Annotated in this window: 57 protein-coding genes and 2 rRNA genes (1 of these 59 cut by a window edge); 36 read left to right on the top strand and 23 right to left on the bottom strand. The window is 70.1% G+C overall.

All coding sequences use genetic code 11. The features are described from left to right. From ACFYWX_RS11715 to ACFYWX_RS11695, 5 genes are all read left to right on the top strand, one after another. Positions 1 to 206 carry the end of an SDR family NAD(P)-dependent oxidoreductase gene (locus ACFYWX_RS11715; RefSeq protein ID WP_389423807.1) on the top strand. Its footprint begins 598 nt before the window's first position, so only the last 206 of its 804 coding nucleotides appear in the window; its start codon lies off the left edge, out of view; its stop codon occupies positions 204 to 206. Positions 207 to 392: 186 nt separating this feature from the next. Then, on the top strand, positions 393 to 1472 hold the full coding sequence (locus tag ACFYWX_RS11710) for a S1C family serine protease (RefSeq protein WP_389423806.1): 1080 nt from the start codon (positions 393 to 395) through the stop codon (positions 1470 to 1472). A 29-nt stretch (positions 1473 to 1501) separates the two neighbouring features. Further along, complete coding sequence (locus ACFYWX_RS11705) at positions 1502 to 1687, top strand: hypothetical protein (RefSeq protein WP_389423805.1); 186 nt, start codon at positions 1502 to 1504, stop codon at positions 1685 to 1687. Between the two features lie 94 nt (positions 1688 to 1781). Continuing rightward, positions 1782 to 2516, top strand: a complete 735-nt coding sequence (locus ACFYWX_RS11700) for a response regulator transcription factor (protein ID WP_389423804.1) — start codon at positions 1782 to 1784, stop codon at positions 2514 to 2516. 8 nt (positions 2517 to 2524) lie between these two features. Next, a complete protein-coding gene (locus tag ACFYWX_RS11695; RefSeq protein WP_389423803.1) occupies positions 2525 to 3988 on the top strand; it encodes a sensor histidine kinase in 1464 nt (487 codons plus the stop codon). Positions 3989 to 4006: 18 nt separating this feature from the next. On the opposite strand, the gene ACFYWX_RS11690 is transcribed toward ACFYWX_RS11695, so the two are convergent. The 4 genes from ACFYWX_RS11690 to ACFYWX_RS11675 all read right to left on the bottom strand — a co-directional run bounded on the left by ACFYWX_RS11690 (position 4007) and on the right by ACFYWX_RS11675 (position 5852). Beyond that, positions 4007 to 4330: a hypothetical protein gene (locus ACFYWX_RS11690; RefSeq protein ID WP_389423802.1), complete on the bottom strand. Its 324-nt coding sequence runs from the start codon at positions 4328 to 4330 to the stop codon at positions 4007 to 4009. Beyond that, positions 4327 to 4674 (bottom strand): DUF6247 family protein, encoded by a 348-nt coding sequence (locus ACFYWX_RS11685; RefSeq protein WP_389423801.1) that lies wholly within the window; start codon positions 4672 to 4674, stop codon positions 4327 to 4329. The genes ACFYWX_RS11690 and ACFYWX_RS11685 overlap by 4 nt, the downstream gene beginning before the upstream one ends. A 135-nt stretch (positions 4675 to 4809) precedes the next feature. Beyond that, on the bottom strand, positions 4810 to 5031 hold the full coding sequence (locus ACFYWX_RS11680) for a DUF397 domain-containing protein (protein WP_389423800.1): 222 nt from the start codon (positions 5029 to 5031) through the stop codon (positions 4810 to 4812). Next, positions 5028 to 5852 (bottom strand): helix-turn-helix domain-containing protein, encoded by an 825-nt coding sequence (locus ACFYWX_RS11675; protein ID WP_389423799.1) that lies wholly within the window; start codon positions 5850 to 5852, stop codon positions 5028 to 5030. The genes ACFYWX_RS11680 and ACFYWX_RS11675 overlap by 4 nt, the downstream gene beginning before the upstream one ends. A gap of 190 nt (positions 5853 to 6042) precedes the next feature. Between ACFYWX_RS11675 and ACFYWX_RS11670 the strand changes: the two genes are divergently transcribed. The 4 genes from ACFYWX_RS11670 to ACFYWX_RS11655 all read left to right on the top strand — a co-directional run bounded on the left by ACFYWX_RS11670 (position 6043) and on the right by ACFYWX_RS11655 (position 10270). Beyond that, on the top strand, positions 6043 to 6297 hold the full coding sequence (locus ACFYWX_RS11670) for a hypothetical protein (RefSeq protein WP_389423798.1): 255 nt from the start codon (positions 6043 to 6045) through the stop codon (positions 6295 to 6297). A gap of 9 nt (positions 6298 to 6306) precedes the next feature. Continuing rightward, a complete protein-coding gene (locus ACFYWX_RS11665; RefSeq protein WP_389423797.1) occupies positions 6307 to 7242 on the top strand; it encodes an aminoglycoside phosphotransferase family protein in 936 nt (311 codons plus the stop codon). Between the two features lie 75 nt (positions 7243 to 7317). Continuing rightward, complete coding sequence (locus ACFYWX_RS11660) at positions 7318 to 9390, top strand: pectinesterase family protein (protein WP_389423796.1); 2073 nt, start codon at positions 7318 to 7320, stop codon at positions 9388 to 9390. Positions 9391 to 9541: 151 nt separating this feature from the next. Next, on the top strand, positions 9542 to 10270 hold the full coding sequence (locus ACFYWX_RS11655) for a PH domain-containing protein (RefSeq protein WP_389423795.1): 729 nt from the start codon (positions 9542 to 9544) through the stop codon (positions 10268 to 10270). A gap of 8 nt (positions 10271 to 10278) precedes the next feature. Here the strand turns inward: ACFYWX_RS11655 and ACFYWX_RS11650 are convergent, their stop codons facing one another. Then, a complete protein-coding gene (locus tag ACFYWX_RS11650) occupies positions 10279 to 11460 on the bottom strand; it encodes a DUF2993 domain-containing protein (RefSeq protein WP_389423794.1) in 1182 nt (393 codons plus the stop codon). A gap of 78 nt (positions 11461 to 11538) precedes the next feature. Beyond that, positions 11539 to 13356 carry a bifunctional metallophosphatase/5'-nucleotidase gene (locus ACFYWX_RS11645; protein ID WP_389423793.1) on the bottom strand — a complete coding sequence of 606 codons (1818 nt, stop codon included), beginning with the start codon at positions 13354 to 13356 and terminating at the stop codon, positions 11539 to 11541. Positions 13357 to 13561: 205 nt separating this feature from the next. Here ACFYWX_RS11645 and mshD point away from each other — a divergent pair, with 205 nt between their 5' ends. Beyond that, positions 13562 to 14488 carry a mycothiol synthase gene (gene mshD / locus ACFYWX_RS11640; RefSeq protein ID WP_389423792.1) on the top strand — a complete coding sequence of 309 codons (927 nt, stop codon included), beginning with the start codon at positions 13562 to 13564 and terminating at the stop codon, positions 14486 to 14488. Between the two features lie 26 nt (positions 14489 to 14514). On the opposite strand, the gene ACFYWX_RS11635 is transcribed toward mshD, so the two are convergent. The 5 genes from ACFYWX_RS11635 to ACFYWX_RS11615 are packed head-to-tail and all read right to left on the bottom strand — an operon-like array spanning position 14515 to position 19044. Continuing rightward, positions 14515 to 15195: an ABC transporter gene (locus ACFYWX_RS11635; protein ID WP_389423791.1), complete on the bottom strand. Its 681-nt coding sequence runs from the start codon at positions 15193 to 15195 to the stop codon at positions 14515 to 14517. A gap of 13 nt (positions 15196 to 15208) precedes the next feature. Then, on the bottom strand, positions 15209 to 16744 hold the full coding sequence (locus ACFYWX_RS11630; protein WP_389423790.1) for an ABC transporter permease: 1536 nt from the start codon (positions 16742 to 16744) through the stop codon (positions 15209 to 15211). Beyond that, complete coding sequence (locus ACFYWX_RS11625) at positions 16741 to 17622, bottom strand: ABC transporter ATP-binding protein (RefSeq protein WP_389423789.1); 882 nt, start codon at positions 17620 to 17622, stop codon at positions 16741 to 16743. Before ACFYWX_RS11625 ends, ACFYWX_RS11630 begins: the two co-directional genes overlap by 4 nt. 43 nt (positions 17623 to 17665) lie before the next feature. Further along, positions 17666 to 18502, bottom strand: coding sequence for a zf-HC2 domain-containing protein (locus ACFYWX_RS11620; protein ID WP_389423788.1), 837 nt, complete (start codon positions 18500 to 18502; stop codon positions 17666 to 17668). After that, positions 18499 to 19044: an RNA polymerase sigma factor gene (locus ACFYWX_RS11615; RefSeq protein WP_389423787.1), complete on the bottom strand. Its 546-nt coding sequence runs from the start codon at positions 19042 to 19044 to the stop codon at positions 18499 to 18501. The genes ACFYWX_RS11620 and ACFYWX_RS11615 overlap by 4 nt, the downstream gene beginning before the upstream one ends. Before the next feature lie 121 nt (positions 19045 to 19165). Between ACFYWX_RS11615 and ACFYWX_RS11610 the strand changes: the two genes are divergently transcribed. The 10 genes from ACFYWX_RS11610 (at position 19166) to pstB (ending at position 31182) form a co-directional block, all read left to right on the top strand. Beyond that, entirely contained in the window at positions 19166 to 19576 is a 411-nt protein-coding gene (locus ACFYWX_RS11610) for a GntR family transcriptional regulator (protein WP_389423786.1), read from the top strand. Beyond that, positions 19573 to 20466, top strand: coding sequence for an ABC transporter ATP-binding protein (locus tag ACFYWX_RS11605; protein ID WP_389423785.1), 894 nt, complete (start codon positions 19573 to 19575; stop codon positions 20464 to 20466). Before ACFYWX_RS11610 ends, ACFYWX_RS11605 begins: the two co-directional genes overlap by 4 nt. Then, complete coding sequence (locus ACFYWX_RS11600) at positions 20463 to 22448, top strand: hypothetical protein (protein ID WP_389423784.1); 1986 nt, start codon at positions 20463 to 20465, stop codon at positions 22446 to 22448. The genes ACFYWX_RS11605 and ACFYWX_RS11600 overlap by 4 nt, the downstream gene beginning before the upstream one ends. 275 nt (positions 22449 to 22723) lie before the next feature. Beyond that, a complete protein-coding gene (locus ACFYWX_RS11595; protein WP_389423783.1) occupies positions 22724 to 25066 on the top strand; it encodes an RNA degradosome polyphosphate kinase in 2343 nt (780 codons plus the stop codon). Next, positions 25047 to 26192 (top strand): CHAD domain-containing protein, encoded by a 1146-nt coding sequence (locus ACFYWX_RS11590; RefSeq protein WP_389423782.1) that lies wholly within the window; start codon positions 25047 to 25049, stop codon positions 26190 to 26192. The genes ACFYWX_RS11595 and ACFYWX_RS11590 overlap by 20 nt, the downstream gene beginning before the upstream one ends. A gap of 164 nt (positions 26193 to 26356) precedes the next feature. Further along, complete coding sequence (locus ACFYWX_RS11585; protein ID WP_389423781.1) at positions 26357 to 26788, top strand: NUDIX hydrolase; 432 nt, start codon at positions 26357 to 26359, stop codon at positions 26786 to 26788. A gap of 222 nt (positions 26789 to 27010) precedes the next feature. Continuing rightward, a complete protein-coding gene (gene pstS / locus ACFYWX_RS11580) occupies positions 27011 to 28141 on the top strand; it encodes a phosphate ABC transporter substrate-binding protein PstS (RefSeq protein WP_389423780.1) in 1131 nt (376 codons plus the stop codon). Between the two features lie 133 nt (positions 28142 to 28274). Next, positions 28275 to 29282: a phosphate ABC transporter permease subunit PstC gene (pstC, locus tag ACFYWX_RS11575; RefSeq protein ID WP_389423779.1), complete on the top strand. Its 1008-nt coding sequence runs from the start codon at positions 28275 to 28277 to the stop codon at positions 29280 to 29282. Next, the gene (gene pstA, locus ACFYWX_RS11570; protein ID WP_389423778.1) at positions 29279 to 30340 is read left to right on the top strand and encodes a phosphate ABC transporter permease PstA; all 1062 of its coding nucleotides are present in this window, start codon (positions 29279 to 29281) and stop codon (positions 30338 to 30340) included. Before pstC ends, pstA begins: the two co-directional genes overlap by 4 nt. A 65-nt stretch (positions 30341 to 30405) precedes the next feature. Next, positions 30406 to 31182: a phosphate ABC transporter ATP-binding protein PstB gene (gene pstB / locus ACFYWX_RS11565; RefSeq protein WP_389423777.1), complete on the top strand. Its 777-nt coding sequence runs from the start codon at positions 30406 to 30408 to the stop codon at positions 31180 to 31182. Positions 31183 to 31297: 115 nt separating this feature from the next. Here the strand turns inward: pstB and ACFYWX_RS11560 are convergent, their stop codons facing one another. Together ACFYWX_RS11560 and ACFYWX_RS11555 are read right to left on the bottom strand one after the other, a co-directional pair. After that, positions 31298 to 32296, bottom strand: a complete 999-nt coding sequence (locus ACFYWX_RS11560; RefSeq protein ID WP_389423776.1) for an anion permease — start codon at positions 32294 to 32296, stop codon at positions 31298 to 31300. Between the two features lie 7 nt (positions 32297 to 32303). Then, positions 32304 to 32924 (bottom strand): DUF47 domain-containing protein, encoded by a 621-nt coding sequence (locus ACFYWX_RS11555; RefSeq protein ID WP_389423775.1) that lies wholly within the window; start codon positions 32922 to 32924, stop codon positions 32304 to 32306. Between the two features lie 213 nt (positions 32925 to 33137). Here ACFYWX_RS11555 and ACFYWX_RS11550 point away from each other — a divergent pair, with 213 nt between their 5' ends. Next, a complete protein-coding gene (locus ACFYWX_RS11550; RefSeq protein WP_389423774.1) occupies positions 33138 to 33479 on the top strand; it encodes a metal-sensitive transcriptional regulator in 342 nt (113 codons plus the stop codon). Positions 33480 to 33542: 63 nt separating this feature from the next. Here the strand turns inward: ACFYWX_RS11550 and ACFYWX_RS11545 are convergent, their stop codons facing one another. Then, positions 33543 to 33716 (bottom strand): hypothetical protein, encoded by a 174-nt coding sequence (locus ACFYWX_RS11545; protein WP_389423773.1) that lies wholly within the window; start codon positions 33714 to 33716, stop codon positions 33543 to 33545. A gap of 113 nt (positions 33717 to 33829) precedes the next feature. Next, on the bottom strand, positions 33830 to 34678 hold the full coding sequence (locus tag ACFYWX_RS11540; protein ID WP_389424075.1) for a hypothetical protein: 849 nt from the start codon (positions 34676 to 34678) through the stop codon (positions 33830 to 33832). 141 nt (positions 34679 to 34819) lie between these two features. Here ACFYWX_RS11540 and ACFYWX_RS11535 point away from each other — a divergent pair, with 141 nt between their 5' ends. Continuing rightward, positions 34820 to 34990 carry a hypothetical protein gene (locus tag ACFYWX_RS11535; RefSeq protein ID WP_389423772.1) on the top strand — a complete coding sequence of 57 codons (171 nt, stop codon included), beginning with the start codon at positions 34820 to 34822 and terminating at the stop codon, positions 34988 to 34990. A 68-nt stretch (positions 34991 to 35058) separates the two neighbouring features. Beyond that, on the top strand, positions 35059 to 36606 hold the full coding sequence (locus ACFYWX_RS11530) for an FAD-binding oxidoreductase (RefSeq protein ID WP_389423771.1): 1548 nt from the start codon (positions 35059 to 35061) through the stop codon (positions 36604 to 36606). 172 nt (positions 36607 to 36778) lie between these two features. Here ACFYWX_RS11530 and ACFYWX_RS11525 read toward each other — a convergent pair whose 3' ends face one another. The 5 genes from ACFYWX_RS11525 to ACFYWX_RS11505 all read right to left on the bottom strand — a co-directional run bounded on the left by ACFYWX_RS11525 (position 36779) and on the right by ACFYWX_RS11505 (position 41802). Beyond that, a complete protein-coding gene (locus ACFYWX_RS11525; RefSeq protein WP_389423770.1) occupies positions 36779 to 37486 on the bottom strand; it encodes a phosphatase PAP2 family protein in 708 nt (235 codons plus the stop codon). Positions 37487 to 37722: 236 nt separating this feature from the next. Further along, positions 37723 to 38730, bottom strand: a complete 1008-nt coding sequence (locus ACFYWX_RS11520) for an NlpC/P60 family protein (RefSeq protein ID WP_389424074.1) — start codon at positions 38728 to 38730, stop codon at positions 37723 to 37725. A 36-nt stretch (positions 38731 to 38766) separates the two neighbouring features. Next, a complete protein-coding gene (locus ACFYWX_RS11515; RefSeq protein ID WP_389423769.1) occupies positions 38767 to 40530 on the bottom strand; it encodes a serine/threonine-protein kinase in 1764 nt (587 codons plus the stop codon). Between the two features lie 50 nt (positions 40531 to 40580). Next, a complete protein-coding gene (locus ACFYWX_RS11510) occupies positions 40581 to 41339 on the bottom strand; it encodes a trypsin-like serine peptidase (RefSeq protein ID WP_389423768.1) in 759 nt (252 codons plus the stop codon). Between the two features lie 46 nt (positions 41340 to 41385). After that, on the bottom strand, positions 41386 to 41802 hold the full coding sequence (locus tag ACFYWX_RS11505) for an ATP-binding protein (RefSeq protein WP_389423767.1): 417 nt from the start codon (positions 41800 to 41802) through the stop codon (positions 41386 to 41388). Positions 41803 to 42000: 198 nt separating this feature from the next. Here ACFYWX_RS11505 and ACFYWX_RS11500 point away from each other — a divergent pair, with 198 nt between their 5' ends. The 11 genes from ACFYWX_RS11500 (at position 42001) to ACFYWX_RS11450 (ending at position 53233) form a co-directional block, all read left to right on the top strand. After that, positions 42001 to 42855 carry a helix-turn-helix domain-containing protein gene (locus ACFYWX_RS11500; protein ID WP_389423766.1) on the top strand — a complete coding sequence of 285 codons (855 nt, stop codon included), beginning with the start codon at positions 42001 to 42003 and terminating at the stop codon, positions 42853 to 42855. Between the two features lie 11 nt (positions 42856 to 42866). Further along, the gene (locus ACFYWX_RS11495) at positions 42867 to 43052 is read left to right on the top strand and encodes a DUF397 domain-containing protein (protein ID WP_389423765.1); all 186 of its coding nucleotides are present in this window, start codon (positions 42867 to 42869) and stop codon (positions 43050 to 43052) included. Continuing rightward, positions 43045 to 43290, top strand: coding sequence for a DUF397 domain-containing protein (locus ACFYWX_RS11490; RefSeq protein ID WP_389423764.1), 246 nt, complete (start codon positions 43045 to 43047; stop codon positions 43288 to 43290). The genes ACFYWX_RS11495 and ACFYWX_RS11490 overlap by 8 nt, the downstream gene beginning before the upstream one ends. A gap of 147 nt (positions 43291 to 43437) precedes the next feature. Continuing rightward, complete coding sequence (locus tag ACFYWX_RS11485; protein ID WP_389423763.1) at positions 43438 to 43968, top strand: hypothetical protein; 531 nt, start codon at positions 43438 to 43440, stop codon at positions 43966 to 43968. 267 nt (positions 43969 to 44235) lie between these two features. Continuing rightward, a complete protein-coding gene (locus tag ACFYWX_RS11480) occupies positions 44236 to 45576 on the top strand; it encodes a peptidase S8 (RefSeq protein WP_389423762.1) in 1341 nt (446 codons plus the stop codon). 405 nt (positions 45577 to 45981) lie between these two features. After that, the gene (locus ACFYWX_RS11475; RefSeq protein ID WP_389424073.1) at positions 45982 to 46290 is read left to right on the top strand and encodes a hypothetical protein; all 309 of its coding nucleotides are present in this window, start codon (positions 45982 to 45984) and stop codon (positions 46288 to 46290) included. A gap of 159 nt (positions 46291 to 46449) precedes the next feature. Next, positions 46450 to 47310: a hypothetical protein gene (locus tag ACFYWX_RS11470; protein ID WP_389423761.1), complete on the top strand. Its 861-nt coding sequence runs from the start codon at positions 46450 to 46452 to the stop codon at positions 47308 to 47310. Beyond that, entirely contained in the window at positions 47300 to 48655 is a 1356-nt protein-coding gene (locus tag ACFYWX_RS11465; RefSeq protein WP_389423760.1) for a hypothetical protein, read from the top strand. Before ACFYWX_RS11470 ends, ACFYWX_RS11465 begins: the two co-directional genes overlap by 11 nt. Beyond that, complete coding sequence (locus ACFYWX_RS11460; RefSeq protein ID WP_389423759.1) at positions 48652 to 50211, top strand: SCO6880 family protein; 1560 nt, start codon at positions 48652 to 48654, stop codon at positions 50209 to 50211. Before ACFYWX_RS11465 ends, ACFYWX_RS11460 begins: the two co-directional genes overlap by 4 nt. A 9-nt stretch (positions 50212 to 50220) precedes the next feature. Further along, on the top strand, positions 50221 to 51645 hold the full coding sequence (locus tag ACFYWX_RS11455) for an ATP-binding protein (protein WP_389423758.1): 1425 nt from the start codon (positions 50221 to 50223) through the stop codon (positions 51643 to 51645). 1 nt (position 51646) lies between these two features. Next, positions 51647 to 53233, top strand: a complete 1587-nt coding sequence (locus tag ACFYWX_RS11450; RefSeq protein WP_389423757.1) for a TraM recognition domain-containing protein — start codon at positions 51647 to 51649, stop codon at positions 53231 to 53233. An 18-nt stretch (positions 53234 to 53251) separates the two neighbouring features. Here ACFYWX_RS11450 and ACFYWX_RS11445 read toward each other — a convergent pair whose 3' ends face one another. After that, positions 53252 to 53824, bottom strand: coding sequence for a GNAT family N-acetyltransferase (locus tag ACFYWX_RS11445; protein ID WP_389423756.1), 573 nt, complete (start codon positions 53822 to 53824; stop codon positions 53252 to 53254). A gap of 85 nt (positions 53825 to 53909) precedes the next feature. Between ACFYWX_RS11445 and ACFYWX_RS11440 the strand changes: the two genes are divergently transcribed. Continuing rightward, positions 53910 to 55145, top strand: a complete 1236-nt coding sequence (locus tag ACFYWX_RS11440; protein WP_389423755.1) for a sensor histidine kinase — start codon at positions 53910 to 53912, stop codon at positions 55143 to 55145. After that, positions 55142 to 55810, top strand: coding sequence for a response regulator (locus ACFYWX_RS11435; RefSeq protein WP_389423754.1), 669 nt, complete (start codon positions 55142 to 55144; stop codon positions 55808 to 55810). Before ACFYWX_RS11440 ends, ACFYWX_RS11435 begins: the two co-directional genes overlap by 4 nt. 47 nt (positions 55811 to 55857) lie before the next feature. Here ACFYWX_RS11435 and rrf read toward each other — a convergent pair. Next, a 5S ribosomal RNA gene (gene rrf / locus ACFYWX_RS11430) occupies positions 55858 to 55974 on the bottom strand. Between the two features lie 84 nt (positions 55975 to 56058). Further along, positions 56059 to 56203: ribosomal RNA gene (locus ACFYWX_RS11425) — 23S ribosomal RNA — on the bottom strand; the annotation flags it as partial.

Genomic DNA, 56203 nt, shown 5'->3' with positions numbered 1-56203 from the left:
TAGCGCGAGTACACGACGACGGAGGCATGCCCGTCGAGGACGTGGTGACCGCTTCGCTGAGGGCCTTGGAAACCGGCGAGGTCGTGTGCGTGCCCGGACTGGTCGACGGCGAGGCGGTGGATCGCATCGCCGCGGCGGAATTCGGGCTCCGCTCCTCGTCCACCAGCACACTCGCCCCGCGATACCAGAACCCCGCCCAGCAGTGAGTCCCCAGATTCCTGGCCATGGACACGAACACACAGCCCGGTGCGATTGAGGTGATCCGGCTGGCCGACCTCGCGGCTTGTGTCTGAGCTAGGACTCCAGGGCCTTATATCGGGCATACGAGGTTCTGCCGGGCTTCTCAGCCAGGACTCAGGAAGCTCTCATGGTCGCGCGCGACGCTCTTCTCCATGACCGAGAGCATCCGCCGCAGCGGCGAGTACGAGAACCCCGCGAACCCCCAGGGTCACGCCTACGAGGGCGCGTACCCCCAGCAGCAGCACGTCTCTTCCCCCGTGAATCCGGAGTGGCCGCCCCCGCCGGCGTACGAGCCGACGGTGTCGCAGGCGGATGCACCCGCAGCGCATGCGGCACCGCACGCCGCGCCGAAGAGGAAGCGCAACCGGGGCCCGGTCGCCCTGCTCGCCGCCGTGGCGATCGTCGCCGCGGCGATCGGCGGCGGCACGGCGTACGGCATCCAGGAGCTGACCGGCAAGGACCAGGTCACTTCGAGCAGCACCGCCACCAGCGTGGTGCCCGCCGGCAAGAAGGGCGACATCGCGGCGGTCGCGGCCGCGGTCAGCCCGAGCATCGTCGAGATCAACGCGACCTCGAACTCCGGTGAGTCCACCGGATCCGGCGTCATCATCACCAGCGACGGCGAGATCATCACCAACAACCACGTCGTCTCCGGCGCCTCGTCGGTCAAGGTGAAGACCAGTGACGGCAAGTCGTACACCGCGAACGTCGTCGGAACGGACAGCAAGAAGGACCTGGCGCTGATCAAGCTGGAGAACGCCTCCGGTCTGAAGACGGCCGGCCTCGGCGACTCCTCCGCCGTGAGCGTCGGCGACACGGTCGTGGCGATCGGCTCGCCCGAGGGCCTGACCGGCACCGTCACCAGCGGCATCGTCTCCGCCCTGAACCGGGACGTGACCGTCTCCACGGACGAGGGCCAGCAGCAGCAACAGCAGGGGCAGGGCGGCGGGGGTTGGCCGTTCGAGTTCGGCGGTCAGCAGTTCAACGGCGACACCGGTTCGTCGACGACGACGTACAAGGCGCTCCAGACGGACGCGTCCTTGAACCCGGGCAACTCCGGCGGCGCGCTGATCGACATGAACGGCAACGTCATCGGCATCAACTCCGCGATGTACTCGTCCGCTTCGTCCTCCTCGTCCGACGCGGGCAGCGTCGGCCTCGGCTTCGCCATCCCGATCAACACCGTCAAGTCCGACCTGGCCGGCCTGCGGGCCGGCGGTTCCGACAACTGAGCCGGCCCCGCGACCGTAGGGAGTACGTCATGATCAAGCAGGTTTCGCACACGGTGACCGGCGTCGGCGCGGCCGACCTCGGCCTGGCCCTCGGCGTGGCGTACGCACTGCACGCGCCGGTGAGCCGGGCGCCGGAGGTGGCGGTCGTCGCGCGGACCAGCGCGGGCCGCCGCGCCACCGCCCGCAGCCGCCGCCGTACGACGGCCCGCGGCTGAGCCCTTCTCCCACACTCTCCAGCAGGGAAACATGCGAGGCTGAAGGCGTTCAGCCCGCCCCTGTCGTCCCACCGCACCCGAGGATCCCGAGCCCATGAGCCCCGCCGAAGGCGACCGTGACCCCCAGCGCATCCTGATCGTCGACGACGAGCCGGCGGTGCGCGAAGCACTCCAGCGCAGCCTCGCCTTCGAGGGCTACGACACGGAGGTCGCGGTCGACGGCGCCGACGCCCTGGAGAAGGCGACGGCCTACCGCCCCGACCTGGTCGTCCTCGACATCCAGATGCCCCGCATGGACGGCCTGACCGCCGCCCGCCGTATCCGCGGCGCCGGCGACACGACTCCGATCCTCATGCTGACCGCCCGCGACACGGTCGGCGACCGCGTCACCGGGCTCGATGCGGGCGCCGACGACTACCTGGTCAAGCCCTTCGAACTCGACGAGCTCTTCGCCCGCGTCCGCGCGCTGCTGCGCCGCAGCTCCTACGCGGCGGCTGTCGCGGACTCCGCCCAGGAGGACGAGGCCCTCACCTTCGCCGACCTGCGCATGGACCTGGCGACGCGCGAGGTGACGCGGGCCGGGCGCCCGGTGGAGCTCACGCGCACGGAGTTCACGCTCCTGGAGATGTTCATGGCGCACCCGCGCCAGGTCCTCACCCGCGAGCAGATCCTGAAGGCGGTCTGGGGCTTCGACTTCGAGCCGTCGTCCAACTCCCTCGACGTGTACGTCATGTACCTGCGCCGCAAGACGGAGGCGGGCGGCGAGCCGCGACTGGTGCACACGGTTCGGGGTGTGGGGTACGTGCTGCGACAGGGCGGCGCTGAGTGAGTTCCGGGGTGAACAAGGTGGTACGCCGGTTCCGCTCGTTGCCGATCCGGTCTCGGCTGGCGCTGCTGGTGGCGGCGGCGGTGGCGTTCGCGGTGGCGGCGGTTTCGGTGACGTGCTGGTTCCTCGTGCAGGGCAAGCTGTACGACCAGCTCGACGAGGATCTGCAACAGGCGGCAGGGCCGCAGCTGTACTCCGCTGTCGCCAGCACCCTCACCGACTGCCCCGACGCACCGGTGGACACCCGCCGGGACTTTCGGGTGCGGGACTCGACCTACCTCCAGCTCGTGACGGCGGACGGCAAGGCGTGCGTCTCGTCGAACTCCGAGGGCACGGTCAAGGTCACCGGCTCCGACAAGGACCTCGTCAGGGACGTGACCAGCAGGAAGGAGGAGGTCACCCGCAACGGCACGGACGCGGACGGCAACGCGGTGCGGGTGCTGACCACCCCGCTGTACGTCAGTCAGGGCCCGGGCAGCGAGCCCCAGCTGTTCACGCAGGCCGCTCTCCAGGTCGCGGTCCCCCTCAAGAGCACCCAGTCCACCCTCAACGAACTGGCCCTGATCCTGCTCCTCGTCTCCGGCATCGGAGTCATCGGCGCGGGTGCGGCGGGCCTGGCGGTGGCCCGTGCGGGCCTGCGCCCGGTCGACAAGCTCACGGAGGCGGTGGAGCACGTCGCCCGCACGGAGGACCTGAGCATCCGCATCCCCGTGGACGAGGACAGCGAGGACGAGGTGGCGCGCCTGTCGCACTCCTTCAACTCGATGACGTCGGCGCTGGCGAGCTCGCGAGAGCTGCAGCAGCAACTGATCGCGGACGCCGGTCATGAACTCCGTACACCCCTGACCTCGTTGCGCACGAACATCGAACTGCTCACCCGCAGCGAGGAGACGGGCCGCCCCATCCCCGAGGCGGACCGCAAGGCGCTGATGGCGTCGGTGAAGGCGCAGATGACGGAGTTGGCGTCGCTGATAGGTGACCTGCAGGAGTTGTCGCGCTCGGAGGGTCAGCGGGGCGAACGCGTCCAGGTGGTCTCGTTCGAGGACACGGTGGAGGCGGCCCTGCGCCGAGCCCGCCTGCGGGGCCCGGAACTGACGATCACGGCATCGCTGGACCCCTGGTACGTACGGGCCGAACCGGCCGCCTTGGAGCGTGCGATCGTCAACATCCTCGACAACGCGGTGAAGTTCAGCCCGGAGGCCGGCACGATCGAGGTGCACCTGAGCGAGGGCGTCCTGACGGTCCGCGACCACGGTCCCGGCATCCCCGCCGACGAACTCCCCCACGTCTTCGACCGCTTCTGGCGCTCACCGAGTGCGCGGGCGTTGCCGGGCTCGGGGCTGGGCCTGTCGATCGTGGCGCGGACGGTGCAGCAGGGGGGCGGCGAGGTGTCACTGGCCCGCGCGGAGGGGGGCGGCACGGTGGTTACGGTGCGGCTGCCGGGGGCGCCGGTGCCGCCACCGGAGGTGCCGTAATCGCTCAGCCGGTCTCTGTCACTGCCAGAAGACCTCATACACCAGAATCTGCGGATCCTCGGAGCGCCGAACGAAGGTGTAGACCAGCCAGCCGTTGCCACTGTCGAAATACAGAATGCGCGGCCCCTTCGGATCGCCGGACCGCACAGGCTCGACGCGCATGGTTACGGGGAGAGCGTTATCGGCGTCGATCCCCCGGAAATACGGGTCCTTCGCAGTGACTAGCTCGGCGCGAGCCTCGTCAACCGCTTTCCGCATATGCTCCGGCAACGCGTCACGGCTGACGAGGGCATCGAGCCGCCAGTCCATCTGCCATGGCGGACCCATGAACTCGTCGGTCACTCGCCGGGCTCCAGCTTCCGCGTGCCATAGCGAATCTTCGCCACCTGGTCGATCAGAGCCTTGGCCTCGGCGATGTCGGTTGCCTCTGCAGCACGGTGCTGGAGCTCGGTCACGTGAGCGTCGAGTTTCGGATCACGGGCGATCGCGTACTCGCACCACCACCGGGCCATGAATGCGGGCACGGGACCAAGGTCATATGCATCGGCGATCGCCCACTTCCAGTGTTCATCAAAATCGGGAAGGAGCTGAGGGGCATGTTGGGCAATGGCCTCGCGCAGCGCCTTCGGCGTCCGCTCGGGCATGGGAGGGATGACCGGGTGGGTTTCCGCAGCGTGAGTAGTCATAGTCGATGCCCTCCTTCGACGCGCCGTGTCTACGACCATAGCCGCCTCGCACTTCTTGGATCCGTCTTCCGTGTCCTGGGCACAAGATCAGCTTGTTCGTGGCGAAGCATCGAAAATCAGTAACTCCGAGAGACGTCACCCGAAGGTGTGCAGCCCCATCTCCCCCTTGACCCCGTCCACGAACACGGACCAGGAGGCAGCCGAGAAGAGCAGCGGACGGGCCGCCAGGGTCTTGCTGTCGCGGACGGGGACTATGCCGGGGTAGCCGTCGGCGACCTCCACACAGTCGTTGGCTCCCCCTTCGCTGTAACTCGACTTGCGCCACCTGGCGGTGCTGAGGTCGGGAGAGTGCGTCATGATCTGTGCTCCTCCAGTACGCCCCTTAGGAACGCCAGCGAGTCCGACGGGGACAGCGCCAGGTCGCGGAGCCGATCGTAGGACAGTCGTCGCCGCAGAACCTCGTCCGGATCCTCGTCCAGCTGACTGCAACCGTTGCCTTCCTTGTAAGCAACGGCACTTCCATCTTCCTGCCAAAGCAGCGTCAGCGATCCCGTCATGTGGTGGTGAGCCCCCGCGGAGAAGGGCAGTACTTGGAGTACGACATTGGGCCACATCGCGGCGGACTCAAGATGAAGCAGCTGGTCATGCCAGGTCTCGGCGCGGGCAGCAGGTCGTCGGAGCGCAACCTCGTCCACGATGATCCGGACGTTGGGCTCCGGCTTCCGCCGCAGCAGGTACTGGCGACCCAACCGTGCCGCCACTTGCTCCTCGACCAGTTCGTCGACGTCAGCCGTTGTCTGGGCCCCAGACAACACCTCCCGGGCGAAATCCTCTGTCTGCAGGAGGCCCGGTACCGCCGGCGTGAAGACCCGCATGACCCGAGCCGTCGCCTCCAACCTCATGAACCGCTTGTACTGGTCCTTGAACGCGTCGAGCCGTGCTGCCTTCCAGTGGCTGACCAGCAGGTCACCTGACCCGTAGTACCCGTCCAGGTCCTCCATGACGGTCACCTTGGAGAGCCGTTCGCCTGCCTCCAGCCGGTACAGGTAGCTCTTGTCGTACCCCGTCTCCTCGGCCAGCTGCCCCAGTGACTTCTCCGCCTTCTCCCGCAAATACCGGAGCGTCCGACCCAGCACGGCTCGCCCCGGCTCCCCTTCCGCGTCAACCACTTCGCCCACGTCACCCCTCCCCGTTGCCTGGGGCCGCAGACAACGCCGACCCCCTTCCGCAGCGTACGCGCAAGCAGTGACGATCGAGCCACGAACGGTAATCACCGCTCGTCAGCCGCACCAAGGAGAGGCGCATGTCACTGCTGCTGTCCGTCCTACGAGCCCTACTGCCCGCCCGCCGCCGACAGGAGGCCCGCGTATGAGGCTCCTCCCCTGGACCACGCCCGACGGCAGGCCCTGCTACCTCAGCACCGACCGTCACGACAGCAGGCTCTCCCGGCTCGCCGACGACATCGAGGCAGCCCAACTCGCCTCCGGCGAACAGGTCCTCGATGGAGCCAGAGCCGTGCTCGCCGATCCCAGGGCCGGCGAGCGGGCCGTACGTTTCGCGCTCACCAGGGCTGTCGAATCCCTGGGGGACGTACTCCGCATCGCGACCAGCCGCGGAGCGTAAAGTGCCCGAATGATCGACGTACCGGAGGCCTTCGCCACGAGCACCGTCGAGCGTGAAGGGGACGCCGGTGCGGCCTGGCTCGCCGAACTACCTGGCATCGTCAGCACGTTGCTCGACCGCTGGGCCTGCGTACCCGACGGCGTCACCCTGCACGGCGGTGTCGGCGTCATCGTCCCCGTAAGACGGCCGGGCGGGGCGGCCGCCGTACTCAAGGTGTCCTTCCCGCACCCCGGCAACGTCCACGAGCCCGACGCCTTCACCGCATGGCGTGGTCAAGGCGCCGTACTCCTCCACGACCGCGCGGACGAACACTTCGCCATGCTCTTGGAGAGGGCCCAAACATCGACCCTCTCCGAGATCGAGGACGGCGACGAGATCGTCACCGTCGCCGGACAGCTCGCCCGGCGACTGGCCATACTCGCGCCGCCCCACCTGCCCCGACTCCGCGCCCAGGCCGACACCTGGGAGGAGGAGATCCGCCGCGACGCCGCCGAACTCCCGCACAGCATGTCCCGCCGCGCCCTCGACGCCGCCCTCGCGACCGTCCGTGAACTGGGCCGCGACCAGCCCGACACCCTCATACACGGCGACCTCCACGCCCGGAACATCCTCCGTGCCGACCGTGAGCCCTGGCTGGCCGTCGACCCCAAGGGGCACGTGGGAGACCCCGCCTACGACGGCGGCACCCTGCTCAAGTCGCGCCTCCCCGCGCTCCTCGCAGCGCCAGACGTGGATCTCCCCAAGGCCATCCACCGCATCCTCGACCTCTTCGCCGAAGCCGCCGAACTCGATCGTGAACGCGTACGCCGCTGGGCCCAGTTCCACGCCGTCACCACCGCGTTCCACGGCCGTCGGCATGGATTCCGCATCGTCCGCGGCGGGCCGCGACTGGACTGGCTCACCCAACTCGCGGACCAGTTGTCCGAGTTGCTCACCTGCGAGTGAATGGGTTCGCGGCAACCTTTCCGTGCGGGGCGGCGACTGCACAGCGGCCATCCCCCCGCATGGAACGGAACCCGCATGAGTGAGACCCGCAGCAAGGCCCGTCACCGCAGGCGCGGTACCGCCGTGGTGGCGGGCGTCCCGCTGGCCCTGATCGCCGCCGGCACCCTGGCCTACGGCACGGACCTCGGCATGTTCGGCGCGGACGCCCGGCATGCCTCCGCGGCCACCGCCGCCGCTCCCGCCTGGGCCACCGCCTCCGCGGACGGCTTCGCCTCCGTCAACGCGCTGGGCCAGAACGGCACTTACGGCGGCCGGGACGGCAAGACCGTCACCGTGAAGACGCTCGCCGACCTGGAGAAGTACGCGACGGCGCCCGAGCCGTACGTCATCGTCGTCGCCGCGACCATCAACATGAACCCGGTCGGGAAAGAGATCAAGGTCCAGTCGGACAAGACCATCGTCGGCGCGGGCACCTCTGGGCACATCGTGGGCGGCGGCTTCTTCCTCGGCCAGGGCGTCCACAACGTGATCATCCGGAACCTCACCATCCGGGACGCGTACCAGGGCGTGTGGAACGACAAGGAGCACGACTTCGACGCCATCCAGATGGACGGCGCGCACCACGTGTGGATCGACCACAACGACCTGCGGCACATGGCCGACGGGCTCATCGACAGCCGCAAGGACACGACGTATCTGACGGTGTCCTGGAACAAGCTGAGCCAGGAGAACAAGGCGTTCGGCATCGGCTGGACCGACAACGTCACCGCGGACATGACGATCCACCACAACTGGATCCGCGAGACCGAGCAGCGCAACCCCTCCACGGACAACGTCGCGCACGCGCACCTCTACAACAACTACCTGGAGGACGAGGCGGGCACCTCCATCACCGCCTCGTACGGCAACTACTCGCGCGGCAAGACGAACATGGTCCTGGAGAACTCCTACTTCCAGGGTCTGAAGAACCCGGTGACGCGGGACGCCACGGCCACCGTCGTCCAGCGCGGCAACGTCTTCTCCGGCACGAGCGGCCGTAACGAGAGCGGCGGTTCGGGCGCGGCCTGGGACCCGAAGAAGTACTACGCGTACACGCTGGACAAGGCGGCCGACGTACCGGCGCTCCTCAAGTCGGGCGTGGGCCCGCGTACTTCCATCGGTACGACTTCGACGGCCACGACGAAGGCCGCCGCGGCCACCACCCTCACCGTCGCCAAGGACGGCAGCGGGCAGTACACCTCCGTCCAGGCCGCCGTGAACGCCGTACCGGCGAACAACCCCTCCCGCGTGGTGATCGCCGTCAAGCCGGGCACGTACCGCGAGCTGGTCAAGGTCCCGTCCAACAAGCCGCACGTCACCATCCAGGGCACCGGCGGCAGCCGCAAGGACACGACGATCGTCTACAACAACGCGTCGGGCACCCCCAAGCCCGGCGGGGGTACGTACGGCACCGGCGGCAGCGCCACCGTCGCCGTCGACGCGGACGACTTCCAGGCCCGCAACCTGACGATCTCCAACGACTTCGACGAGGCCGCGCACCAGGACATCGCCAACCAGGCGGTCGCCCTGCGCACCGGCGCCGACAAGATCTTCCTCGACGGTGTCATCGTCAGCGGCGACCAGGACACCCTGCTCGTGGACACCGCGTCCAAGGACAAGCTGGGCCGCGTCTACATGACGAACTCCTACGTCATCGGCAACGTCGACTTCATCTTCGGCCGCGCTACCGCCGTGATCGACAAGTCCGTCATCACCCTGAAGAAGCGCTGGAACGGCACCTCGGCCGGCTACGTCACCGCCCCCAGCACCGCCGCGAACCGCAAGGGCATCCTGATCGCCAACTCCACGGTGAACGGCGACGTGTCCGACCGCAGCTTCCACCTCGGCCGCCCCTGGCACGCCGGCGGTGACGCGAGCCTCGACCCGCAGACCACCGTCCGCAACACCACCCTCAGCGCCGCGATCAAGACGACCCCCTGGACCGACATGAGCGGCTACTCCTGGAAGGACGACCGCTTCGCCGAGTACAAGAACACCGGCGCGGGTTCGGGCAGCGCCTCCTCGGACCGCCCCCTCCTCACCGACGCCCAGGCCGCCAATCAGGAGGTCGCGGACTGGCTGGGCGACTGGACGCCGTCGGCATCCTGACGCCACCTTTACCCTCGCTCTCACCTGGGGCGCCTAGCATCTCCCCAGTCGCGCATCGTCCGGATCGGCGCGTCCGGATCCGCGCGTCCGGATCCGCGTCTGGATCCGCGTCTGGATCTGCGTCTGGATCTGCGCGTCTGGGGAGGTACGGGTGGGCGAGGTCGGTTTCAGACGGGAGTACGGCCGGCGCAGACGGACCTCGGGCCGCCGGTTCGGCTTCATCGTGATGTGTCTCGGGAATGCCCTGTTCCAGCTGACCCGTGACCACCACGTCATGCCGTGGCGGGTCAGGGCGGCCCCGATAGCGCTGGCGCTGACAATCCTGGGGTGGGCCGCGCTGCTGCACTGGCGGGGCCGCACGGTCGCCGGCCCCGACGGCATCACCGCGTACGGCCCCCTGCGGGCACGCCGATTCGCCTGGCCCGACGTCTACGACCTCCGCATCGAGCCCGGCCCGGCCCAGCGCACCGACGGGCCCCGCTGGTTCGCCTACCTGTACCGCGACGACGGCCGCCGCACCCGTCTCCCCTTCCTCGACGACTGGCAGTTGCCGGGCCTCTACGGCCTCCGCACGGAGGTCGGCGCCCTGCGCGAGGCCGCCGCCCTGCGGCGCGGGGCGGCCTGGGAGCGGCGGCCCGAGGTGGAGCAACGGATCCGTCGACGCGCGGCACACCACAAGGCATGGCAGCGGGCAGTGACCGGTGCGGTGGTGGTGCTGCTGGTCATGCTGTTGGTGCTGTTCACCGAGGCCCTCTCCGGCACCACCCTCCGCCCCGTCCTCCTCCTCGTCTGCGTCCCGGCGGCCTCCTTCACCCTCCTCGCCGCACTGCTGCACTGGCGCTGGGAGTCACAGGTCCCGCGGCATCTGCGGGAGCCCTAGCCTCAGCTTTACTGGCCGACCGCCAGGCCCCGGCCCGCCAGCCGCACCCTGATGCCCTCCCTCTCGACCCGTACGTCGCGCAGCCGCAGCTCGCCCTGGGGCGGCTTCGGCAGTTGGAAGGCGAGGGAGAGCCGGTCGGCGAGGACCGGGCGGGTGAGGCTGGACAGGGCGTCGAGGAGGGCCGGGTCGAAGCCCAGGCGGTCGAGGATCTCGGGGTGGGCCAGGGCGAGGTCCAGGAGGTTGACCCGCATGGCCTGATGGACGAAGCGCTTGGAGCCCGTCAGCTCGGCGAGCCGGTCGTCGTTCTCCAGTGCCTCGCGGACGGTCGCCTTGGGTACGCCCATGCGCTGTACGACGGACGGAACCGCCAGCAGCGCCCGCACCTTGCGGGTCTCGCGGGCGAGGTCGGCGGCCGACTTCGGCGTCAGGTGCAGGCCCTCCGAGGCGCGGGTACCGGGCCGGTACGTCGCCAGGTCCCCTATGTCCAGGCGCATTCCGCCGATCTGCGTGGCGATGCCCCGGTCGCCGTTCGGCTGTACACGGACATCGGCCCGCAACCGCAGATCGTGCCCGGCGACCGGCAGGGTGCCACGCGCCGCGACGCGGTCGCGGCCCGCGCCGGTGAACGTCAGCTGGGACGCGCCGAGTTCGCGGTTCATGTCGGCGAAGGAGAGCAGGACGTCGCCGTGCAGCTCGGGAAAGCGGGCACCGCGCACCGAGGTCGGCCCGTCGCCTTCGAGCCGTACGTCGTGGGCCGTCGCCGACACCGCGGCGAGCGTGACCCGGTCCGCCGCCACGTCCGGGACGGTCACCTTCACCGAGTCCAGGCGCCCGTCGACGAGTTGGGGCACGAAGGGGAAGCCGCCGATCTCCACCTCGGGTGCCGCGGTGAGGTGCAAGCGGTCCTTGAGGGTGTCCGCCGCCCTGTGCTCGGCGTAGAGAAGGGCCCAGCGGTCGGCCAGGGTGAGGAAGGCGGCGAGTACCGCCAGTGCGACGAGCGACTTCAGTGCGAACGGCAGGCCTGCGAAGCGGCCCCGCCGACGACGCCGACGACTGCGGCGGGGCTTCGGCGGGGCCGAGGGTTCAGGCTCCTCGTAGGCATAGAGCTCGGGCCCCGGCTCGGGCCCCGGCTCAGGCTCCTCGTAGGAGTTCGGGTAGGGATGCGTTGGTATGTGGTGGGGGGAACGCATCGATCCATCCGATCATGCGCATGCCCCCCACCCGCAACCTCAACCGCGAGTATGCGACTGAGGTCACGATCCGGCGGCCTACTGAACGACCGTGATCCGGTTCGTCGCCGGCGGCGTGATCGGCGCGGTGGCCGAGGAGTTGGCCGTCAGGTACTGCTCCAGAGCGGTCAGGTCGTCGGCGCCGACAAGGTCGTTCGTGCCCTGGCCCAGCGTGGTGAAGCCGTCGCCACCGCCCGCGAGGAAGCTGTTCGTCGCGACGCGGTACGTGGCGGCCGGGTCGACGGCCGTGCCGTTCACCTTGATGGAGTCCGTGACGACCCGGTCCGCGCCGGTCTTCGTCAGGTCCAGCGTGTACGTCAGGTTGGCGGACGGCTGGAGGATCTTCGGTGAGGCCGCGTTCGAGCCGCTCACCTGCTCCTTGAGCACCTGGATCAGCTGGGCGCCGGTGAAGCTCTGCAGGTTCACGGTGTTGGAGAACGGCTGCACGGTGAAGCCCTCGGCGTACGTCACCACCCCGTCGCCCTCGGAGCCCTTGGCCGCGTAGGTGAGGCCCGCCCGGACACCGCCCGGGTTCATCAGCGCGAGGTCCGTCTCCGCGTCGAGCTCCTTGCCGTACCAGAGCTGCGCGTCCGCGATCAGGTCGCCCATCGGGGACTCGGTGCCCGTGTTGGGGACGTCGGCGGAGACGTAGCCGATGGCGCGGTTGCCTATGGGGGCCGCCAGGGTGTTCCACTTGCTGATCAGCTCGGTCATGTCCGGCGCCTTGGCGACGGTCCGGGTGACCACGTGGTTCGCCGACTTCACCGCCGTACGGGCGATGTCACCCGTCCAACGGTCGTACGTCAGCGTGGTGTCCGTGTAGAGGCGGCCGAAGGACGCGGCCGAGGTGACCGTGCGCGGCCTGCCCGACGGGTCGTTGATGGTGCACGCGTACGCGGCGTGCGTGTGACCGGTGACGAGGGCGTCGACCTTCGGGGTGATGTTCTTGGCGATGTCGACGATCGGGCCGGAGATGCCATCCCCTGCGCCCGACGAGTCACAGTTGTAGTTGTACGACGTCGACGCCGGGAGCCCGCCCTCGTGGATCAGGGCCACGACCGACTTCACGCCCTGGCGCTCCAGCACCTTGGCGTACTTGTTGATCGTCTCGACCTCGTCCTTGAACTTGAGGCCCTTGACGCCCTCGGCGGAGACGACGCCCGGGGTGTCCTCCAGCGTCACGCCGATGAAGCCGATCTTGACGCCGTTCTTCTTCCACACCCAGTAGGGCTTGAGGATCGGCTTGCCGGTCTTCTCGTTCAGCACGTTCGCCGCGAGGTAGGGGAAGTCGGCGCCCGCGAACTTCTTGTCCGTGTAGCAGCCGGCCGTCGGGTGACAGCCGCCGTTCTGCAGCCGCGCCAGCTCCTTGGGGCCCTCGTCGAACTCGTGGTTGCCCACGGACGTGACGTCCAGGTCCAGCTTGTTCAGCGCCTCGATGGTCGGCTCGTCGTGGAACAGACCCGAGATCAGCGGGGACGCGCCCACCATGTCGCCGCCGGCGGCGGTGACGGAGTACGCGTTGCCCTTGCGCGCCTCGCGCAGGTGCGTCGCCAGGTACTCCACGCCACCCGCGTCGATCGTCTTCGTCGTGCCGTCCGCCTGGAGTTCGGTGACCCGGCCGGACGAACCGGACGGCGGCTCCAGGTTGCCGTGCAGGTCGTTGAAGGACAGCAGTTGTACGTCCTGGTAACGGCCCGGCAGGTGACCGTGGCCGCCCGGCTTGTGGCTCTCGCCGGCCGAGGCGGTCGCGGGCAGCGCGGCGGCGAGCGCACCCGCTGTGGTCAGCGCGGCACCGGCCGCGAGGATCCGGTACGTACGGCGTCTGCGGGTCGGGTGCTGCTGGGTCGTGGCTGGCATACGCCCCCCTGTGGCTTGCTTGAGGTGGTTGGCCCCGTCCGGCGCAGCCTAGGGTCAACGCGCGTAGCGCGACAGGGGGTTCCTGGTTACATCCTGGTTTCCCTTTGCCCGGTTCTTTGCCTTCCCCCTTGCCTCCTTCATTGCCTTCCCCCTTGCCTTCCCCCGTGCCGCCACTTTGCCGGGCCCTCCCTTTACCCTCATACGCATGACCAGCGACGACACCGTACGGCCCTACGGCTCCCGCTCCATCGAGACCTACTCCGCGCTCTCCCCGGACCAGACCGAGGCCGTCCTCGCCCTGATCACCGACGCCGCCCGCAACGACGGCCAGCAGGCGGTGTCCGAGCAGGGGCGGCTCCAGCTGCGCGGCCGCGAACGCGAGGGCGTCTCTCATCTGCTGCTGAGCGTCGGCGACCAACTCGTCGGCTACGCGCAACTCGAGGACACCGACCCGGTCGAGGCACCGGCCGCCGAGCTCGTCGTGCACCCCGCCCACCGCGGTCACGGGCACGGCCGGGCGCTCGGCGCCGCCCTCCTCGCCGCCACCGGCAAGCGGCTGCGGGTGTGGGCCCACGGCGGCCATTCCGCCGCCCGCCATCTCGCCCAGGTCCTCGGGCTCACCCTGTTCCGGGAACTGCGTCAGATGCGGCGGCCGTTGGCCGACCTCGACCTGCCCGAGCCGGTCCTCCCCGAGGGCGTGACCGTCCGCGCCTTCGTCCCCGGCGAAGACGACGCGGCCTGGCTCGCCGTCAACGCCGCCGCGTTCGCCCACCACCCGGAACAGGGCTCCCTCACCCAGCGCGACCTCGACGACCGCAAGGCCGAGCCCTGGTTCGACCCGGCCGGCTTCTTCCTCGCCTTCCGCGGGGACCGGCTCGTCGGCTTCCACTGGACCAAGGTCCACGCCGAGCAACAGCTCGGCGAGGTCTACGTCCTCGGCGTCGCTCCCGGCACCCAGGGCGGCGGCCTCGGCAAGTCCCTCACCACGATCGGCCTGCGGCACCTCGCGGCGCAGGGGCTGCCGACGGCGATGCTGTACGTCGACGCGGACAACAAGGCGGCCGTGTCGGTGTACGAGCGGCTGGGGTTCGTGACGCACGAGGTGGATCTGATGTACCGGACGGAGACGTGAGGTCAGGGGGCTGAACGGCCTCGGCCTCAGACGCCCGACGGGCTGAGACGTATGGACCGGCGCCTCAAGGGTTCCGGTAGGGACATCGCCCACATCGCCGCCGCCACCCCCAGCAGCACAGCCCACCGCACGTGCGCCGGCCCCCACTGCGGCGTGCCCTCGGCCAAGAAGAGGCCCCACCTGTCCGGGACGAGGCCGACGGCGAGTGTCGCGATCCCCAGCCAGAAGGCCGTGCCGCGCCCGGGTTCCGCCTCCCTCGTGAAACGGATGGCGATGGCCGGCAGGGCGAGGGCGCAGGCGGCCAGGCCCAGGGCCTCCAGGGTGAGGAAGGCGGCGGGCGGGCGGGATCCCGCCGGTATGAGGAACAGGGCCGCCGTCCACCACAGGGCCGCGAGCGGCGCGACGAGGGCCAGGCGCAGGCCCGCCCGGACCGGGCGGCGCACCGGAACGCCCGTGGTGGTGTGTCGTGCGGGATCGTCGAGGAGGAAGGCCAGGCCGAGCACACCGGCCAGGGCCACGATCCGCAGCACGGCGAGGCCGGTCTCGGGGCTCGGCGTCCGGTCCGGCAGTCTGGTGCTCCCGGCGAGCAGCAGGCCGAGCCCGCCTGCCACCGCGAGCGCCCGCCAGGGCAGGGCCCGGCACACCGGGGGCACAAGAACCCGCAGCAGTACGCGGAACACCGGTGCTCCCCCGTCCGTCAGTCCCATACGGTCTCCCGTCTCACTCGTCACAGTTGTCCGCCCCCTTCGGCACCTCGACCCCGAGCAGCTTCGCCGCCTGGGCCGTCGTCGTCTTCGGTGACGTCAGTTCCGCCCAGTGAGCCTTGACCCGGGACTCCACCTCGGCACGCGGCCGGTCGAGCAACTTGCGGAAGACCGAGGTCTGTTGGGCGGTCATCGTCAGCGGTTCCGTGGGGGCCAGGATCACTGCCGAGCCGCTGGTGCTGTCGTCGAGGCGAACGTTGCGGAAGCTGGTCAGCGGGGTGGGGTCCGTGCCCACGGCCAGCCACATGAGGGTGACCGTGCGGCCGTCGCACATGCTCCCGGCCTCGTCCTCCGTGCCCGCGACCAGGACCGAGGCGACCGCGACGGCGAACTCGGGGACGCGATTGCCACCCCAGCGGGTACCGGCCGTGACCTGGCCCGGGGTGCGGGACGGGGTGATGTAGCCGTCGACCTCCACACCGCCGCTGGTGTCGATGCGCTGGCGCACCGTCAGCCGGGTGTCCTGGGCCGCGTCTCCGGCCGCCGCCCGGACGCGGGCGGCCACCTCTGCCCACTCCCCCCTCACACCGTTCCACTCGGGGAACGAGCAGTACGTCGAACCGGCGTACGTGGCGCACGACTGGACCTTCTCCGGTGCCGTGGACGCCGTCTCGCGCGCCTTCTTCAGGGCCGACGAGTCGGGAATCTGACCGATCGCGCCCACCGCCGTCACCGCGACGGCGATCGCGGTCGCCGTCTTGATGACACGGGCCCGGCCGCCGGAGACCATGACCGTCACACAGGCCAGCAGCCCGCACAGGCCCGCCAGATACAGCGCGTGCCAGCCGGCCGGACGGCCCAGCAGGTCGGCCGGGACCGGGTCGCCGCTGCTGTCCTGGAAGATGACCGGCGACAACCAGCCGATGCTGTGGCCGCCCGCCTCGGCCGCGGAAGCCAGCACGATGCCCAGGTAGCCGACGATGGCGAACAGCATCGGGACGAACGTCGACGGCAGCAGGCGGGCCAGCAGCACGCCGAGGACCCCGGCGAACAGGACGACCAGCGGGCCCACGGCCAGCTCGCCGAACGAGCCGTGACCGATCGCGCCCGGCTTCAGTGCCTCCCGGAAGTACTCGACGGCCACGACAAAGCCGATGAGCGCCGCGTACGGCACCGCCGACAGCACATGGGCGAGCGTGCGCCGCCACGGCTCCATCGGGTGGGCCTCGAACTGCTGCGCGGTGTGGTGCTTGCGGGAGCGCAGCGCGGCCGAGTTGACGCAGATGAGCAGGGCGAGGGCCGGGAAGAGGGGCGCGGCCTGGGTGGCGCGGTCGACCTGGTTGAGGATCGGATAGTCGTCCGACCCACCCGACTGGGTCACCAGCCGAGCGCCTGCGTAGACGACGTAGAGGCCGAAGACGACCAGGATCGGGACCTGGAGCAGGAGCTCACGGGCTTCGAAGCGGGCCAGGTCGAGGACGGCCGCCGTGCGGCGGGGTTCGGGTGCGGGCTCGGTGACCGTGGGCGCGGGGCGGGTGATCGTGGTGCTCACGCCGTCACCTCCGTGCTCTCGCCGTCCAGAGCGAGCAGGTAGCCGTCCTCCAGGGTGGGTTCGAGCAGGTCGGCGCCGGTGGGCGGGTCGCCGATGTTGCGGAAGGTGCCGGTGCCGGTGCGCCAGCCGGCCAGCGCGCCCGGATCGCGTCGGGTGCTGGCCCAGACCCGGCCGGCCGCGCGGGCGGTCAGTTGGGCCGGGGTGCCGTCGAAGCGGACACGGCCGTTGGTCAGGACGACGACGCGGTGGCAGAGCATCGCCACGTCCTCCGTCTGGTGGGTGGAGAGCAGTACCGTGCGGCCCTCGCCCGCCTGGGCGACCAGCTCGCGGAAGCGCATGCGCTGTTCCGGGTCCAGGCCGACGGTCGGCTCGTCGAGCACGAGGAACTCCGGGTCGCCGACGAGGGAGGCGGCCAGGGCCACGCGCTGCCGCATTCCACCGGAGAGCCCCTTGATGCGCTTGCCGCGCACGTCCCCGAGGTCGACAGCCTCCAGCACACGCCGCACCTCGCGGTGGCGGGCCGCCCGGTCCGTCAGTTCCTTGAGGATCGCCACGTAGTCGACGAAGGCGAAGGCTGTGAAGTCCGGGTGGAATCCGGGGGTCTGCGGCAGATAGCCGAGGGTGCGGCGGGCGGCCAGGCGGCCCTTCGTCGTGCTCGGGTCGTGGCCCAGGACCGTGAACGCTCCGCTGTTCGGCGGTACGGCTGTGGCGAGCACCCGCAACAGGCTGGTCTTGCCGGCGCCGTTGGGGCCGAGGAGCCCGGTGACGCCTCGGGTCAGCTCCAGCGAGACCTCGTCGAGGGCGCGCGTGCCGCCGTAGCGGAGGGTCAGGCCGGTGGCCGAGACGGTGGTGGGACCGGTGAGGGGTCCGGTGGTCATGCGGGGCTCCTGAAAGTGCGGTGGGCGGGGACGGGGGGCGTGGTCACGCGGCGCCTCCGTCCGCGAAGCCGCCGGTGGGGCGGGCGTCGAAGCGGTCGCGGGCCTGGAAGAGCAGCAGGGCGGCGAGGACCGCGAGCGCTGCCGCGGCGGACTGCCCGGCCGTCGTGAAGGGCACGAGCGTGCCGTGGGTGTGCTGCTTCGCCAGCACCAGCAGCGTCAGCCACGCCCCGCCGACCAGGGTGGGCGCGATGACCGGCCCCAGCCGGGGCATCAGCGCCAGGCCCGTCGCGGTGAGGGCGAGGGCGGGCAGCAGCCAGGCCAGGGCCAGCAGCCCGTACTCCGGCAGGGCGAGGGTCGCCAGGCCGTTCAGCACGAGGCCGACGGTCAGCACGGCGACCGTGCGGATCATCAGCAGCCGGAACCCGTGCAGCGGGGCGACGACGGTGATCTCGTAGGTCGGGTCGAGCCCGGGGCCGTACGACAGCGCCACTCCCGCGAGCGGCAGCAGCGGGGCGAGCGCGAGGAAGAGGGCGGGTTCGTCGATCGAGTACACAGCCAGCACAGTGATGCCGAGCACGAACGCCACCGCGAGCAGCCAGGACCGGCGCAGCACCGGAGTCGCGGTCAGCAGCCGCGCGATGTGGCCGGCCACGCCGAACCGCACCAGCAGTCCCTCCAGCGGTCCGGGCCGCGGCGCGTCCAGCTCGGCGTCGAGCCGCTCCCAGCCGGCGTCCAGGGCAACGGGGTCGCCGACCGACACGAGCCGGGCCCGGCACTCGGCGCACGCCGTGAGGTGCGTGTCGGCCGACCAGAGCATCGGGGCCGCCAACTCGCCCTGGGCGTAGGCGCGCAGGTCCTCTTCATCCACATGCCATGTCATGCCAGCGCCTCCCGCAGTTGCTTGCGGGCACGCTGGGCCCGCGTCTTGACCGTGCCGGGGGGAATGCCGAGCAGGACGGCTGCCTCCCGGGTGGTGAGTCCGTCGATGACGGTTGCCTGGAGGACGGCCCGCAACTCCGGCGAGAGCCTTATGAGGGCGCCCGCGAGGTCCCCGTGCTCCACCCCCGCGAGCACGCGTTCCTCCGCGGACGCCTCGTCGCGGTGGCGCAACCGCGCCAGGGCCTGCCGCAGCCGGCCGCGCGCCCCGTCGCCGCGCAGGGCGTCGATCAGGCGCCGCGAGCCGATGCGCCACAGCCACCCGGCCACGTCCCCTTCTTCGCGGTAGCGGGCGGTGCCACGCCACACCGCGAGGAACGTCTCCTGGACGACGTCGTCGACCACCCCGGCGTCCGAGCAGCGGCTGCGCATGCGTGCGGTCAGCCACGGCGCGTACCGCCGGTACAGCTCCTCGAAGGCGTGACGGTCCCCGTCCGCCGCGATGGACCGCAGCAGCTCCCCGTCACTTCTCGTTGTTGCGCTCACAACCCCTCATCGCACGAGCCCCGCCGATCGGTTCACGGATCCGCGAAGAGTTTTTCTTGACATGCCTCCACCCCTTCCACCACCCTTTCACTACTCAATTAGTGAAAGGGTGGTTGTCCGGATGGTCGAGTACCGCATCGACCGGCACAGTGGCGTGGCCACCTACGTCCAGATCGTCCAGCAGACCAAGCAGGCCCTGCGCCTGGGCCTGCTCGAGCCCGGCGACAAGCTGCCCACGGCCCGCGAGGTCGTCGAGGCCACCGCCATCAACCCGAACACCGTGCTGAAGGCCTACCGCGAGCTGGAACGCGAGGGGTTGGTCGAAGCACGGCGGGGGCTCGGCACCTTCGTACAGCGTTCGCTCGGCGCCGTGGCGGCCGAGGACTCCCCCCTGCGGGCGGAGTTGCACGCCTGGGCCGACAGGGCCCGCGAGGCCGGGCTGGACCGGGACGACGTGGCCGCGCTCTTCACTGCCGTACTCGACGAACGCTTCACCGTTCCCGAAATGCACTCCCAGGGGGACCCGTCATGACCGACACGGCCATAGAGGCGACCGCACTCGGCAAGCGCTTCGGCCGCCGTGGGCACCAGGCGCTGCACGACTGCACCTTCCGTCTGCCCACCGGGCGGGTCTGTGCCGTCGTCGGCCCCAACGGAGCGGGCAAGTCCACGCTTCTCGCCCTGGCCGCGGGTCTGCTGGCCCCCACCGAGGGCACGGTCACCGTCCTCGGCACGACCCCGGCGGCGGCCCGCGCACGCGTGGGCTTCGTCGCCCAGGACAAGCCGCTGTACCCGCAGCTCACCGTCGCCGAGACACTGCGCATGGGCGCCGACCTCAACCCCGGGCGCTGGGACGCGGCCGGCGCCGACCGGATCGTCACCGCCGGCGAACTCGCCCCGAACGCCCGCATCCGCTCGCTCTCCGGCGGACAACGCACGCGCGTGGCGCTCGCCCTGGCCCTCGGCAAACACCCCGAACTGCTGCTCCTGGACGAGCCGATGGCCGACCTCGACCCGCTGGCCCGGCACGAACTGATGGGCACGCTGATGGCGCAGGCCGCCCAGCACGGCACCACGATCGTGATGTCGTCGCACGTGGTGGCCGAACTCGAGGACTCCTGCGACCACCTGCTGCTGATCGGCGGCGGCCGGGTCCGGCTGGGGGGCGAGATCGACGGCCTGCTGGCCGCCCACGCGCGCGTGTCCGCACCCGCGCAGACCGACCTGGCCCCGCACACCGTCGTCGAGTCCCGCACCACCGGCCGCCAGCTCAGCGCGCTGATCCGCCCGGCGGGCCCGTCGGCCGGCGACTGGCGCACCAGCACGCCCACCCTGGAAGAGCTCGTCCTCGCCTATCTGCGCAACCCCGAGGCTCCCGGCCTGACGCCCGTCCCGGAGCGGACCGAGGAGACCGTCGCGTGACCACCCCGACCACCCCGACCACCCCGACCACTCCAGCCACCCCGACCACTCCAGCCACCCCGGTCGCAACGGCCACATCGGCGGCCGTGGCCGCGGCCGTTCCGCCCCGCCCGCGCCTCGCCCGCTGGCTCCTGCGCCTGCACCGCCCCGCCCTGTACGTCTGGGCCGGGCTGGTGACCGTACTCGCCGCCGCCTCCCTCACGCTGTGGGGGTCCCTCGCCGACGCCGCGGCGAGGGGCTGGCGGCAGTACAACGCGTGCTCCATCGAGTCGCCGACCTGCTCCTACGACCAGGACGCGATCCTGCTGTACAAGGACGTCTACGGCTACTCCACCCTCGCCCTCACCGCGCTCCCCTTCCTCCTGGCCGCATGGGCGGGCGGCTCCCTCGTCGGCCGGGACATGGAGAACGGCACCGCACAGCTCACCTGGGCCCAGGCCGTCTCCCCGGCACGCTGGCTGACCGCCAAGCTGGCCGTGCCCGCCGCGGCGGTCAGCGTGGGCGCGAGCCTGCTGTCCGTGCTGCACCGCCTGGCCTGGTCGGCGAGCCGGGGCCGTATCGACACCGCGGACAACTGGCACGACACCTGGACCTTCCACGCCAACGGCCCCACCACGGTCGCGTTCGCCCTGTGCGGGCTGGCCGCCGGCGCCCTCGCGGGCCTGTTGCTGCGCCGCACGCTGCCCGCGCTCGTCCTCGGCGTCCTGTCCACGGCCGCCCTCTGGGGCCTCGCCCAGTCGGCCATGCCGTACCTGTGGCCCGCCGACACCGACGTGAACTCTCTTGGCGCGGGCTACCCGGGCGGAGGCCTCGAGGTCGACTCGGGCCTCGTCACCTCCAGCGGCGCGCACATCGCGGACCCCGGCTGCGGACCCTCCCAGTTCAGGGGCTGCACGGAGGTGTACGAGCGGCTCGACGCGACCGGCTTCTACACCACGTACCACCCCGCCTCCCACTACTGGCCGCTCCAGCTCACCACCACCGCGCTGGTCCTGGCCATGACCGGTCTGCTCGTCGCGGCGGCGTTCCTGGTGCTGCGGCGCGGCACCGGAACCGCCCGGGCCGGCACAGGGCTCGTCTCCGGCACGGCTCGATCCCGCACGGAGGTGTCCCGCGTGAACTCCGCCGTCATCGGGGGACTGCCCCGCACGGTCCTACGGCTGCACCGAGCGGCCCTGCTCTTCTGGGGCGCGTTCGTGGTGGCCGTGATCGGCTGGCTGAAGTGGGTCACGGAGGTCACCGCGGCCTCCGTGCGGGCCATCGACGTGGAGAACTGCGACCCGGTCCACGACATGTGCAGCGTCCCGTACGCCGCCTACCAGTACAGCGAGGGGATCGGCTACGCCGGCTGGCTCGTCTGTTACAGCTTCCTCGCCGTCGCCACCTTCGCCGGGGGCGCGCTGATCGGCCGCGAGCTGGAGAACGGCACCGCGCAGCTGGCCTGGACGCAGGGCGTGACCCCGACCCGCTGGCTGGCCGCCAAGCTCGCCGTGCCGGCGGTGGTGCTCACGCTCGGGGGCACGGTCCTGGTGGCGGCGTTCCGCTGGGGCTGGGAGGCCAACCCCGACTGGATGACGGGCGACGGCTGGGCCTTCGCCGACGTGTTCGTGGCACGCGGCCCGGCGACGGTGGCGTACTCCCTGTGCGCCCTCGCGGTCGGCACGCTCACCGCGCTCGCACTGCGCCGCACGCTGCCCGCCCTGGGCGTGTCGTTCGCCGTGATGTGGCTGCTCAACCTCGTCCTGGAGCACCTCCGCGACGCCTTCTGGCCGACGGTCACCCGCACCTCGGCGCAGCGGATCGTGCTGCCGAACAACGTGTGGCAGGTGAAGGAAGGGCACAACGCCGACGGTTACTACGCCACCTTCCACCCCGCGTCCCATTTCTGGCCCCTGCACCTCGTGGAGACCGGCATCGTCCTCGCCGTCGCCACCGCGGCCACCTTCGCCGCCTTCGCCCTCCTGCGCCGCCGCACGGCCTGACCCCAGGAGCGACCGGATCCGCGTACGTCCCTCCGCAGGGGGGAGGGACGTACGCGCCCTCCCCCAGAAGGCCTCCCCCGGGGGCCTCCCCCGGAAGGCAACCCCGGGAAGCACTCCCGGAAGGCACCCCGGGAAGCCACCCAGAAAGCGCACCCCCGAGAGCGCGCCCAAAATGCCCCTCCACGCGCGCGTGCACCCCCGCGAGCCGTCCGCCGATATCCCGAACGCCATGTCTCCGTAACCATCGGTTCAGACGAACTTGCGACGCTCAGTCAATGAACCCCGTCGCGCCTGAGCCCTCGCCGCCCCCCGAGGGAAACGCCGCCACGCTCCCGCCCGCAGCTTCCGACGCGCCCGTCTCGCTGCTGGCGCGGAAGAATGGGTCCATGAGCCAGCAGAACACCCAGGCACAGGTCCAGCACCCGCAGCCCTCCGTGGGCTCCATAGCCGCGCACCGCCCGCACACCGTCGCGGCCGCGGTCTCCGACCTCGAACCCGACATCGATGCCGACCTCGACGCGTACGAGGAGTCGCAGCAGGGCGGGGTCCAGCTGCCGCAGGGTCGTTTCCTCGACCGGGAGCGCAGCTGGCTCGCGTTCAACGAGCGTGTCCTGGAACTCGCCGAGGACCCCAACACCCCCCTCCTCGAACGAGCGAACTTCCTCGCGATCTTCGCCAGCAACCTGGACGAGTTCTTCATGGTCCGGGTGGCCGGTCTGAAGCGCCGTATCGCCACGGGGGTCGCCACGCGCTCCGCCTCCGGCCTCCAGCCGCGCGAGGTGCTGGAGATGATCTGGGCCCGCTCGCGCGAGCTGATGGCCCGGCACTCCGCCTGCTACCACGAGGACGTCGCCCCCGCCCTCGCGGAGGAGGGCATCCACCTGGTCCGCTGGAGCGAGCTGACGGAGAAGGAGCAGGCGCGCCTCTTCACGCTCTTCCGGCACCAGATCTTCCCGGTCCTGACCCCGTTGGCGGTCGACCCCGCGCACCCCTTCCCGTACATCTCGGGTCTCTCGCTCAACCTCGCGGTCATCGTCCGCAACCCCGTCAGCGGCCACAAGCACTTCGCGCGGGTGAAGGTGCCGCCGCTGCTGTCCCGCTTCCTGGAGAGCTCCCCGGGCCGCTACGTCCCCGTCGAGGACGTCATCGGCGCGCACCTGGAGGAGCTGTTCCCGGGCATGGAGGTCCTGGAACACCACGCCTTCCGGCTCACCCGCAACGAGGACCTGGAGGTCGAGGAGGACGACGCGGAGAACCTGCTCCAGGCCCTGGAGAAGGAGCTCATGCGGCGCCGCTTCGGGCCGCCGGTGCGCCTGGAGGTGGAGGAGTCGATCGACCGCGAGGTCCTCGACCTGCTCGTGCGCGAGCTGAAGATCAGCGAGGCCGAGGTGTACCCGCTGCCGGGTCCCCTGGACCTCACGGGCCTCTTCCGCATCGCCTCCCTCGACCGGCCGGAGCTGAAGTACCCGAAGTTCGTCGCCGGCACCCACCGCGACCTCGCCGAGGTCGAGTCGGCGTCCGCGCCGGACATCTTCGCCGCGCTGCGCACCCGGGACGTGCTGCTGCACCACCCGTACGACTCCTTCTCGACATCGGTGCAGGCGTTCCTGGAGCAGGCGGCCGGCGACCCGGACGTCCTCGCGATCAAGCAGACCCTGTACCGGACCTCCGGCGACTCCCCCATAGTCGACGCCCTCATCGACGCCGCCGAGTCGGGCAAGCAGGTCCTCGTCCTGGTCGAGATCAAGGCCCGCTTCGACGAGCACGCCAACATCAAGTGGGCGCGGAAGCTGGAGGAGGCCGGCTGCCACGTCGTCTACGGCCTCGTCGGCCTGAAGACCCACTGCAAGCTGTCGCTGGTGGTGCGCCAGGAGGGCGAGACGCTGCGGCGCTACAGCCACGTCGGCACCGGCAACTACCACCCGAAGACGGCCCGCCTGTACGAGGACCTGGGCCTGCTGACGGCGGACCCGCAGGTCGGCGCGGACCTCTCGGACCTGTTCAACCGCCTCTCCGGCTACTCGCGCCGGGAGACCTACCGCCGTCTGCTGGTCGCCCCCAAGTCGCTGCGGGACGGCCTGATCGCCCGGATCGACAAGGAGGTCCAGCACCACCGTGCCGGACGTCCGGCGTTCGTCCGGGTCAAGGTCAACTCGATGGTCGACGAGGCGCTCATCGACGCCCTGTACCGCGCGTCCGAGGCCGGCGTGCCGGTGGACGTGTGGGTGCGCGGCATCTGCGCGCTGCGGCCCGGCGTCCCCGGCCTGTCCGAGAACATGCGCGTACGGTCCATCCTCGGCCGCTTCCTCGAGCACTCCCGTGTCTTCGCCTTCGGCAACGGCGGCGAGCCCGAGGTGTGGTTCGGAAGCGCCGACATGATGCACAGGAACCTGGACCGCCGTATAGAGGCCCTGGTCAGGGTCATCGACCCGGCGCACCGGGCGGCCCTGAACCGGCTGCTGGAGACCGGCATGTCCGACGGCACGGCGTCCTGGCACCTGGGCCCGGACGGCGAGTGGACCCGGCACGCGACCGACGGGGACGGCCAGCCCCTGCGCAACGTCCAGGAGATGCTCATAGACGCCCGGAGGCGCCGGCGTGGCACAGCAACACCTTGACCCGACGGACCCCACCACCGGGCCGGTGACCGGGGACGCCCTCGCGCGCTTCCTCCGGGGACAGGCCACGGAGTTCCTCCGCGCGCTGCGGCTGCACCGGGAGACCGGTGGCACCTCGGGCGGCGCGGAGGGGACCGTCGACGCGGCGCTCGCCCTGCGCCGCTCGGCCCGTCGCATCAGCGCCAGCCTGCACACCTTCCGCCCGCTGCTGGATGCCGAGTGGTCCGAGGAGATGCGCCCCGAGCTGGCCTGGCTCTCCGGCACCCTGGCCCTTGAGCACGCCTGCGAGGCCCGCCTCGAGCGCCTGCTGCTGGCGCTGCACCGGCTGTCGGGGGCGGGCGTACTGCCGGCGCAGCCGGACGGGACGGCGGGGCGTCGCGCCTCGAGCCCGGTCGGCGCGATCGAGGCGAGCCGGTCGAACGGCGTAGCCGTGGGCAGTCGTTCCGCTGGGGCGGCACCCGGCAACGCCGGCCCGCCCACCCCACCGCCCACCCCCGAACGCGGCAACCTCACCGTGGGCGCCGCCAAGGCGGGAGCCCTGCTGGAGCGCCAGCTCACCCTCGCCCGGACCCGGGCCCACTCCACCGCCCTCCAGGCCCTGGGCTCCAGCCGATTCCACGCGGTCGCCGACAAGGTCGCCTTACTGGCCAGCGAGGTCCCCCTGACCACCGCCGCCGCCACCGCCGACCTGCGCCCTCTCGCCAGGGCCGCGGAGGAGCGCCTCACCGACGCGGTCACCGCCCTGCCCCTGGTGACCGCCGGCCACCCCTACAACGCGGAGGCCCTGATCCACGGCCTGTCCCCGGACCCGGCCCCGCATCCGCAGGACGCGCCCTGGCACCAGGTCCGCCTGCTGCTGCGCCTGCACCGCTACGCCCTGGAGGTGCTGCGCGGCGGCAACTCCACCATGGACGTACGTCTGCTCGCCGCGGGCCAGTCCCTCAACCGGCACCGGGACGCCTCGGAGGCGGCGGCGGCCGCGGCGCAGGCCGCCCGGACCCCGCGCATCGCCCCGGCGACGGCGTACGCGCTCGGCGTGCTCCACGCCGACCAGCGGCACGAGGTGGAGGCGGCGAGGTTCGCGTTCCAGCGCTCCTGGCAGCAGGAAAGCGTCCGCACCACCTGAAGCGCCCTTACCGCCTGAAGCACCCGTACAACGTGAAGCACCCGTACAACCTGAAGCACCCGTACCACCTGAAGCACCCGTACCACCTGAAAGCTTCTGCACCACCTGAAAAAACGTCCGTACCACCTGAAGGAAACACCGATCTCCAGAGGCGGTGAACCCCGGTGACCGACAGGAACGACACCAACGACACCACCGTGCAGGCGGCCGGCTGCGTCCTGTGGCGCCGCTCCCCGGTCGACGGCGAGCTGGAGGTCTGCCTCGTCCACCGGCCTAAATACGACGACTGGTCGCACCCCAAGGGCAAGCTGAAGCGGGACGAGGACCCTCTTGCGGGAGCGCTGCGGGAGGTGGAGGAGGAAACTGGTTACCGGGCCGTGCCCGGGGCGGAGCTGCCCACCGTGCACTACGTCGCGAACGGCCGCCCGAAGCAGGTCCGCTACTGGGCGGCCGAGGCCCTGGAGGGTGTGTTCACCCCGAACGCCGAGGTGGACCGCATCCTCTGGCTGCCGCCCACGGCGGCGCGGGCCCGCCTCACCCAGCCGAGGGACCGCACTCTCGTGGACGCCCTGCTGAACCAACTGCACCTGGCATAGTCCGGGATCGCGCCGTGTCCTCGACGTAAGCGTTCCGTGACCTAACCACACCGTCTACAGGGGTTCACCCCGCGTTCATTTACGGCCTTCGGCGCCTTCACCTGATCTGCCTAATTTCGGCCTTACGCGGTGCGGACCGCGCCCACCCGGACGCGTCCGCACAACACAGACTTTCGCACGCCGCCGAATTCAGGACGGCGGCTCCTGGAAGGATCTCCCTCAGTGAAGCTTCAGCGCATGAACCGGCGGGCCCTCTCCCTCGGTGCTCTCGCCGTCTCCGGCGCCCTGGCCCTCACGGCGTGCGGTTCCGACGACACCGGCGGCAAGAGCAGCGGCGGCAGCGCCGCGGCCTCCGCCCCCGCCGGCAACGTCAAGTGTGACGACGCCAAGGGCCAGCTGCTCGCCGACGGCTCGTCGGCGCAGAAGAACGCGATCGACGCCTGGGTGAAGGCCTTCACGCAGGCCTGCAACGGCGTCCAGATCAACTACAAGGGCGGCGGCTCCGGTGCCGGCGTCACCGCGTTCACCCAGGGCCAGGTCGCCTTCGCCGGTTCCGACTCCGCGCTGAAGCCCGAAGAGGTCACCGCCTCCAAGAGCATCTGCAAGGGCGGCCAGGGCATCGACCTGCCGATGGTCGGCGGCCCGATCGCCGTGGCCTTCAAGCTGGACGGCGTCGACAAGCTCGTCCTGGACGCCCCGACGATCGCCAAGATCTTCAGCGGCAAGATCAAGACCTGGGACGACGAGCAGATCAAGAAGCTCAACCCGGACGCGAAGCTGCCGAACCTCAAGATCCAGGCGTTCCACCGCTCGGACGAGTCCGGCACCACGGACAACTTCACCAAGTACCTGATCGCCACCACCCCGGACAACTGGAAGTACGAGGGCGGCAAGGCCTGGACCGCCCCCGGCGGCCAGTCCGCGTCCGGCTCCTCCGGTGTCGCCCAGGGCGTGAAGCAGACCAACGGCGCGATCGGCTACATGGAGCTGTCGTACGCCAAGGACGGTCTGGGCACGGTCGCCATCGACACGGGCGCCTCCGCCCCGGTTGCGGCCTCCTCCGACGGTGCCACCAAGGCCATCGCGGACGCCAAGGTCGTCGGCACCGGCAGCGACCTGTCGCTGAAGCTGAACTACGCGACCAAGGCCGACGGTGCCTACCCGATCACCCTGGTCACCTACGAGATCGCCTGCGACAAGGGCAACAAGGCCGACACGCTGCCCGCGACGAAGGCGTTCCTGCGCTACATCGCCAGCGAGGACGGCCAGGGCGTTCTCTCCGGCATCAACTACGCCCCCATCCCCGCCGACATCATCGCCAAGGTCCGCACCACCATCGAGGGCCTGAGCTGATCTGAAGGTGCGGTCCGGAACCGGGAGACCGGGACCGGACCGCACCGTCCGGTGCACCGCCGCCAGGGGCCGCACACCTTTCCGGCCCCGCCCGAGCCGCTCGACGGAGCGGCTCCGCAGACCGGAGAACCCGATGGACATATCGACACAGAAACCACAATCCCCTCCCCCACTCCCGCCGCCGTCCGAGGCCGAGCAGAAGCGCGCGGCCCGTGGCGCCACCCGACCCGGTGACCGGATCTTCCTCGGTCTCACCCGTGGGTCGGGCATCCTGCTGTTGGTGATCATGGCCGCGATCGCGGTCTTCCTCACCTACCGGGCCTCCCTCGCCATCGGCAAGGACGAGGGCAACTTCCTGACGACCTTCGAGTGGAACACCGGCGCCGTCCCGCCGGTCTTCGGCATCGCGGTCCTCGCGTTCGGCACGATCGTCTCCTCGATCATCGCCATGGTGATCGCCGTCCCGATCGCCGTCGCCATCGCGCTCTTCCTCACGCACTACGCCCCGCGCAAGCTGAGGGGTCCCATCGCCTACGTGATCGACCTGCTCGCCGCGGTGCCCTCCATCGTGTACGGCCTCTGGGGCGCGCTGATCCTCGTACCGCACATGAACGGCCTCTTCGGCTGGCTCAACGACTACCTCGGCTGGACCGGCATCTTCTCCTGGGAGGAGGGTGCCCCGCGCTCGATGCTCACCGTGGGCATCCTGCTGGCGATCATGATCCTGCCGATCATCACCAACGTCAGCCGTGAGGTCTTCCGGCAGGTCCCGCAGATGCATGAAGAGGCGGCCCTCGCCCTCGGCGCCACCCGCTGGGAAGTGGTCCGCATGGCGGTCCTGCCCTTCGGCCGCTCCGGTGTGATCTCCGCGTCGATGCTCGGCCTCGGCCGCGCGCTCGGCGAGACGATGGCCGTCGCCACCGTGCTCTCCCCGAGCTTCGTCATCCAGGCCAGCCTGCTCGACCCGGGCGGCGGCACCTTCGCCCAGAACATCGCCAGCAAGTTCAGTGAGGCGACGGAGTTCGGCCGGGACGCGCTGATCGCGTCCGGTCTGGTCCTCTTCGTCATCACCCTGCTGGTCAACGGCGCGGCCCGCGCGATCATCGCCCGCCGCAAGGAGTACTCGGGGGCCAACGCATGAGCAACGCACTTGTCGCCGACAAGCGCCCCAGCACCCTGCAAGGCGCCCGCCTGCCGAAGTGGTCCCCCTGGGCCATCGCCGCCGGTTCCCTCGCCCTCGCGGTCGGCATCGGCCTCGCCGCCGGGCTGGACAGCGAGGTCCAGTGGGGCCTCATCGCCGGCCTGCTGTTCCTCGTCGGGACGTACGGCATCGCCGCGCGCGTCGAGGGCCGCCGCCAGGCCAAGGACCGCATCGCGACCGGTCTCGTCTGGGTCGCCTTCCTGCTCGCCGTCGTCCCGCTGGTCTCCCTGCTCTGGACCACCATCCAGCGCGGTGTGAAGGTCCTCGACGTCTACTTCCTGACCCACTCCATGGGTGTGGTCGCCGACTCCGAGCCCGGCGGTGGCATCTACCACGCCATCCTCGGCAGCCTGGAGCAGGTGGGTCTCGCCACCCTGATCGGCGCCCCGATCGGCGTGCTCACCGCGATCTACCTGGTGGAGTACGGACGCGGCAACCTCGCCAAGGCCGTCACGTTCTTCGTCGACGTGATGACCGGCATCCCGTCGATCGTCGCGGGTCTGTTCATCCTCAGCCTGATGCTGATGTTCGACATGCAGCCCTTCGGCTTCGCCGGCTCGCTCGCCCTCGCGATCCTGATGATGCCGGTCGTGGTCCGCTCCACTGAGGAGATGCTCAAGCTCGTCCCGAACGAGCTGCGCGAGGCGTCCCTCGCCCTGGGTGTCCCGAAGTGGCGCACGATCCTGAAGGTGGTCCTGCCGACCTCCATCGGCGGCATCACCACCGGCATCATGCTGTCGATCGCCCGCATCGCCGGCGAGACCGCTCCGGTCCTGCTGCTCGTCTTCGGCAACCCGTTCATCAACGCCAACCCCTTCGAGGGTGCGCAGGCGTCGCTGCCGTTGTACATCTATCAGCAGTACTCACAGAGCGCCGGTTCGACGGCGGCGTACGACCGTGCCTGGGCTGCGTCCCTCACGCTGATCGCCTTCGTGATGATCCTCAACATGGTGGCCCGCGGCATCGCCCGCTGGAAGGCCCCCAAGACCGGTCGCTAAAGCGACAATTTCCGGCTCCGCCGGGCGGGACCCCTTCAGCGACTGATCCTGGAAGTGACGTAATCATGGCCAAGCGAATCGACGTAAGCGGACTCACCGCCTACTACGGCTCCCACAAGGCGATCGAGGACATCTCGATGACCGTCGAGCCCCGCTCGGTGACGGCCTTCATCGGCCCCTCCGGCTGCGGCAAGTCGACGTTCCTGCGCACGCTCAACCGTATGCACGAGGTCACCTCGGGCGGCCGCGTCGAGGGCAAGGTGCTCCTCGACGACGAGGACCTGTACGGCGCCGGCATCGACCCGGTCTCCGTGCGCCGCGAGGTCGGCATGGTGTTCCAGCGCCCGAACCCGTTCCCCACGATGTCGATCTTCGACAACGTGGCGGCGGGCCTGCGCCTGAACGGCAGCTACAAGAAGAGCGAGCTCGGCGACATCGTCGAGCGGTCGCTCAAGGGCGCGAACCTCTGGAACGAGGTGAAGGACCGCCTGAACAAGCCGGGTTCGGGTCTGTCCGGCGGTCAGCAGCAGCGCCTGTGCATCGCCCGCGCGATCGCGGTCGAGCCGAACGTGCTGCTGATGGACGAGCCCTGCTCGGCCCTGGACCCCATCTCGACGCTCGCCATCGAGGACCTGATCGGCGAGCTGAAGGAACGCTTCACGATCGTCATCGTGACGCACAACATGCAGCAGGCGGCGCGTGTCTCGGACCGCACGGCGTTCTTCAACCTCGCCGCCGTCGGCCAGCCCGGCAAGCTCATCGAGATCGACGACACGGAGCGCATCTTCTCCAACCCGTCGGTCCAGGCCACGGAGGACTACATCTCCGGCCGCTTCGGCTGAGCCTCTCCGCCGGCAAAAGACCCCTCGCGGTGCTGCATGGCGGTGCCACCGCGAGGCCGAAAAAGGGCCCGCCCCCCGGCTCCCGGGGGGCGGGCCCGTCGCATACCCGCGATGGCTACAAGAACAGCACGTTCACGATCCCGAACGACACCGCGGCCACGATCGCCGCCGCCGGCATGGTGATGAACCAGCCGAGGACGATGTTCTTGGCGACGCCCCACCGCACCGCGTTGACCCGCTTGGTGGCGCCCACGCCCATGATCGCCGAGGTGATGACATGGGTCGTGGAGATCGGCGCCTTGAACAGGAACGCCGTGGTGAACATGATCGACGCGCCGGTCGTCTCCGCCGCGAATCCCTGCGGCGGGTCCAGCTCGATGATCTTCCGTCCGAGCGTCCGCATGATCCGCCAGCCACCCGCGTAGGTGCCGAGCGACAGCATCACGGCGCACACGATCTTGACCCACACCGGGATCGGGTCGCCGTAGCTCTCGGCATCGGCGATGACCAGCGCCATCACCACGATGCCCATCGTCTTCTGCGCGTCCTGCAGACCATGCCCGAGCGCCATTCCGGCCGCCGACACGGTCTGCGCTATGCGGAAGCCCCGCTTGGCCTTGTGGGGGTTGGCCTTCCGGAAGATCCACAGGATCGCCGTCATCACCAGGTAGCCGGCGAGCAGACCGACGACCGGCGACACGAACATGGGGATGACGACCTTCTCCAGTACGCCGTCCCAGTACACCGTCGTCCCGCCCGCGAGCGCCGCCCCCACCATGCCGCCGAACAGCGCGTGGGAGGACGACGACGGCAGACCGAAGTACCACGTGACGAGGTTCCACGTGATCGCGCCGACCAGTGCCGCGAAGAGGATGCCCATCCCCTTCGAGCCCTGGGGCGTCTCGATCAGGCCCTCACTGACGGTCTTGGCGACGCCGGACCCCAGGAAGGCACCTGCGAGGTTCATCACAGCGGCCATGGCGAGCGCCGCCCGGGGGGTCAGCGCCCGCGTCGAGACCGATGTGGCGATCGCGTTCGCCGAGTCGTGGAAGCCGTTGGTGTACGTGAAGAAGAGCGCGACGCCGATGGTCGCGACCAGTGCGAAGGTGTCCATGAAGGGCTCAGGACTCCTTGACGGCGATGGTCTCCACCGTGTTCGCCACGTGCTCGAACGCGTCCGCCGCCTCCTCCAGCACGTCCACGATCTGCTTGAGCTTCAGCACCTCGATCGCGTCGTACTTGCCGTTGAAGAGGTGGGCGAGCAGCTTGCGGTGGATCTGGTCGGCCTGGTTCTCGAGGCGGTTGACCTCGATCCAGTACTCGGTCAGGTTCTCCATGGTCCGCAGGTTCGGCATCGCCTCGGCCGTCAGCTCCGCGGCTCGCGACAGGACCTCGATCTGCTGCTCGACACCCTTCGGCAGTTCCTCGACGTTGTAGAGGACGACCAGGTCGACGGCCTCCTCCATGAAGTCCATGATGTCGTCGAGGCACGACGCGAGGTTGTAGATGTCCTCGCGGTCGAAGGGCGTGATGAACGAGGAGTTCAGCTGGTGGAAGATCGCGTGTGTGGCGTCGTCACCGGCGTGTTCGGCGGCCCGCATACGCTCTGCGATCTCGGCCCGGCCGGCGGTGTCCGCCCCGAGCAATTCCATCAGGAGTTTCGAGCCCGTGACGATGTTGTCCGCGGACGCGGCAAACATGTCGTAGAAGCTCGTCTCCCTGGGGGTCAGACGAAAGCGCACGTGGGGTCCTCAAGATGCATCGGTTTCGGTCAGGGTGATGCTAGGTGCATCATCCGGCCACGGGAACGGGCCGTCCATCAGTGTCGCCCATCGGGCAGAGTGACTCCGGCCAAGGGTCCCCTACCCGGCAAACTTCGCTAACATATACCCACCAGGGGTATATGTCTGCAATCTGTTCACCAGCTGCCCGCCGTCTGTTCACAGGAGGACGCCATGACGACCACCGAGGCCGGCGCAGCCGCGCCCTCCGCCACTCCCGATCACGACCGCGGGGTGCACGGGTACCACAAGCAGAAGGACGAACACCTCAAGCGTCTGCGCCGCATCGAGGGCCAGATCCGGGGCCTGCAGCGCATGGTCGACGAGGACGTCTACTGCATCGACATACTCACCCAGGTGTCCGCCTCCACCAAGGCCCTGCAGTCCTTCGCCCTGCAGCTGCTGGAGGAACACCTGCGCCACTGCGTCGCCGACGCCGCCGTCAAGGGCGGTGACGAGATCGACGCGAAGGTGGCGGAGGCGACGAAGGCGATCGGACGCCTGCTGCGTACTTGAGTCCTCCTGCCGTGCACCTGCGTCCGCCCGCCGTGCACCGGGATCCGAAGGGGCGCCCCCGGCTCAACCGCCGGAGGCGTCTCGCTCTTCGGCCACTCTCAGCACCTCGTCGATGCTCTCAAGACTGAGCCGGTCCTGGGCCGCGGAGGCCGCGATGATCAGGTCTCCGCACAGCTCGATCTCGGCGAGGGCCACGTGGTCCTGAACTGCCGTACCGCCGACCGGAGCCACGTGCATCACCTCTTCTCTGCCGTCACCGACTTCCTAGAGTAGGGAGCGGCCTACACACCGCGCATGGCACGGACGGGCTAGTTCTCCCGACCCTGGGGAAAACCCTTACTCCTCCCTCACTACTCGGCGATCCGCCCGGCGTAGATGTCGCCCGACTCCGGCAGCCGTACGTCGACGGAGGCCCCGAAGTCGTACAGCAGGGTCGTCGAAGCGACCGCCACGGCGCTCCTGTGCTGTCCGTTGACGAAGCTGAACCGGTGCCGGACTTTGCGGATGCGACCCTGGTCGTCGAGGTAGACGTCGAACGGGACCCGCGCCGTGGCGAACCCTCTCGCTGCCGCCGACAGCGATTTTCGGCCACCCTCAGAGGCGTCCTGCGCCGCCTCGGCCAGGTCGGCGGTGCCCCGGTAGTGCCGCACCTCGGCTCCCGCGACCTCCGTCTCGCCCACGTACGTCGCCGTGCGGGTGCCGCGCAGCAGTTCCGCGGCGGCGAACGGATCGGTGGCCCCGCCGGTCACCAGGTTCCCGTCGGACAGCGTCGCCGTCTCCACCCGCACCCATTTGTCGTCGGGCACCCCCGCGCCCCGGTGCTTCATGAACAGGGCGCCCGGTGCGAGGAGTTCGGTGATGGGCCGGTGCTCGGTCGCGCCGGCCGGGTCCTGCGGCAGCACCACCCTCAACCGCCCCAGCTGCTTGCGGTAGTCGTAAACGCCCTGGCCACGGATGGTCACCCGGGTCCCGCCGGTGGCCATCTCCATCGACGTACGGGCCTTGGACGTACCGGCGGCCACCAGCCGGTCGGCGGCGTGGCGCAGCGTCTCGACCGGGTTGCCCGCGGCGCGCGCGTCCTCGACGGCGGCCCCGCTGCCGGAGCACCCACCGGCGCCGGCACAGACGCAGGCCACCAGCCCCGCCACGACGACAGCCCCGCCCACCGTCCGTCTGTGCTGCCCCTGCCGCTGCGTCATCGCCCGCCGACCCCCAGCCGGTACGTTCGTCACGGACCTCCTGCCGTTCCGGTTAACGACGGGTAGGGAGCGCCGTCACGCGTGGCCGAAGGCTTGCACCGGACATGCAAGCCCTTTACCGGGGGTGGGTAGCTTGTCAGAGTGACGCAGCAGGACAGGGCGGCCCCTTCGCGGACCGACCAGGAGCACCGCACCACCACCGTCGAGCAGGGCCCCTTCTGCCTGGCTCGCTGTACCTGCGGCTGGCGCGGCCCGGCCCGCCGGGCGAGAAGTCAGGCGCGGACGGACGCGAAGACCCACACGACAGGCTGAGCCCCTCCATGGAACCCTGGGCGCCGAAGTCCCGTCTCGCTCCATGAGGCCGACGGAAGGCGCACGACATGGAACGACGTATTCTCATCGGGGGCGGCGCGGCCGCGATCGCGGGGGTCGCGACGGCCGCGTGCCAGGGCAACGGCGGCAGCGCCGACAACGGGACGAGTAGGTCCCACGCCTCACTGCGGACCACCGCGGCCACAGCCGCCGCCAACTGGGCGGCCCTCGCCCGAGACCTGGACGGCTCCCTGATCCGCCCCGGTGACGCCTCCTGGGCCACGGCCCACCAGCTGTACAACACGCGCTTCGACGCGCTGAAGCCGGCGGCGGTCGCCTACGTCGCGCACGCGGCGGACATCCGCACGGTCCTGTCGTACGCCCGCGCCCACAGCGTCAAGGTCGCCATCCGCAACGGCGGCCACTCCTACGCCGGTTGGTCCTCCGGTGACGGGCGCCTGATCGTCGACGTCTCCCGGCTCAAGGGGGTGCGCGCCTCCGGCAACGAGGCGGTGGTCGGCGCCGGCGCCAAGCTGATCGACGTCTACCGCGCGCTCGCCGCGAAGGGCGTGACGATCCCCGCGGGCTCCTGCCCCACGGTCGGTGTCTCCGGCCTGGTCCTCGGCGGCGGCCACGGCGTGGTCTCCCGGGCCTACGGCCTGACCTGCGACAGCCTCACCCAGGCGACGCTGATCACCGCGGACGGCAAGCAGATCACCGCCAACGCGACCGACCACAAAGACCTCTTCTGGGCGCTACGCGGCGCGGGCAACGGCAACTTCGGCGTCGTCACCGAGCTGCGCTTCAAGACCCACCCCGCCCCGCAGGCGGTCACGGGCTATCTGTCCTGGCCCTGGGCGAAGGCGGCCGCGGTGGTGAAGGCCTGGCAGGAGTGGGGCCCGAGCCAGCCGGACGAGATCTGGTCCTCCCTGCACCTGGAGAACTCGGCCGGCGGCACGCCCAGGGTGTCGGTCGCCGCGTTCTCCATCGGCACGTACGGCGAGCTGAAGAACGCCGTGGACCGCCTCGCGGACCGGGTCGGCTCCCCCGCGACCAGCGTCTCCCTGCGCCGCCGCGGCTACGAGGAGGCGATGGAGATCTACGCCGGCTGCTCGTCCTTCTCCACGGACGCCCAGTGCCACCTGCCGGGCTCCACACCCGGACGCTCCCCGCAGGGCAAGCTGGGCCGCGAGACGTACGCGGCCCGCTCCGACTTCTTCGACCGCTCGATCTCGGCCGCGGGCATCCAGACGTTGCTCAAGCAGGTCAAGGACGTCCGAGGCGGCGGGGGCAGCATCGCCCTCACCGCCCTCGGCGGAGCGGTCAACCGCGTCTCCCCCACCGCCACGGCCTTCGTCCACCGCCGCTCCCGCATGCTGGCCCAGTACATAGCCTCCTGGCGCTCGGGCACGACCGGCACGGCGGCCCAGTCCTGGCTCACGTCCGCCCACAACGCCATGAAGCCCCACGCCTCCGGCGCGGCCTACCAGAACTACACGGACCCCACCCTGACGGACTGGCGCAAGGCCTACTACGGCGACGCGGCAACCCGCCTGAAGCAACTGAAGACCCAGTACGACCCAAACCGCTTCTTCACGTACCCGCAGGCGCTGTAGGAGACGCTGAGCTGCGGGCAGCCGCAGCCCGTCCTAGCTGCGGGCAGTCGTGCCGCTGGGGCGATGGGGGTCCCCCCGCGCGAGCGAAGCCGAGAGTGGGGGAGGGTGGGCGCAGCGGCACCCGGCAAGCGCCGGCGAGCGAAACCCCGCCGCCCGCACCAACCCGGCGCACCTACGCGGCGAGGTCCCTCTCCTCAGCCCCCACACGCTCACCCCGCGCCCCCGAAACCACCGACCCCTGCCCCTCGTACGACCGCCCCCGAGCCCGAATCACCCACCCAACCCTCGGCGACCGCTCCACCGCCTTGGCCACCGGCGTCAACAAGGCCATCGCCACCGGAGACAACAGCAACGCCACGGCCGTCCCGAGCGCGAACCCCCCGACGACGTCCGTCGGATAGTGCACACCCATGTAAACCCGGCAGAACCCCTCAAGCAGCGCAACCCCTATACCAACTACCCCGAACCGCCGGTTCGCGACGAACAACCCCACCGCCATCGCCATGGTGATCGTCGCGTGGTCGCTCACGAACGAGTAGTCGGTCTTGCCGGAGACGAGAACCTCCAGCCCCTGATGGTCGAAGAAGGGCCGGGGCCGCTCCACGAACCCCCGGATCGGCACGTTCACCAGCACGGCGACAGCGGCAGCCAACGGCGCCCACACCAGCGCCGCCACCGACGACGCCGCATCCTCCGCGCCCCGCCGCCGCACACTCCACCAGCACCCCAGCACCAGCAGGATCATCGCGAGCAGCAGCCCGTACTCGCCCACGAACTCGACCACCCGGTCGAACCAGTGCGGCGCGTCCTTGGCGAGTCCGTTGATGTCATAGAGCAGGTCGACGTCGGGGTTCGACCCGGATTCGGCGAGTCCAGCCATGGTGCTGCGGCCCCTTCGTCGTGTTCTGCCCGGCACACATCACGCGTGCGCCCTTCCTGCAACCACCCCCGTGGTGCGTAGACCGTTTTCCGCGACCGTTTCCGTACGTACGACCGGCTACGACAACAGGAACGCACGCTCCCCGTTGATACGTTCCACTCTCCACCGAATGATCACTCAGACGTTATCGAAGAGAGACCCATCACTGCAGCTCAGACGGTGGGTTACCGCCCGGTTCAGACGTTCGTGGGGAGCGCTTTCGCGCCATCTTCGGTCACCCGGGTGGCGCCGAAGTACTTGCGTGTGTCGATCGGGTCGAACCGGATCACCGCCCCCGTCCGAGGCGCGTCGATCATGTACCCGCCGCCCACGTAGATCCCCACGTGGTCGATGGCCCGTGAGTTGTTCGGGTCGGTCGAGAAGAACACCAGATCCCCCGGCAGCAACTCGTCCCGCGAGGGGTGCGGCCCGGCGTTGTACTGATCGTTCGCCACGCGCGGCAGCGTGATCCCGACACTCTTGTACGCGGCCTGCGTCAGCCCGGAACAGTCGAACCGTCCGCCCTGCTCAGCGGTACCGGTGCCACCCCACAGGTACGGCGTGCCGAGCTTCTTCTGCGCGTAGTAGATGGCGCCGGCGGCCTGCTGCGAGGGATCCACCCGGGTGACGGGGGCGGCGAAGCTCTTCTCCAGAGTCGTGATCGTCTTCACGTAGTTCTGGGTCTCCCTGTACGGCGGAACGCCCCCGTACTTGATGACCGCGTAGGACCCCGCGTTGTAGGACGCGAGCATGTTGTGGGTCGGGTCGCCGGGCACGTTCTTCACGTACGAGGCGAGGGTGCAGTCGTACTTCGCGGCAGATGGAATCGCGTCATTCGGATCCCACACGTCGCGGTCGCCGTCGCCGTCGCCGTCGATCCCGTGCGATGCCCACGTCCCCGGGATGAATTGCGCTATTCCTTCAGCCTTCGCCGGACTCTTGGCGTTCGGGTTGAATCCGCTCTCCTGGTACAGCTGGGCGGCGAGCAGCGCGGGGTTGATCGCAGAGCAGAGGTTGCCCCACTTCTGCACGAGCGCCTGATACGCGGCCGGTACCGCTCCCTTGGCCAGCCCGACACTCTTGCCGCTCGCGCCGTTGACCAGGTTCCCGGCAACGAGGTACACGCCCACGACGAGCACCATCACGAAGCTGAGCCCCGCCGCGACGGCGGCACCCGCCACGATCCACGTCTTACGCACCGTCAGCCGCCCCTCGCCCACCGGGATTCCGCCCGCGTCAGTCTATGAGCTTCCCACGCGGAATCCCGTGCAACCGACGCTTTCGTAGTCGGTCGGGCTGCCCTTGACGTGGTAGAAGACCGCAGTCCAGTCCCCCGGGTCGTTGGCCACGGGAATCGCCTGATCGACCTGGCCTTTGGGGTAGTGGCTCTGGAAATCGTCGGGATACGTCAGTTCTACGTACTTGCCACCCTTCCAGTACTTGTAGATGTCTAGGGGCTTGCTCGTGTAGCCGATGTTCTTGCTCTCCATCATCACTTCGTACGGCTTGCCCGTGTCGGAGTCGATCTCGTGCGGTGGCTTCACGCCCACCGAGACGTAGTACGGCTCGGGCTTCGTCTTGTTGATCTCGGCGTACTTGAACCGGAAGGTGATCCTCGCCTGTTCTTTGACGGTGGGCGAGTCGGGATCACCGGCGTCGTCCACGCCGTACTGGAGCTCCTCCGGCGCGCTGACGGCCCCGACCTGCTTGCACGAGCCGATGCCGTGGGCGGCATCGCCGGGATCGGTCGACAGGGTCCAGTAGTCCCTGGAAATACGGTCGTTCAGGATGTAGTCCGGAGCCTTCTGCGACGCGGCGCTCGCAGTCGCAGACGTGGACGAGGACGTGGACGAGGACGAGCCCCCGTCCTTCGCCCGGGATCCTCCGCTCCCGTCCAACGTTCTCAGCACCACCGCGGAGGCCGTCCCCACCACCACCGCGACCGCGATGGCCACCAGCCAAGGCGTACGACGCGACCGGCGCCGCTCCGAGGCGGCCGTCGGCGTCGACGGCGCGAGCGTCGGCACGTACCCCGGAGCAACCGTCGGCACATAACCGGGCCCTGCGGTCGGCGCGTACGCCGGCGGCGTCGGCGCTCCGTGCCCTGGCGGAACCAGCCCGGCCGCCACGGCGGCCGCCAGGTTTTCCGGCACGGACTCGACGCCGTCGGCGAGCTGCCCGTAGAACGGATCGTCGGTCAGCGCGGAGGTCACCACACAGCGTGCGATGACTGTGTCCAGCCCGGGCCGCTGAGCGGGATCCTTGGCCACGCACTCCCGTATGAGCTCGGCCAGTTCCGGCTCGGCGCCGTGGGTGTCGATGTCTTCGTGGACGGCCCGGTACGACACCGCGTGCGTCGGCCCGGACCCGAAAGGCGGTCTGCCCGTCGCGGCATACGCCAGCGTCGCCCCCAGCGCGAACACGTCTGCGGCCGCTCCGACCTGATTGCTGATGATCACCTCGGGTGCGGTGTACCCGGGCGTTCCCGGTGCGAGCCCGGTCTGGGTCAGGGCCGTGTCCGCCGCGCCGCGGGCGATACCGAAGTCGATGAGCACAGGCCCTTGTGGGGAGAGGATCACGTTCTGCGGTTTGAGGTCCCGATGTGTCACGCCGGCCCGGTGCACGCTGGCCAAGGCCTCGGCCAGAGCCGCGAACAACCGCCTCGCGCTCTCAGCGGGCAACGGCCCCCGCTCCCCCACTGCCTTGCTCAGCGTCGGCCCGGGAACGTACTCGGTCGCGAGCCAGAGCGGCGCCGCATCCAACGACGCGTCGATCAGGTTCGCCGTGTACGCGCTCCGCACCGCCCGCACCGTCTCCACCTCGCGCCGGAACCGCGCCAGCGCCTCGGGATGGTCGGTGATCTCGTCCCGGATCACCTTGATCGCGACGAGCCGCCCGCCGGGCGAGCGTCCGAGGTAGACCTGTCCCATGCCGCCGGCGCCGAGCCGGGCGAGGAGCGTGTGTGCGCCTATCCGCGCGGGGTCCTGAGCCTTCAGTGCGTCCACTGAATGACCATGTCATACAGCTGAGTTCGGACGGCATGGGGCACCGATGCTCACGGATCGGCAGCCGCGTCCCCGTACAGCTCCGCCGCCTCCCTCCCCAGCACCACGCTGTACGAGATGTCGGCCGTGGCCCCGCCCTCCTCGTGCCCCCCGAGGACTCCGACGACCTCGCCGTCCCCGTTCACCCACGGGCTTCCGCTGGTACCGCCGGTGAAGTCGGGGCAGTCGATGCGCTGCTGGGTGGTGCTGTGGACAGTGGGCTTGTTGGTGCAGGTGATCGGGGTTTCACGGGAGTCGGGATAGCCGGTGACGGTCACGGCGGTGGCCCCGGTGGCCATCCGGGATGCGAAGCGCTCGGCGCCGACGACGTCCTCGACGCCTTCGTCGCCCTTCTCGGCGAGGACCGCGAACGCCACGTCGCTGTCCTCGTCCTGCCCCTCGGCCCACCCGTCGGGCAGGAACCGCCGTTTCACCCTCCACACCCCGTACGGCGCCTTCCCGTCCCGGTATCCGGGCACGAACACCAGATCGCCGTCGCCCGCCGCGTCCAGGCAGTGCGCGGCCGTGACGACGAGGTTGTGGTGCGGGCTGTGGACGACGGACGCCGTGCAGAAGTGCCCACCGGCTAGCCGACCGACCCGGTCCGCCCCGAACAGCGCCCCCACCCGCGCGGACCGAGCCGTCGCCGCCGCCACGACGGTCACCCCGAAGGGGCCTGCCCCGTCCCCGGCAGCCGCCTCGGACGCGGAGGTGACCGCCAGCAGCACGACGAGACAGAGCGGGGCGTACAGGCGGGCGATGCGCTTCATCGGGACCACTGTGGTCCACGAAGGTGAGAAACCGGTCAACCGCGCCCTACCGGCACTCGGCCCACAGCACCTTCCCCGCCCCCACTTCCGCGGCGCCCCATCTGTCCGCACAGGCCCGCACGAGGTGCAGCCCCCGCCCGTTCTCGGCATCCTCGTCCGGCGGTACGACGAGGACGACGCCGTCGGCGGGGACGAACCCGGGTGGCACGCGTGGATCCGTGTCCCACACCCCGACCCGCAACCCGCCGGCGTCCGCCGAGCGCAGGCGGAGTGCGTAGGGGCCGGTGGTGTGCAGGTGCGCGTTGGCGAGGAGCTCGGCGGCGAGCAACTCGGCGGTGGGCGTGAGCTCGGCGAGGTCATGGGCGGCGAGGACCGTACGGAGGGTGGCGCGGGCGATGCCGGGGGCGCGGAGGTCGTGGGGGAGTTGGAGGGTGTAGGTCCAGGGCGGGGTTACGGTGGGCATGGAAGTGTCCGATCACTGTGAGGAGTTGGGGCCTTGCATACGGTTGCCCAGTGACGGGGCCGCCCCGTCGGACGGTGTGCTTCTGAGCGTGGGCGCCTGGAACCAAGATAGTGAGTTGCGGATATATTCTTCACCCAAATCCGGGGATACTAAGAGCAATCACCCATGTGGGTGATGAGCAGCGCAGGAGAGACGGGAATGCCCGTGAGAAGCAACCCGACGGGACGTCAACTCCGGCTTGGCGCCGAACTGCGCAAACTGCGCGAGCGCGCAGGCCTGACATCCACGGCGGCCGCGCAATTGCTCGGCATGAAGCAGGCGCAGGTCAGCAACATGGAGACCGGACGCCTGGGGGTGAGCGCCGAGCGCGTGCGCACCATGGCCTGCCATTACGACTGCCCGGACCAGGTCCTCACCGAGGCGATCGCCAGAATGACCGGCGACCGCAAACGCGGTTGGTGGGAGGCGTACCGCGAGGCGCTCTCCCACCCGCTGCTCGACCTGGCCGAACTGGAACACCACGCCCAGTCGCTGCGCGACTCCACCACAGCGCGTATCCCCGGCCTGTTGCAGACGCGTGAGTACGCACTGGAGATCTTCCGTCAGGCAGTCATCGAGCTCTCGCCGCCCGACATCGAGCACCGCCTGTCGTTCCGTATCAAGCGGCAGGCAATCCTCTTTCGCGAGGACGACCCGACACCGTACGAGGCGATCATCCACGAGGCCGCCCTGCGCATGCAGGTCGGCGGATCCACAGTCACCCGACAGCAGTTGCAGCACCTGCTCGACATGAGCGAGCGCGACCACATCACCCTTCGCGCCATCACCTTCGATGCCGGGGCGTACCCGGGATCCGGGCAATCGATCCACTATGCACACGGCCCGGTACCCCAGTTGGACACCGTCTATCTCGACCAGGCTCACGGCCTCGCCTTCCTCGACGCCGAGGCGCAGTTGCACAAGTACCGCACGCTGTTCGACCGGGTCGAGGCTGTCGCGCTCGTCCCGGCAAAGACCCGAGACCTCATCCATACCGTGATGCGAGAGCTGTGAACGGAATGCCCATGAACCCACGCTGGCAGAAGTCGTCGCACTGCTCCGAGGGCGCCTCCTGCGTCCATGTGGCCGCCACCCCCGAAACCATCCATCTCACCGAGAGCAGCGACCCGACGGAGTCGATACTCAAGGCCACCCCCGCCGCCTTCGCCTCCCTACTCACCACCCTCAAGAAGGACACCCCCCGTGCCTGAAATCCCCCCCACCCTCACCTGGGAACGCGCCGCCCCGCCGGAGGCGACCGGCCCCGGACCCTGGATCGAGATCGCCTTCGGCGAGGGGGACGCCCCGGAGACGCCGGTCTACATCCGGGAGACCAGCGACCCGGAGAACGTGGTCACGACCAACCGCCGCAAGTGGGACGCCTTCGTACTCGGCGTCCAGGCGGGCGAGTTCGACCACTTCGTGGAGGGCGTCCAGGAGACCCCGTGAGCGGGCCTCCACCCAGCGGCTGATCCGACCGGCGCCCAGCTCCCCCGTACGGCCCTCGCCGTTCGTGCGGCAGCCGGACGCCGGACCGGGGCCGCTCCCGACAACATCGGGGACATCGACCGATCCCCGATCCGAGGAGCGAGCCGCATGTCCACCCTCACGCAGGCCGCCGTCCCGCTCGACCCCACTGTTCCCGGCGTCCCGGCATGGGCACGGCGCGCCGCCACTGCCGCCGTATGGGCGTCCCTCCCGTCCGGCCTGTGGCGTCTCGCCGTAGTGCTGGGCGTCCCGCTCGGCCTGGGCCGGTCCGAGTACGACGCGATGCTCGTGCCCGGCTGGGGCCTGCTGATCCTGCCCCTGCTGTCCCTCGCCCAGGAGGGCCTCGCCTGGCTGACACTCGGTCTGGTGCGCCCGTGGGGCGAACTGTGGCCCCGCTGGGTCCCCTTCCTCCGCGGCCGCCGCGTCCCCGTGCTCGCGGCGGTCGTCCCGGCGGCATTCGGAGCCCTCGCCTGCACGGTCTACGGCGTGCTGCTCGTCTGGACGATGCTGCACAGCGAAATGGACGTCGCGCCCTGGGGCCAGTGGCTCGTCAACGCCTCCTACGTGCCCCTGCTTGCCTGGGGCCCCCTGCTCGGCGCGGTGACCGTCCACTACTACCGTCGCCGCACCCGGGCCTGAACCCGGCCACACGCCTACGCGGAAACCTGTGTCCCACCTGTGCCCCGGGTCAAGCCCCGCCCATCCCCCCGCCATCCCCCTGCCATCGCTCAGTAAGCCAGCAGCCCCCTTCAGTAAGGCGGAAGTCAGGATTCCAGAATCCTTCTTGTTGTCACGTACTCAACAAGCCACAGTCGTCCGCGGGCCGCCGCCCGCCGCCGGGGACCACGTACCGGTGGCCACCACCACCCGCACTGCCCCTGTCAACCACTTCCAGGAGGCTGTACGTTGCGTACGACACCCCCCAACTCCCCCACCCCCTCCGGCAGACGGCTGCGCCTCGGACGGATCGGCTCCGCCCTCCTCGGCACCGCCACGCTCGTTCTCGCCGGACTCGGCACCGCGGCCCACGCGAGCGCGGCCACCCCGGCCACAGCCAAGGCCACGCCCTCCTCGAAGGTGACCTGGGCGGCCACCCCCTGCGCCACGCCCAAGCACAAGGGCGACCTGGCCTGCAACTCCCTCCGTGTCACCGGCGGCCTCACCGCCTTCCAGAAGCACCAGGCCCAGGCCGACGGCATCACCCCGAAGGCCGCCGACGCCTCCACCCCCTCCGGCTACGGCCCGTCCGACCTCCAGGACGCCTACGGCCTGACCGACGCCGCCGCGAGCAACGGCTCCGGCAGGACCATCGCGATCGTCGACGCCTACGACGACCCGAACGCCGCGGCCGACCTCGCGAAGTACCGCTCGTACTACGGCCTGCCCTCCTGCACCACCTCCAACGGCTGCTTCAAGAAGGTCAGCCAGACCGGCTCCACGACCTCCCTGCCCACGGCCGACAGCGGCTGGGCCGAGGAGGAGTCACTCGACCTCGACATGGCAAGCGCCGTCTGCCCGCAGTGCAACATCCTGCTGGTCGAGGCCAAGTCCGCCTCCATGGCCAACCTGGGCACCGCGGTGAACGAGGCGGTCAAGCTGGGCGCCAAGTTCGTCTCCAACAGCTACGGCGGCGGCGAGTCCTCCTCGGACACCTCGTACGACTCCTCGTACTTCAACCACCCCGGCGTCGCCATCACCGTCAGCGCCGGCGACGAGGGCTACGGCGCCGAGTACCCGGCGGCCTCCAAGTACGTCACCGCGGTCGGCGGCACCGCCCTGTCCACCTCCTCCACCAGCCGCGGCTGGACCGAGAAGGTCTGGAACACCAGCAGCACCGAGGGCACCGGCTCCGGCTGCTCCGCCTACGACGCCAAGCCGAGCTGGCAGACCGACACCGGCTGCTCCAAGCGCGCCATCGCCGACACCTCGGCCGTGGCCGACCCCGCCACCGGCGTCTCCGTCTACGACTCCTACGGCGTCACCGCCGGCTGGTACACCTTCGGCGGGACCAGCGCCTCCTCGCCGATCATCGCCGGCGTCTACGCCCTCGCCGGCACCCCGGGCAGCAGCGACTACCCGTCCGAGTACATCTACAACGCGGCCGGCACCTCGGCCCTCAACGACGTGACCAGCGGCAGCAACGGCACCTGCAGCGCCGGCGCGAGCTACCTGTGCACCGCCAAGTCCGGCTACGACGGACCCACCGGCTGGGGAACCCCGGAGGGCACGGACGCCTTCACCGGCTGACCATCCGTCACACAGCGCGCCGGCGTGGGCCGTGGGGGCCCCGCCCGGCCAGGGGACGAACGGGCCGCGGCAACCAGCCGCGGCCCGTTCGCGCGCCATGAGAACATCGAGGGCAGTCACTCACCCGACTGGCCGTCAAGAACCCCGCCGGCCTGAAACGTGGCTCAACGACGGAACCACACGCCAGGTTCCGCTCCGGCCTCGTTGCCCGGGGTTACCTACCGTGATACACAGAGTTACCATACGATTCTTGTCCACCACCCAGGTGGCAAGCTATTCGTACGAAACTCGCCAATCAATGACGCCAAGTCGACATGCGACAGTGTCATTGTCGGCGACAATGAGGCCTGACCTCTGCGCACCGCAGGGGACTGCGGAACTACCCACACAGGGGCGGTGACTTACATGATCTTTGCGGCCGACAAGGGAGACATCAACACCATCATCGGCGGGATCGCTCCGGACTGGGGCCCCTTCGGCAGCCTGGGCAACGAGGCCAAGGTGATGATCGAGGTCGTGATGGCGGTCGCCATCCTGCTCTGCCTCGGCATCGCCATCTGGGGCGCGGCGAAGCAACGCATCGGCGCGACGGCCCTCCGGGACACCTTCAGCGCGGAACAGGGCAAGGGCCTCATCATCGCCGGCCTGACGGGCGTCTTCATCATCGGCTCCCTCGGCACGCTGTTCACGATCGTGTACGGCATGGCGGTCTAACCCCTCCCGACCCCTCCGTCCTCTCCGGGCGCGCCCGGCCCCCCTCTGAGGTTGCGTTTCCCTGATGTCGAGTCACCACACCGCGCCCGCGCGGGAACCAGCACGGCTACCGTCGTACTTCTACGCTTTTCAGTACGACGGCGAAGGGGCGTACGCGGCATGAGTCCCGGGGACGAGCAGGGCTACGGCGATCCGGTGCGCGCCGACGACGGCGGCGGGTACGGCTACGGGGGCAGCGGCCACACCCGCACGCGCCTGCCCGACGCCGACCCGTACGGCGGCGCCCGCCGCCCCGGCCGCTCCTCATCACGCAGCCTGGTCACCGTCGTCGGCGTCGTCGTCCTCCTCATCGCCGCGATCGCCTTCGCGAACCGCGGAGGAGACGATTCCTCTTCGTCGACGGACAGCACGGAAGCCAAGCCGAAGTCGGCGTCGACGGCGGCGAGCGGAACGGCCCCGGTGGGGACTCAGAAGGCCGCCATTCCGACGGGGTACGCCCGTGACGCCCAGGGAGCGCAGAGCGCCGCGGCCAACTACTCCGTCGCGTTGGGATCGGCCGAGATGTTCAACACGGCCAGACGGCACGAGATCGTGGACACCGTCTACGCCCCCGACGTCGCCGCCGCCCGCCAGGCCGACCTCGACACCGCCTACTCCAGCGAGAAGTTCCTGACCAACATCGGCCTCACCAAGGATGGCACCGCACCGACCGGCCAGACGTTCGTCTCCCGGGTCATCCCGGTGGGCACCAAGGTCACCGCGTCCAGCGCCGGCAAAGACACCGTGGAAGTCTGGTACACGTCGCTCTTCGGCCTGTCCGGCGAGGCCTCGACCAACCCCGTGTCGGAGAGCTGGTACACCACCACGTACCAGCTGAAGTGGGTCGACAACGACTGGAAGATCACCGACTTCCAGCAGAAGGACGGCCCCGTGCCCGTCGGGCGCGACCAGAGGGCCTCCACCGCCGATGACATGACGAAGGCCGTCGAGGAGTACGGAGGGTTCACGTATGCGCGCTAGCCACCGCTTCCTCAAGGTCACAGCCGCTGTCGCCGCTGTTCAGGCGACCACGGTCCTGCTGGCCACCCGCGCCTTTGCCGCGCCGACCCCCAGTCCTGACCCCTCGACCAGCGGCTCACCCTCAGCGTCGCCGTCGCCCTCCGCCAGCGACACCTGTGAGCTCATCCGCGGCGCAGCCCAAAAGTACTGCGAACGCGGCAACAACCGCTCCGGCGTCACCAAGAACCCCGGCGTCACCGACACCCTCGACCCCCTCTCCTCCCTCGCGAAGGGCTGTGCGGAGGCCGCCGCGTGGACCGTCGACAAGCTGAGTGAGGCGGTGAAGGAGACGGCGACCGTCGACTTCACCAACTCCAAGTTCCTCCAGCAGTACGCCGTCGTCTTCGCCGCGTCGACGATCCTCACGCTCCTCCTCTGGCTCCTGGCCGTCGCCAAGCGAGCCGTGCGGGGCGTGCCCCTAACCACCGCCATCTCGGAGGCGATCGGCTTCCTGTGGCTCACGGTGCTGGCCTCCGCCTTCACCCCGCTGATCCTCTACACGGTCGTGTCGGCCACCGACGGCGTGTCCGACGTCCTCGCCAAAACGACCGGCGACCAGGCGGACACGTTCTTCGGCACCTTCTCCGGCGCTCTCGCCAAGGGGGAGAACATCGGCGGCGGCCCGATCATGCTGATCGTCGTCTCGCTGGTGTCGATCCTCGCCGCCGGCGTGCTCTGGCTGGAGCTCGTCGTCCGCGCCGCCCTGCTCTACGTCGGCGCGCTGCTCGGCACCGTCGTGTACGCGGGCCTGGTCGACAAGAACCTGTGGGGTCACGTCCGCCGCTGGGCCGGCATCATGATCGCCGTCATCCTGGTCAAGCCGGTCATCGTGATCGTCCTCGGTCTGGCCGGCGCGCTCTCCGCCGACGACGGCCCGAACGCCTTCTCCGCCGTGGTCTCCGGCCTCTCGATCATCCTGCTCGCCATCTTCGCCAGCGCGATGATCTACCGCTTCGTGCCCGGCTTCGGCGACGAGATCGCCCACTCGCGCAACAACCGCATCATGCAGGGCGCCGAGGGCAAGGCCGCGGCCGTCATCAGCTCCCCGGCGACCCTGGTCGCGCAGGGCATCAAGACGCACAGCTCCCGCGCCGACAACAACGGCGGCTCGTCCGGCTCCAGCGGACCCCGCCCGTCCAACCCCGCCTCCGGCGGCGTCGCCGCACACAGCTCGCGCCCTTCGAACGGTGGCGGCGGAAGTGTCCCCTCCGCCGCACCCCCGCCCCGCTCCAGCGCGGTCAACTCTCCCCACGCCAGCAACACCCGCAACAGCAATACCAACCGCACGGGAGGTGAAGGGCGTTGACGACCGAGTCCCACGTGTCCCATCCGGTCACGCCCCGCCGTACATATCTGATCGGCCGCGCCCGGCCGAACGCGATCGTCGGCCGGAATCGTGAAACCGGCGAGATCGCGCTCATCATCGGCGGCGCGTTCCTCGGCATGATGTGCGGCCTCCTCGTCCCCGTCCTCTCCGCGCGCATCGTGCTGCTGATGGGCTTCCCGCTCCTCGCGCTGGCCGCCGTCTACGTGCCGTACAAGCACCGCACGTTCTACAAGTGGTTCGAGATCAACCGCAGCTACAAGAGGACGCTCAAGCGGGGCACCACGTACCGCTCCGCCTCCATGGAGGCCGGCACCGGCCTCGACGGCCGTGAGGTCGAGATCGGCCCGCCGCCCGGCATCGGCCGCATCAGCTGGCTGGCGGCGCCGTTCGGCCCCGACGAGATCGCCGTACTCCTGCACGCCGACCGCCGTACGGTCACCGCCGCCATCGAGATCGAGGGTCCCGGCGTCGGTCTGCGCGACAGCGAGGACCAGGAGGCCCTCGTCGACCGCTTCGGCACGCTGCTCAAACACGTGGCCAACGGCGACGGCTTCGTCACCCGCCTCCAGATGCTCGCCCGCACCCTCCCCGCCGACCCCGACGCCCACGCCAAGGACGTCGCCCAGCGCGGCGACGACAAGGCGCTGCCGTGGCTTCAGCAGTCGTACGACCAGCTGCAGTCGATGGTGTCGACGAGCAGCGAGCAGCACCGCGCCTACCTCGTCGCCTGCATGCACTACACACGCGAGCTCGCCGCCGAGGCCCACACCATGGCCCGCGCGGCACGGCCCCAGAACGGCCGCAAGCTGGACCGGGACGCCGGTCTCGCCGTCGTCATGGCCCGCGAGCTCACCGACATCTGCTCGCGCCTCCAGGAGGCCGACATCCGGGTCCGCCAGCCGCTGGGCCAGGGCCGCCTCGCGTCCCTGGTCCACTCCATGTACGACCCGGACCACCCCATCGACCACATCCAGGCGATGACCAAGCGCAACGCCTGGCCGGCCGAGCTCGACGCCATGGAGCCGACCTTCCTCCAGGCGAAGACCCGCGAGTCCTCCACCCGCGAGCCCTGGTGCCACGCCACCGCCTGGGTGAAGGAGTGGCCGATGACGCCCGTCGGCGTGAACTTCCTGGCCCCGCTCCTCGTCCACACCCCGGACGTCATCCGAACGGTCGCCGTGACGATGGATCTCGAGCCCACCGAGGTAGCCATCGAACGCATGCTGACCGAGAAGACCAACGACGATGCCGAGGCGTCCCGCGCCGCCAAGATGAACCGCACCGTCGACCCCCGCGACATCGCCGCCCACAACCGCCTCGACCAGCGCGGCGAGGACCTCGCCAGCGGCGCCGCCGGCGTCAACCTGGTCGGCTACATCACCGTCTCCTCCCGCTCCCCCGAGGCCCTGGCCCGCGACAAGCGGACGATAAGGGCCTCGGCCGGCAAGTCGTACCTCAAGCTGGAGTGGTGCGACCGCGAGCACCACCGCGCCTTCGTGAACACACTCCCGTTCGCCACCGGCATCCGAAGGTAGGGCTTTAGCATGCGGGACCCGCTGTCCGTCCTGACCGACGCCTTCACGTCCTTCCTCTTCGGGAAGGTCGAGACGACCCGCCTGCCGGTGCGCACCTCCACGGGCCAGGCCCAAGCGGTCTACCTCCCGACCGCCGCCCCCGGCCTCGGCGACTCCGGCGTGATCATCGGCCGCGAGGTCTACTCCGGCAAGGGCTACATCTACGACCCCTTCCAGCTCTACGGCCAGCAGCTCCCGGCCCCCCACTGGCTGGTCCTGGGCGAGTCCGGCAACGGCAAGTCGGCTCTGGAGAAGACCTACGTCCTGCGCCAACTGCGCTTCCGCGACCGCCAGGTCGTCGTCCTGGACGCCCAGGGCGAGGACGGCGCCGGCGAGTGGAACCTCATCGCGCAGGAGCTGGGTATAACCCCCATCCGCCTGGACCCGATGGCCGCCCTGGACCACGGCATCCGCCTCAACCCCCTCGACCCCGCGATCACCACGACGGGCCAGCTGGCCCTGCTCCGCACGATCATCGAGGTCGCCATGGGGCACGGCCTGGACGAACGCGCCGGCTTCGCCCTGAAGGTCGCCCACGCCTACGTCAACGAGACCATCGTCGAACGCCAGCCGGTCCTCTCCGACATCGTCGAGCAGCTACGGCACCCCGAGCCCGAGTCGGCCGAGGCGATGAACGTCGCCATAGACGACGTACGGGCCTGGGGCCTGGACGTGGCACTGGTCCTCGACCGCCTCGTCGACGGTGACCTGAGGGGCATGTTCGACGGCCCCACGACGGTCGGCATCGACCTCGACGCCCCCCTCATCGTCTTCGACCTGTCCCACATCGACCGCAACTCCATCGCCATGCCGATCCTGATGGCGATCGTCGGCGTGTGGCTGGAGCACACCTGGATCCGCCCCGACCGCAAGAAGCGCATCTTCCTGGTCGAGGAGGCCTGGCACATCATCAACAGCCCGTTCGTGGCGCAGCTGTTCCAGCGGCTGCTGAAGTTCGGGCGCCGGCTGGGTCTGTCGTTCGTGGCGGTCGTCCACCATCTGTCGGACGTCGTCGACGGGGCGGCCGCGAAGGAGGCGGCGGCCATCCTGAAGATGGCGTCGACGAGGACGATCTACGCCCAGAAGGCCGACGAGGCGAGGGCGACGGGCCGGGTCCTGGGCCTGCCCCGCTGGGCGGTCGAAATCATCCCCACGCTCACTCCAGGCATCGCCGTCTGGGACGTCAACGGCAACGTCCAGGTGGTCAAACACCTGGTCACCGAGACGGAACGCCCCCTGGTCTTCACCGACCGCGCCATGACCGAGTCCTCCATCGACCGCGCCGCCGAGGACGCCCTGCACGCGGCCGAGCGGGAGGCGGAGGCGCGGGCGGCGGCCTTCATGGAACAGCACATCGGCGACCTGGACGGGTCGTCGGAGTCCACGGTGGCATGAGATGAGACGCGACGACCGGCAGCAGCAGGGGGGCATCCCCGACGGCCTGCTGATGGGCATACTCGGGTTCCTCCTCGGCATGACGCTGCTGGTGTGGACGGCCACGGGCCTGGCCGGCCTCCTCTCCCACGGCTCCTGGCCGACCGGCGTCACCTTCACCCGCACCCCCCTGGCCATGCGCCACCTGATCGGCCGCCCCCACGACCTCACCGGCGCCTGGCCGGACGCCCCGCCGGCCCAGCTCTCCGGCTACGGCCTGTTCTGGGGCCTGGTCATCGGCCAGCTGATGATCCTGGTCGTCCTCACCATCTTCGTGATGGGCACGCTCGCCAGGTGGCGCGCGGTACGGGCGGGACGACGTGCGGAGCGGACAGCGGCTATCGAACGGGCTACGGGGGCGATCCAACGGGCGACGGAGGCGCAGGGTGCGACGGAGGCGAAGGGCGCGACGATGCCGCCGGAGCCCACGGAACGCCAGAGCGCGCCGCCGACCGCACCGGCCCCGCACGACTTCCCACCCCCACAAAGCCACGGCACCCCACCCCACCACGAGGTCCCGTCCCCCAGACCCACCCCGGACCCGACGGCCCCCTCAACGCCGACGGCACCCGCGCCTCAGCCCCACGCGTTCACCTCTCCGGTCGGCGGCGAACAGGTGGGTGGATGGGAAAAGATCCTCGTGGCCCCAAGGGAAAGCCGCTACACCACCGCGGCCCAGGCCGTACGCGACGCGCCAGGCCCAGCCCTCGTAGTCACCTCCAACCCGGCCCTCTGGCAGGACACGAAGGACGCCCGCTCCAAACTGGGCCCCGTCCTCCTCTACGACCCCACGCACCTCTGCGACACCCCCGCCCGCCTCCACTGGTCCCCCACGGCCGGCTGCGAGGACAAGCAGACGGCGGTACAGCGAGCGGCAGCCCTCCTCACCCCCGTCCGCCCCACCTCCCGCCTCGACCAAGCGGTGAGCGACACCGCCGAGACACTCCTGCGCAGCTACCTCCACGCCGCCGCCATCGACGGCCGCACCATCCGCCACGTCCACCGCTGGTCCCAGGGCACCCAGATCCAGGACGCCGTACGCACTCTCCGTACGAGCCCCAAGGCCGCCCCCGGCGCGGCGGGCGAACTCGAAGCCGCACTCACCGCCCACCCGGAACGCCGGGACATGGCGCACGAGTTGACGACCCGTGCGCTGTCCGCCCTCTCCACGGTGAACATCCGCGAAGCCTGCACCCCGAACCGAACTGATGCCCTCTCCCTGGATTCCTTCCTGCACGAAGGGGGCACGCTCTATGTGGTCGGTGAATCCATCGAGGACCCGAGGTCGAACCCCGGCGCGATGCCGCTCCTGACGGCCCTCGTCTCCAGCGTGGTCGAGCGCGGCCGGCGCATGGCCGAACGGTCATCCTCCGGTCGCCTCGACCCACCACTGACCCTCGTCCTGGACGACGTCGCCGCAGTGGCTCCGCTTCCCCAACTCCCGGAGCTGCTGGCCACCGGGGCGGACCGGGGCCTGCCGGCCCTGGCCCTCCTCCGGTCCCGGGAACAGGGCCGCGCCCGCTGGCCGCACGACGAACTCCCGGTGTAGCCCCCGGCTGCCGGGCCGTCAGCCCTTCTCGAGTACGAACTCCAACTCGCACTCCTCGTCCCCGTCCGCCAGCGGCACGGTGACCCCGCTCGGCCCGAATCCCACCTTGCGGTAGAAGCCCTGGGCCCGCCCGTTGTCCTCGTGCACGATGAGCCGCACCCGCTCCGCACCGCTCTCCCACGCCCACTGCACGCCCGCGGCGAACAGCGCCTCGGTCAGCCCGCTCCCGCGGTGCTCGGGCCGCACGTACACCCCGACGACATGCCCCTGCCGCCGGTCGACCGGGAACCCGGCCCAGTCCGTCGTCCCCGGCTCCTCGATCAGCACGGTCAGCGTCCCGGCCCACGCCCCGTCCGCCCCTTCGGCCACGAACTGCCGCGCGCCGGCCCCCGACTCACCACTCCTGGCGGCCCGTTCCTGCCAGAAGGAGTCCGGCCGCCCGAGGGCCTCCTCGTACGTCTCCATATAGGCGATCGATGCCACCGGGTCCCGCAGCGCCAGCAACCGCAGCTCCTTCACGGCCGCCCACTCCTCGGCACGTATGGAACGGACGACATGACTGACATGACCCTGGGCGCTCACGGTGCTCATGTCGGCCACCGTAGTACCCAGGTACGACACCCTCACCCGATATACCGCCGCCGACCGACGCCGTACAGCGAAGCGAGAGCCCACCATGGACAGCGTGCCGAAGGAGCAGACACCCGAGCCCCTCACCGAGTACGCCCACCGCCTCATGAGACGTGTGCGCTCCTTCGACGAGCGGCGACCGCTGGTGTGGGACCTGCTCCTCACGGGCTTCTGGGTGACGGCCGCCCTGGTCGACTACAGCGGCGGCTGGCGCAACGTCGCCCGCGACACCGACGCCCCGAACTGGCTTGTCCTCGCGATGAGCCTCGGCTTCTCGGTGCCCCTCCTCTGGCGACGCAGCCACCCCCGTGCCGTGCTCCTCGCCATCGCGCCGGTCTCACTCGTCAATGGCTGGTCCGGCACCGCCCTTCAGGCCGCCCTGCTCCAGCTGCTCGTCATCTACCACATCGCGCTGCGCCGACCCCAGCGCGCGCTGTGGTGGACGGCGGCCCTGGTCCTCACACCGTTCACCGTGATGGCCGTCCGCCACCCGCAGGGAAGCATGGACAAGGACATCGTCCCGGCGCTGATGTCCATCGTCACGGCCGCCGTCATCGGCATCGCGGTCCGCACCCGCCGCAACTACACCGAGGCCCTGGAGGACCGCGCCCGCCGTCTGGAGATCGAACGCGACCAGCAGGCCCGCCTCGCCACCGCGGCCGAGCGCACCCGCATCGCCCGCGAGATGCACGACATCATCGGCCACAACCTCTCCGTCATCACGGGCCTGGCGGACGGCGGCCGCTACGCCGCCACGAAGTCCCCGGAACGCGCCGCCCAGGCGCTCGACGCCATCGCGACCACCAGCCGCCAGGCCCTGGGCGAGCTCCGCCGCCTCCTGGACGTCCTGCGCGACGAGTCCCCCGCCGACCTCGAGCTGACCCCCCAGCCGACCCTCACCGACCTCGACCAGCTGCTCGACGGCGTTCGGGCCGCGGGCCTTCCGGTCACCGCCACCGTCAAAGGCACCCCGGCCATCTCCCCGGGCCGGCAGCTCACCGTCTACCGCGTCATCCAGGAAGCCCTCACCAACACCCTCAAACACGGCGGCCCCGACGCCACGTCGGACGTCATCCTGTCCTACGACCCCCTCGGCGCCGTCACGGTCACCGTCACCGACACCGGCCGGGGCGGCAGGCTCGACGACATCCGGGGCCGCGGCCTGCCCGGCATGCGCGAACGCTCCGCCCTGTACGGCGGCACACTTGAGGCCGGCCCTCGCCCGCACCCCGAACTGGGGTGGCGCATCCATCTGCACCTACCGGAGGAAACCCCGCAGTGACCACCGTCCTCATCGCCGACGACCAGCCACTCCAGCGCTTCGGCTTCCGCATGCTGCTGGAGAGCCAGGACGACCTGACGGTGCTGGGCGAGGCAACCGACGGCACCGAAGCGGTCCGTATGACAGCCGAGCTCCATCCCGACGTCGTCCTGATGGACATCCGCATGCCCGGCCTGGACGGCATCGCCGCCACCCGTCGCATCATCTCCGCCGGCCACCGCACCCGCGTCCTGATCGTCACCACCTTCGACCTCGACGAGTACGCCTACGCGGGCCTACGCGCCGGTGCCTCGGGCTTCCTCATCAAGGACGCGCTCCCGGAGGACGTCCTGTCGGGCATACGTGCCGTGGCCTCGGGAGACGCGGTGGTGGCCCCGAGCCTGACCCGCCGCCTCCTGGACGCCTACGTCGAGCTGCTGCCGACCGGCCGCCAGGACGCCTCCCCGCACACCGACCCCCGCCTGGCCTCGTTGACGGAACGCGAGCGCGAAATCCTCACCGTCATCGGCCAGGGCTGGACGAACAGCGAGATCTCCACCCGTTTCCATCTCGCCGAGTCGACGGTGAAAACCCACGTGAGCCGCATCCTGGCGAAAACCGGCTCCCGGGACCGCATTCAGGCGGTGATTCTGGCGTACGACACGAGACTGGTGCGGGCGTCCTGAAACGCAGAAAACCCCGTGCCGAATGGCACGGGGTTTTCTCAAAGATTGTTCGGCGGCGTCCTACTCTCCCACAGGGTCCCCCCTGCAGTACCATCGGCGCTGTGAGGCTTAGCTTCCGGGTTCGAAATGTAACCGGGCGTTTCCCTCACGCTATAACCACCGAAACACTATGAAACTGTCAGCCGCACCACGTGTGGCACGTGGGGCTGTTCGTGGTTTCAGAACCAACACAGTGGACGCGAGCAACTGAGGACAAGCCCTCGGCCTATTAGTACCGGTCACCTTCACACGTTACCGTGCTTCCAGATCCGGCCTATCAACCCAGTCGTCTACTGGGAGCCTTACCCTCTCAAGGAGGTGGGAATACTCATCTCGAAGCAGGCTTCCCGCTTA

The organism is Streptomyces sp. NPDC002888 (assembly GCF_042888465.1).
GTDB lineage: Bacteria > Actinomycetota > Actinomycetes > Streptomycetales > Streptomycetaceae > Streptomyces.
The sequence above is the reverse complement of the archived record's forward strand: the minus strand, read 5'-3'. Positions and strand labels throughout refer to the sequence as shown.

Excerpts from the sequence above, each read along its gene's own strand:
- ACFYWX_RS11710 (WP_389423806.1), top strand. The coding sequence starts at position 393 with ATGACCGAGAGCATCCGCCGCAGCGGCGAGTACGAGAACCCCGCGAAC.
- ACFYWX_RS11705 (WP_389423805.1), top strand. The coding sequence starts at position 1,502 with ATGATCAAGCAGGTTTCGCACACGGTGACCGGCGTCGGCGCGGCCGAC.
- ACFYWX_RS11700 (WP_389423804.1), top strand. The coding sequence starts at position 1,782 with ATGAGCCCCGCCGAAGGCGACCGTGACCCCCAGCGCATCCTGATCGTC.
- ACFYWX_RS11685 (WP_389423801.1), bottom strand. The coding sequence starts at position 4,674 with ATGACTACTCACGCTGCGGAAACCCACCCGGTCATCCCTCCCATGCCC.
- ACFYWX_RS11680 (WP_389423800.1), bottom strand. The coding sequence starts at position 5,031 with ATGACGCACTCTCCCGACCTCAGCACCGCCAGGTGGCGCAAGTCGAGT.
- ACFYWX_RS11670 (WP_389423798.1), top strand. The coding sequence starts at position 6,043 with ATGAGGCTCCTCCCCTGGACCACGCCCGACGGCAGGCCCTGCTACCTC.
- ACFYWX_RS11665 (WP_389423797.1), top strand. The coding sequence starts at position 6,307 with ATGATCGACGTACCGGAGGCCTTCGCCACGAGCACCGTCGAGCGTGAA.
- ACFYWX_RS11660 (WP_389423796.1), top strand. The coding sequence starts at position 7,318 with ATGAGTGAGACCCGCAGCAAGGCCCGTCACCGCAGGCGCGGTACCGCC.
- ACFYWX_RS11650 (WP_389423794.1), bottom strand. The coding sequence starts at position 11,460 with ATGCGTTCCCCCCACCACATACCAACGCATCCCTACCCGAACTCCTAC.
- ACFYWX_RS11645 (WP_389423793.1), bottom strand. The coding sequence starts at position 13,356 with ATGCCAGCCACGACCCAGCAGCACCCGACCCGCAGACGCCGTACGTAC.
- mshD (WP_389423792.1), top strand. The coding sequence starts at position 13,562 with ATGACCAGCGACGACACCGTACGGCCCTACGGCTCCCGCTCCATCGAG.
- ACFYWX_RS11635 (WP_389423791.1), bottom strand. The coding sequence starts at position 15,195 with ATGGGACTGACGGACGGGGGAGCACCGGTGTTCCGCGTACTGCTGCGG.
- ACFYWX_RS11625 (WP_389423789.1), bottom strand. The coding sequence starts at position 17,622 with ATGACCACCGGACCCCTCACCGGTCCCACCACCGTCTCGGCCACCGGC.
- ACFYWX_RS11620 (WP_389423788.1), bottom strand. The coding sequence starts at position 18,502 with ATGACATGGCATGTGGATGAAGAGGACCTGCGCGCCTACGCCCAGGGC.
- ACFYWX_RS11610 (WP_389423786.1), top strand. The coding sequence starts at position 19,166 with ATGGTCGAGTACCGCATCGACCGGCACAGTGGCGTGGCCACCTACGTC.
- ACFYWX_RS11605 (WP_389423785.1), top strand. The coding sequence starts at position 19,573 with ATGACCGACACGGCCATAGAGGCGACCGCACTCGGCAAGCGCTTCGGC.
- ACFYWX_RS11595 (WP_389423783.1), top strand. The coding sequence starts at position 22,724 with ATGAACCCCGTCGCGCCTGAGCCCTCGCCGCCCCCCGAGGGAAACGCC.
- pstC (WP_389423779.1), top strand. The coding sequence starts at position 28,275 with ATGGACATATCGACACAGAAACCACAATCCCCTCCCCCACTCCCGCCG.
- pstA (WP_389423778.1), top strand. The coding sequence starts at position 29,279 with ATGAGCAACGCACTTGTCGCCGACAAGCGCCCCAGCACCCTGCAAGGC.
- pstB (WP_389423777.1), top strand. The coding sequence starts at position 30,406 with ATGGCCAAGCGAATCGACGTAAGCGGACTCACCGCCTACTACGGCTCC.
- ACFYWX_RS11560 (WP_389423776.1), bottom strand. The coding sequence starts at position 32,296 with ATGGACACCTTCGCACTGGTCGCGACCATCGGCGTCGCGCTCTTCTTC.
- ACFYWX_RS11550 (WP_389423774.1), top strand. The coding sequence starts at position 33,138 with ATGACGACCACCGAGGCCGGCGCAGCCGCGCCCTCCGCCACTCCCGAT.
- ACFYWX_RS11545 (WP_389423773.1), bottom strand. The coding sequence starts at position 33,716 with ATGCACGTGGCTCCGGTCGGCGGTACGGCAGTTCAGGACCACGTGGCC.
- ACFYWX_RS11540 (WP_389424075.1), bottom strand. The coding sequence starts at position 34,678 with ATGACGCAGCGGCAGGGGCAGCACAGACGGACGGTGGGCGGGGCTGTC.
- ACFYWX_RS11530 (WP_389423771.1), top strand. The coding sequence starts at position 35,059 with ATGGAACGACGTATTCTCATCGGGGGCGGCGCGGCCGCGATCGCGGGG.
- ACFYWX_RS11525 (WP_389423770.1), bottom strand. The coding sequence starts at position 37,486 with ATGGCTGGACTCGCCGAATCCGGGTCGAACCCCGACGTCGACCTGCTC.
- ACFYWX_RS11510 (WP_389423768.1), bottom strand. The coding sequence starts at position 41,339 with ATGAAGCGCATCGCCCGCCTGTACGCCCCGCTCTGTCTCGTCGTGCTG.
- ACFYWX_RS11505 (WP_389423767.1), bottom strand. The coding sequence starts at position 41,802 with ATGCCCACCGTAACCCCGCCCTGGACCTACACCCTCCAACTCCCCCAC.
- ACFYWX_RS11500 (WP_389423766.1), top strand. The coding sequence starts at position 42,001 with ATGCCCGTGAGAAGCAACCCGACGGGACGTCAACTCCGGCTTGGCGCC.
- ACFYWX_RS11495 (WP_389423765.1), top strand. The coding sequence starts at position 42,867 with ATGAACCCACGCTGGCAGAAGTCGTCGCACTGCTCCGAGGGCGCCTCC.
- ACFYWX_RS11485 (WP_389423763.1), top strand. The coding sequence starts at position 43,438 with ATGTCCACCCTCACGCAGGCCGCCGTCCCGCTCGACCCCACTGTTCCC.
- ACFYWX_RS11475 (WP_389424073.1), top strand. The coding sequence starts at position 45,982 with ATGATCTTTGCGGCCGACAAGGGAGACATCAACACCATCATCGGCGGG.
- ACFYWX_RS11470 (WP_389423761.1), top strand. The coding sequence starts at position 46,450 with ATGAGTCCCGGGGACGAGCAGGGCTACGGCGATCCGGTGCGCGCCGAC.
- ACFYWX_RS11465 (WP_389423760.1), top strand. The coding sequence starts at position 47,300 with ATGCGCGCTAGCCACCGCTTCCTCAAGGTCACAGCCGCTGTCGCCGCT.
- ACFYWX_RS11455 (WP_389423758.1), top strand. The coding sequence starts at position 50,221 with ATGCGGGACCCGCTGTCCGTCCTGACCGACGCCTTCACGTCCTTCCTC.
- ACFYWX_RS11450 (WP_389423757.1), top strand. The coding sequence starts at position 51,647 with ATGAGACGCGACGACCGGCAGCAGCAGGGGGGCATCCCCGACGGCCTG.
- ACFYWX_RS11445 (WP_389423756.1), bottom strand. The coding sequence starts at position 53,824 with ATGAGCACCGTGAGCGCCCAGGGTCATGTCAGTCATGTCGTCCGTTCC.
- ACFYWX_RS11440 (WP_389423755.1), top strand. The coding sequence starts at position 53,910 with ATGGACAGCGTGCCGAAGGAGCAGACACCCGAGCCCCTCACCGAGTAC.